Genomic DNA, 55,240 nt, shown 5'->3' with positions numbered 1-55,240 from the left:
TCCACGCTCGACGTCCTCGTCATTGGCCTCGTCGTCGTCTCCCTGTTCGACACCGTGCTCGGGATCCTGCGCAATTACCTGTTTGCGCACACCACCAACCGCATTGACGTCGAGCTCGGGGCACGCCTGTTCCACCACCTGCTGGCGCTGCCGATGGCGTGGTTTCAGGCCAGGCGCGTCGGAGATTCCGTGGCCCGGGTCCGTGAGCTCGAGAACATCCGCAATTTCATCACCAGCTCGTCGCTGACGCTTCTCATCGACCTGGTCTTCACCTCGGTGTTCCTGGCGGTGATGTTCGCCTATTCGGCGCAGATGAGCTTCATCGTGCTGGCATCGTTCCCGTTCTACATCGCGATCTCGGCCGTGGCGACGCCGCTGTTTCGCCGCAGGCTGGACGAGAAATTCCGCCGCGGCGCCGAGAACCAGGCCTTCCTGGTCGAGAGCGTCAGCGGCATCGAAACGCTGAAGGCGATGGCGGTCGAGCCGCAGATGCAGCGCCGCTGGGAAGAGCAGCTCGCAGGCTATGTCGCCGCGAGCTTCGGTGTCACCAGCCTCGGCAACACGGCTAGCCAGCTGGTGCAGCTCGTCAGCAAGGTCGTCACCGCCGCCATTCTCTATGTCGGCGCCAGACTGGTGATCGGTGACGCATTGACCGTCGGCGAGCTCGTTGCCTTCAACATCTTCGCAGGGCGGGTGTCGGCCCCGGTGCTGCGGCTCGCGCAGGTCTGGCAGGATTTTCATCAGGCGCGACTGTCGATCGCCCGGCTCGGCGACATCCTCAACAGCGCGGCGGAGCCTGCTTACTCCGCGGCCCGCGCGGGGCTGCCGCCGATCCGGGGCAACATCCGCTTCGAGCACGTCTCTTTCCGCTACCGGCCCGATGGGCCGGAGATCCTGCACGATGTCTCATTCGACATTCCAGCCGGACAAACCGTCGGCATCGTCGGATCGTCCGGTTCGGGCAAAAGCACCTTCGCCAAGCTGGTGCAGCGGCTCTATGTACCGCAAGGCGGCCGCGTGCTGGTCGACGGAATGGATCTGATGACGACCGACCCGGCCGGACTCCGTCGGCAGATCGGAATCGTGCTCCAGGACAACATGCTGTTCAACCGGTCGGTGCGCGACAACATCGCGCTGGCCGATCCAAGCCTGCCGATGGATCGCATCATCGATGCGGCGAAGCTGGCGGGCGCGCATGATTTCATTCTGGAGCTCCCCGAGGGCTACGATACGGTGGTCGGCGAGCGCGGCTCGACGCTCTCGGGCGGGCAGCGCCAGCGCATCGCGATTGCCCGCGCACTGGTGGGCAATCCCCGGATCCTGATCTTCGACGAAGCCACCAGCGCGCTCGACTATGAAAGCGAGCGGATCATCCATGACAACATGAAGGAGATCGCGAAAGGCCGCACCGTCCTGATCATCGCGCACCGTCTGTCCACCGTCCGCGGCGCCGATCGCATCTTCACCCTGGAACGCGGCCGTCTGGTCGAGGACGGCACGCATGATGCGCTGATCAAGACCGGCGGCCGCTATGCCGCCCTGCATCGTCTCCAGGGAGGCATTTATGAGGTCGGCTAACACTGTGCCGGCCGCTCGTCCGGAGCAGACCGTGATCCCGTTCCGGAATGGAAAGGGCCGGCGCGCCGAGGAAGTCGCCTTCCTGCCGGCAGCGCTGGAAATCACGGAAACACCGCCATCGCCGATCGGCCGCGCCATCGCCCTGGCCCTCATGCTGCTTGTCTGCGCGGCGCTGGCCTGGTCGGCTTGGGGCACGATCGACATCGTGACCTCCGCAACCGGCAAGGTCGTGTCGAGCGGGCGAAGCAAGGTGATCCAGCCGTTCGAGACCGGCGTGGTGCGCGCCATTCACGTGCAGGACGGGCAATCGGTCAAGGCGGGCGACCTGCTGATCGAGCTCGATCCGACGGTGAACGCCGCAGAGCGCGATCGTCTGCATGACGATCTCATGGCCGAGCGGCTCAACGTCGCGCGCCTCCGCGCCGCATTGGCGGGCGGCGAAGGGGTATCCGCTGATCTCGTCGTACCAGAGGATGCCGATCCCATGCTGGTTGCGACGCAACGGCAGCTCCTCGCCAATCAGGTCAGCGAGAACAGGGCCAAGCTCGCGGCGCTGGCACGTCAGGAAGCGCAGAAGGAGGCCGAACATCAGACGATTGCGGCGACGATTCACAAGCTTGATGCGTTGCTGCCGATCACCCAGCAGCGTGTCGAGATCCGCAAGACGCTGATGGAGAAGGAGATCGGCTCGAAGCTGACCTACTATGAGACCCTCCAGCTCCAGATCGAGCAGCAGGAGGAGCTTCGCGTCCAGAGCAGCCGCTTGAAGGAGGCCGAGGCGGCCGTCGCCGCGATCCGGGAGACCCGCATCCAGGCCCTGGCCGAGTACAGGAAGAGTCTCTCCGACGAGCTGGCTAAGAGCGAACAGAAAGCCAATGGCGTCGCACGCGATCTGATCAAGGCGCAGCAGAGGACGAGGCTTCAGCAACTGACGTCGCCGGTCGACGGCGTCGTGCAGCAGCTTGCGGTCCACACCGTGGGCGGCGTGGTCACGCCCGCGCAGTCGCTGCTGGTAATCGTGCCGACCGATACGCGGCTCGAGATCGAGGCGATGATCTCCAATCGCGATATCGGATTTGTCGAGGCCGGGCAGGGTGCTGCCATCAAAATCGACACTTTCAATTTCACCCGCTACGGGCTTCTCGCAGGCCAGGTCGTGAGCGTCTCGCAGGACGCCATCATCCGCGACCGGCCGCAGGAGCGCGGGAGCGACCGTCCGCTCGCGACCCAACGCGACAGCAGCGAGCCCAGCGGGCAGGAGTTGAGCTACAGCGCCCGCATCTCGCTCGATCGCACCCAGATGCAGGTGGACGACCGCCTCGTCAGCCTGTCGCCGGGAATGGCGGTGACCGTCGAGATCAGGACCGGTTCGCGCACCATCCTGAGCTACCTGCTATCGCCGCTGCAGCGCTACCGGCACGAGATCATGCGCGAGCGCTAGTTCCCGCATGATGCCGACGAAGCTTCGCGAGACGCGCTGAGAACCAATCGGGCTTTTCGGCAGCTACACCATGCCGCGGGCGCGCCACTCCTGATGAAGTCATTTTGGTGTGGCCCCGCAGCCCGGAATGCGTACATAGGAGCAAGCAAAAAAATTTGGAGGAAAGCATGCGGCTCATTGCCCTCGTATCGGCTCTGGTCCTGCCGTTTGGCGCGGCGCTCGCCCAGGACTATCCGATCAGGCCCGTCACCATGCTGGTGCCGTTCGCCGCCGGCGGACCTACGGACACGATTGCTCGCCTGACCGCGGCCGGCATGGCGAAATCGCTTGGCCAACAGGTCGTCGTCGAGAACGCGCCCGGCGCCGGTGGTACCATCGCCACGACCCGCGCCTCGCGAGCCCAGCCCGACGGATACACGCTGCTGATCCATCATGTCGGCCTCTCGACGGCCGCCACACTGTACCGCAACCTCAGCTATGACACGAAGACGGCCTTTGCGCCGATCGGGCTTGTGACCAATGCGCCGATGACCATCATCGCGCGTCCGGATTTTCCGGCCGACACGCTGAAGGAATTGATCGCCTACGCCCAACAGCAGGGCGACAAGCTGACCTATGCCAATGCCGGACTCGGCGCGGCGTCGCATCTCTGCGGCATGCTGTTCATGACAGCGATCCAGAAGCAGCTCACCGCGGTGCCCTACAAGGGCAACGGCCCCATCATGAACGACCTTCTCGGCCGGCAGATCGATCTTACCTGCGACCAGGCGACGAATACCACCGGCCCGATCATGTCGAAGCAGGTCAAGGCCTATGCGATCACCACCAAGGAGCGGCTGAAGAGCCTGCCCGATCTGCCGACCGCCGACGAGGCCGGCCTCAAAGGGTTCGAACTTGGTGTCTGGCACGGCATCTATGCCCCCAAGGGAACGCCACCGGCGGTCGTTCAGAAGCTGACCGCGGCGCTCCAGTCCGCCCTTAGGGATTCCACGCTGATCGCCCGGTTCAACGACATCAACACGGAGCCGGTCCCGCAGGAGAAGGCGACGCCGGAGGCGCTGGCCGCGATGCTCGCGAGCGAAGTCGACCGTTGGGCTCCGATGATCAAGGCAGCGGGCCAATTCGCGGACTGAGCCATTCCTGCTCAATTCGTGCCGACATCGCTGCGTGAGCGGGCTAAGTCACCACGGTAAAAAACAGTCCATTCAACAGCCAATCACCCGGTAGCAAAATACCGGTACTGTGCATGGGGTTGTTTTTGCGATTTTAATGTCGGGCCGGTCGCGGAGGCGTCAGCCCGCCGCCTCGTCGAACTGCGTGCTCGCCTCGAGCCACTGCTCCTCGGCGCGCGCCAGCGCGTCGGCCGCATTGGCGCGCGCTTTCGACAGTTGCGCGGCCTGCTTGGGATCGCGGGTGAAGATGTCGGGCAGGGCCAGCGCAGTGTCGATCTTGCTGATGATCGCGCTGACGCGGGCGATCTCGGTCTCAGCTTCCGCGATACGTTTCTTCAGCGAGCCGCGATTGTCCGATCTCGGACGCTGCGGCTTCTCGCTCGGCGCGTTGCGCTCTCGCGGGGCGGGCTCGCCATTGCGCGCGGACAGCACCAGGCGGCGATATTCGTCGAGGTCTCCGTCGTAATTAGTCACGGTGCGGTCGGCGACGATCCAGAGTTGATCGGCGCAGGACTCGATCAGATAGCGATCATGCGAAACCATGATGACGGCGCCGGGGAATTCGTTGATGGCTTCCGCAAGCGCGGCGCGGCTGTCGATGTCGAGATGGTTGGTCGGCTCGTCCAGGATGATCATGTTGGGGCCGAAGAAGGTCGCCAGTCCCAGCAGGAGCCGCGCCTTCTCGCCGCCCGACAATTTTCCGACCTTGGTATCGGCCGCCTTGCCGGAAAAGCCGATCGCACCGGCGCGGGCGCGTACTTTGGCTTCCGGCGCCTCGCCCATCAGCTTGCGGACGTGGTCGTAGGTCGAGGCATCCTCGTTCAATTCGTCGAGCTGGTGCTGGGCGAAATAGGCAATCGAGAGCTTGTCGGCGCGGGTCACCTTGCCCGAGAACGGCGCGAGGCGGCCGGCGAGCAGCTTCACGAGAGTCGACTTGCCGTTGCCATTTGAGCCGAGCAGCGCGATGCGGTCGTCATTATCGACGCGCAAGGTGACGCGGTTCAGCACGGGCGTGGTCGGATCGTAGCCGACCACGACGTTGTCGGCGGCGATGATCGGCGGCGACAGGATTTTCTCGGGCGCGGGAAAGCTGATCTCGCGTACGTCCTGGGTGACCAGCGCCGTGATCGGCTTCAGCCGCTCCAGCATTTTCACACGGGACTGCGCCTGGCGGGCTTTCGAGGCCTTGGCCTTGAAACGGTCGACGAAGGCTTGCAGGCGGGCGCGTTCGGCTTCCTGGCGCTTGACCGCTTTGGCATCGAGCATCTCGCGCATGGCGCGCTGCTCCTCGAAGGAGGAGTAGGTGCCCTTGTAAAGGGTGAGCTTGCTGCGATCCAGATGCAGGATCTGGTCGACCGAGCTTTCCAGCAGGTCGCGATCATGGCTGATCACGATAACGGTGCGCGGATAATGCGCGAGGTGATCCTCGAGCCACAGCGTGCCTTCGAGGTCGAGATAGTTGGTGGGCTCGTCGAGCAGCAACAGGTCGGGAGCCGCAAACAGCGTTGCGGCGAGCGCAACGCGCATGCGCCAGCCGCCGGAGAATTCGGCGCAGGGGCGGAGCTGGTCGGCGGCGGAGAAGCCGAGACCGGAAAGGATGGCTGCGGCGCGGCTCGGCGCCGAATGCGCGTCGATGTCGACCAGCCGGGTCTGGATCTCGGCGATCTGGTGCGGGTCGGTCGCGCTCTCGGCCTCGGTGAGCAGTGCGTCGCGTTCGAGGTCGGCCTTGAGCACGACCGAGATCAGGCTCTCGGGGCCGTTCGGCGCTTCCTGCGCCAGGCTGCCGACGCGCCAGCGGGGCGGCAGGCTGACCGTGCCGTGCTCGGCGGCGAGCTCGCCGCGGATCACCTTGAACAGGGTCGATTTGCCGGTGCCGTTGCGACCGACCATGCCCACGCGGGATCCGGGCGTGATCTGCACGGAACTCTGGTCAATCAGAAGGCGTCCGGCGAGGCGGATGGAGAGGTCGGTGATGGAGAGCATGCGGCCTTGTCACCGCACCCGCGATCAAACGCAACCCGTTTTTCTGTGTTTGCAAGCCGGTGCTTGTCAACTCAGTGCGAATCGCGCTCGCGCTGCTTCAGCTCATTGAGGAGTTGCTCGAGGTGCGTCGGCAGCCTGGCTTCGGGCCGCAGGCTCTGCTGGAGCCGTTCGCCCACCGCATCGCGGATCGAGCGGCTGGTGCGCCGGTCGATTTGCTCGCTATCGTCGGCGAAAAGGCTAACCATCGCAGAGTTCCGTGTTCTCAAAGAAGCGACACGGTACCAAGTCCTTGGCCCCCAAATGGTTTCGCCACTCGCGGCGATTGCGCGGCATTCTAGCAAAAATTGTGTGAAGCCGCGCAATATCCTCTCCGAATACAAAGCCCCGGCGCTGGGGGACGCCGGGGCTTCGCCTGGAAGGTACCTTGGGGGCTCAGGTATCTTTGGAAAGGTGCTGTCGGGCTCAGTAGCAGCGGTTGATCATCCGCCAGCGGGGTCCCCAGGGGGTTGGGACCAGCCGGCGCACATAACAGCCGCCATAGCCGTAGGAGACGACGGGGCCGCGGGCATAAAAGCGCGGTCCACCCCAGCCGTTGCCGTGGTGCCAGCCACCGCCGCCGTGCCAGCCGCCGCCGCCACCATGCCAGTGCGCGGAGGCGGAGGTCGGCGCCAGCGCGGCACCAAGCGCAACCGCGGCGACGGCGGCGAGGGAAAGTTTCCTCAACATGGTGATCTCCTCAAATCTGTTGGCGCGGGGCTATCGCGTCGATGGAAAGGCCGCCGAAACGGTCTGCCTCTGAAAGAGGCTTTGGTTTCGATGGACCCGAGGTTATCCGAGCGAGGCTGAACCAAACCCTGACGAGGCCTTCAGAATGGGTTCATCTGGGTGAAATCATTGTAATCCACGTTGGACTTCCAACCCTGAAAGGGGACCCACCACGCGTCCGCAATGGATGGGAAGGAGACCACGCTGAAGCTAAGCTTCGCGTCTGCCTTGAGTGCTACGGTCATATAGACCTGCCATGGTCGATCCTCAGTCACACCAGGAAGGGGCCTTCGCGTGATCACCGTTTGGGGCGGACAGACCTCGCGATCGATCCGGGTCGTATGGGTGCTGGAGGAGATGGGCCTTCCCTACCGCGTGCGGCAGGTGGACATGCTGGCCGCCAAGCAGGACCCCGAGTTCCTGGCGGCCAACCCCGCTGACTACATCCCGGCGATCCAGGACGGCGACGTCGTCATGGTCGAGTCGATCGCGATCATGGAGTACCTGATGGCCCGCTACGGGCCGACGCCGCTGGCGCCCGCGCCGCAGGATCCCACGTTCCCCGCCTACCAGCAATTTCTGCATCTGGGCGAAGCCGGTCTCGCGACCCTGATGATGCCCGTCGTCGTCAGCCGCTTCATCGCGCCCGACGCCGAACGGGAGAACTGGGGCGCGACCTGGTGCCTGCAGTCGTTCCAGAAGCGGCTAAAGCTTGTCAGCCAACGGCTTGCCGACTCGTCCTACCTTGCCGGCGAGGCTTTCACAGCAGCCGACATCTCGGTGACCTACGCCCTGAACCTGGGCCAACGGAACTGCGGGATCACCCTCGGCGACGCCGAACAGGCCTATTTCGCCCGCACCACCGGCCGCGACGCCTACAAGCGTGCCATGGAGCGTTCGCACGAAGGGGTGAACACCTGATTCCCGTTTCGTCCGCGAATCGAGACACGAGAGGTCAGCACTCAACGTCATGGGGTCGAAAGCGGCCCTAAGCCCGACGCCGACCTTCGGACGCCCAGATCGCCGCCATCTACAAGTATCGGTTCAGGTGAACACTCGCCCTCGGCCTGCGGCGAAGCCCCCGCGAGCCCGTTTGGGCGGTCGCTTGCCGTATCGCGAAGGCGCCGATATAAGCCCGGCAACTCCGAACCACTGTTTCTCTTCAAGGACAACATCATGGCCATCGAACGCACCTTCTCGATCATCAAGCCCGACGCCACCGCGCGCAATCTCACCGGTGCGGTTAACGCCGTGATCGAGAAGGCGGGCCTGCGCATCGTCGCGCAGAAGCGTATCCGCATGACCAAGGAACAGGCCGAGACCTTCTATGCGGTCCACAAGGCGCGCCCCTTCTTCGGTGAGCTCGTGGAGTTCATGACGTCGGGCCCCGTGGTCGTCCAGGTGCTGGAAGGCGAGGGTGCCGTCGCCAAGTATCGCGACGTGATGGGCGCGACCGATCCGTCCAAGGCGGCTGACGGCACCATCCGCAAGCTCTACGCAAAGTCGATCGGCGAGAACTCCGCGCACGGCTCGGATGCGCCGGAGACCGCCGCGATCGAGATCGCGCAGTTCTTCTCGGGCAACGAGATCGTCGGCTGATCCGTCAGCCGATAAGGTAACGAGACGCGGCGAAAGGACGTAGTGTGAACTGGCTCTGGCAGATCTTCGATCCCGCTACGATCGGGGCATTCTTCACCCAGTTCCGCGTTGAGATGGCCGAACCGACCTTTTGGGTCGCGGTCGGCAAGATCATCTGGATCAACATCCTCTTGTCCGGCGACAATGCGCTGGTGATCGCGCTTGCCTGTCGCGGCCTCAAGCCGCGGCATCGGCTGTGGGGCATGATCCTCGGTGCGGGCGCCGCGGTGCTGCTGCGGATCATCTTCACGGGCATCGTCGCGAGCCTGATGGAGTTGCCGTACCTCAAGCTGGTGGGCGGCCTCGCGCTGATCGTGATTGCGGCCAAGCTGCTGGTGCCGGAGCAAGAGGACGAGGACGGCGTCGAGTCGGCGTCGCATCTGTGGCAGGCCGTGCAGATCGTCGTCGTTGCCGACATCGTCATGAGCCTGGACAACGTCATTGCGGTGGCCGCGGCCGCCAATGGCAGCGTGCCCTTGCTGGTGCTCGGTCTTGCCATCAGCGTGCCCTTGATCGTCGCCGGCGCGGCGCTGATCATGGCGCTGCTCGCAAAGCTGCCGGTTCTGGTGTGGGCCGGCGCGGCGCTGCTCGGCTGGATCGCGGGCGAAGTGATCGCGACCGATCCCGGCATCGCGCCGAGGCTGCATGCGCTGTTCGACGGTCCGTTCGGCGCTTCGCTCGACAACATGCTCGGCGCCTTGCGCATCCCGCCGCAATTCGCCCATGGCGGCGGAGGCGGCGACTATCTCTGCGCAGCTCTCGGCGTCGTTGTCGTGCTGGTCGTCGGCTCCATCTGGCGCCGCCGCAGCATGAGCGCGGCCGCGCTCGAGTCCTCCGAACGCCACGTCAAGGCCTCGGCGGAGTAGATCTATCTTTTGAGCATGATCTCTTGGGAAGAGCGCTAGCGTCGGACGATCGAGCCGGCGCGGTTGATCAGGCGGGCGAGCGCGCGGAAGCGGCTGCCGACTCGATCCGCGACGAGATCGCCGAGGCGGTGCTCGAACACCAGCAACAGCTTGCGGCCCATGCTGCGGAAATGCGTCGCGGGCAAGACGCCCGGACGCGCCGCCGAGATCAGATGTGCGACGCGGAAGGCCGCGCCCAGCAGGCGGGCGCGTTCGAGCTGCGCCGGCGTCAGCAGCTCCTGCATGGCGACCGGCGGCTGGTTCTCCTCGCTGAGGCCCGCATAGCGATAGAACACGGACAACCCGACGAAGGCGCGCTCGGTGTGGGTGATCGCGCCGAAATTACCGTTGACGACGAGGCTCAGCGTCTGCTCGCCGCGATGGTCGGGATGCACGCGCCACCCGATGTCGGACAGCAGGCACGCGGCGTGGCGCAGGCGGCGGTCTTCTTCGGTCTCGCGCAGCTTCACCACGCGCGCGAGGCGGTCGGTCCAGGCGATCAGCTCGCGGGCGTGCTTTGCCGAACGCGACAGCAGCTGGTTCAGCTCCTCGGCCGCGCAGATCAGTCCGTCCTTGTTGCGCTCGGACTCCGGCAGCTTCTCGTGCAGCAGGCCCTCGCGCACGCCGAAGGTCGAGAACACGATGGTCTTCGGCTTCGCCACCCGGATGATGTGCTCGAGCACCAGCGCCGCATAGGTGAGGAGCGGACGCCGGGCATCGGCGACGATCTCGATGTCGGCGAGCATGCCGGCGGCCGCAAGCCGGCGGAGACGACGCGAGAAATCGAGCGCCTCGGCCGCCGAAATCGAATAGCCGTGCATCACCTGCAGCGGATAGCCGCTCTGGATGATGTGGATGCGCGCAAGCGCGCGCCAGGTGCCGCCGACCGCGTAGAAGCTGCGGCTGCTCCCCGCCTTGAGCTGCGGCACCCCATCGAGCGCTTCGCGCACGATGCGGTCGGCGCGTTTCAGGGATTTATGCGCGAGGTCCTGCAGCGCGAGGCCGCCGAGCGGCAGCGTCACGCCGCTGCGCACGGTGTTTTTGCGCACGTCGATCAGTTCGAGCGAGCCGCCGCCGAGGTCGCCGACGATGCCGTCAGGATGATGGATGCCGGAGATCACGCCAAGCGCCGACAGCCGCGCCTCGCGCGGGCCCGACAGGATCTCGATCTTCACCGCGCAGATGCGCTCGGCTTTCGCGATGAAGTCGGCGCCGTTGGAGGCATCACGGCAGGCGGCGGTCGCAATCGCAAACACCCGCCCAACCTGCATGACCCGGCACAGCGCATGGAAGCGCTTGAGCGAGGTCAGCGCCTTGTCGACGGCGTCGGGCGCAAGCAGTCCCGTGCTCTGCACTTCGCGCCCGAGGCCGCACAGCGTCTTCTCGTTGAAGATGGGAATGAGGCTCCGCGTCAGTCCCTCGTAGACGACGAGACGGACCGAGTTGGAGCCGATGTCGATGACCGCGACGCTCGAGCCGCGCTTGCGCGGCCGCTTCACGTCGACGATCCCGGATCAGGATTGATGACGTTCATTACGGCGCGTGAGGCGGCGCGGCGAGGATTCCTTGAGCGACTTACCACGGCCAGACAGACTCGGATTTGTCATGAAGTAGTTGTGGACGTTGAAAGGCTCCTCGCCCTTCGCGGTCTTCATACGCGTTGAGGACCCGTCCGGCAACAATTGCCAGCTCTGTTCATTGTCCTTGAGATTCGCGACCATGATCTGTTCGAGAACCTGCTGATGCACCGTGGGATTCTGCAGCGGACACAGCACCTCGACGCGGCGGTCGAGGTTGCGCGGCATCATGTCGGCTGAGGAGATATACACAGCCGCTTTCGCGCTCGGCAGGCCCTGGCCCATGCCGAAGCAGTAAATTCGGCCGTGTTCGAGGAATCGTCCGATGATCGACTTGACGCGGATGTTCTCCGACAAGCCGGGAATGCCGGGACGCAGGCAGCAGATACCGCGCACCACGAGTTCGACCTGCACGCCGGCCTGTGAGGCCTCGTAGAGCGCGTCGATGATGTCGGGGTCGACCAGCGCGTTCATTTTCATCCAGATCGCAGCAGGCCGGCCGTGCCGCGCATGCGCGGTCTCGCCCTGGATGTGCTCGATGATGCGCTTGCGCAGGGTCAGCGGAGACACCGCCATCTTTTCCAGATCGCTCGGCGCAGCGTAGCCGGTGATGAAGTTGAACACGCGCGCGGCGTCGCGGCCGATGGTCGGCTCCGAGGTGAAGTAGGAGAGGTCGGTGTAGATGCGCGCGGTCACCGGGTGGTAATTGCCGGTGCCGGTGTGGACGTAGGTCGTGAGGCTGCCGCCCTCGCGCCGCACCACCATCGAGAGTTTCGCGTGGGTCTTCAGTTCGAGGAAGCCGTAGACGACCTGCACGCCGGCGCGTTCGAGGTCGCGCGCCCAGCGGATGTTGGCCTCCTCGTCGAAGCGGGCCTTCAGCTCGATCAGCGCGGTGACGGATTTGCCGGCTTCGGCGGCTTCCACGAGCGCGCGCACGATCGGCGAGTTGCTGGAGGTGCGGTAGAGCGTCTGCTTGATGGCGACGACGTCGGGGTCGCGCGTCGCCTGCTGGAGAAACTGCACCACGACGTCGAAGGATTCGTAGGGGTGATGGACGACGAGGTCCTTCTGCCGGATCGCAGCGAAGATGTCGCCGCCTTGCTCGCGCACGCGCTCGGGATGGCGCGGCACGTAAGGGGTGAATTCGAGATCGGGCCGGTCAAGGCGGGTGAGCTGCGAGAGCTCGTTCATGGCGAGCACGCCATCGACCAGGAACACCTCGTCGTCGGCGGTCGACAGCGCGTGCTGCACGAAACTGCGCAGCTGCTCCGGCATCTTGGCGTCGATCTCGAGTCGGATCACCGAACCGCGGCGGCGGCGCTTCAGCGCGGTCTCGAACAGGCGGACGAGATCCTCGGCCTCTTCCTCGATTTCGAGTTCAGAGTCGCGGAGGACGCGGAAGGCGCCCTGGCCGTGAAGATTGTAGCCGGGGAACAGGCGGTTGATGAACAGCGCGGTGGCCTGCTCCAGCGAGATCAGCCGGACGACCTTGCCGTCAGCCGGCAGACGGATGAAGCGGTCGATCTTGCCGGGCATGCGGATCAGCGCGTTCATCTGCTTGCCGTCGGCGGCGCGCGTGAGCTGGAGCGCGATGGTGAAGCCGAGGCTCGGAATGAACGGGAAGGGGTGGGCCGGGTCGATCGCGAGCGGCGTCAGCAGCGGGAACACGTTGCTGAGGAAGTAGTCCTCGACCCAGGTTCGTTCCGCCTTGGTGACCTCCTTGCCCTCGACCAGCACGATACCCTCGTCGGCGAGCGTGCCGCGCAGGTCGCGCCAGATTGCCTGCTGGTCGGAGGCAAGCTGCGAGACGGTCCGGTTGATGAGCGCGAGCTGCTCGGACGGGGTCAGACCGTCGGGGCTGCGCTCAGCAATACCCTCGCGCACCTGGGCCTTGATGCCGGCGACGCGGACCATGAAGAACTCGTCGAGGTTATTCGCTGAAATCGACAGGAATCGCACCCTCTCCAGCATGGGGTGGCTGGGATTGACCGATTCCTCCAGGACGCGGCGGTTGAAGTGCAGCCAGGAAAGCTCGCGATTGATGAACCGCTCGGGGCTCGATGCGATCGCCGGCGGGCCTTCGGCTTCCGGGGCTTTTTCTTTAACTTCAACAGCTTGCGCAGAATCCATCAGAAGTCGGTCCATCCAGTTCGCCCCAATTTGCGACTTACGCGCAAAACCCGCGGGAGCATGTGTTAGAGCGATGACGTTTCGATGACATTGATGTTCCGCCGCCCGGCCGCGTCAACCCGCCTTGGTCAGACATCCCGGAGCAGCTCGGCCGCCAGGGCCCGGGTGACGGGGCGGCCGAGGCGCAAGGCCTCGCTGTCCAGCAGGTCCACAGCCCGTCGGGCGGCGGCCGAGGACCGCTCCAGGCGAGTGGCGAGGTAGCTGACCACGCTCTCGTCCACCGCGAGCTGGCGGTCGGCGCAGAACTTGACGATCAGGCCGCGGAAGAGCTGGTCGTCGGGCGGCAGCAGCGAGACAACAGGGACGGCGCGGAGCCGCGAGCGCAGGTCGGCGAGCTCGATCTCGAGAGACGCGGGCACCTCGCGTCCGGTGAAGAGGACGTAGGCGCCGTCCTCGCGGGCCAGATTCATCAGATGGAACAGGGCGCGCTCGTCGAATTCCCTGGCTTTGGGATCCTCGACCACCAGCGCGCCGGTGGCGAGCGCAGCCGGGACGGCCTCGGCGGTCAGCCCATTGGCCGTGGTCGAGCGGGCGCCTGAAGCCTCGGCCCAGATCGCGGCGAGATGGCTCTTGCCGCTTCCTTCCGGGCCGGCCAGCCACATGATTCGGTTCGGCCATTCCGGCCAGGCGTCGATGAGGGCAAGACCGGCGGCGTTGACGGGGCCTTCGAGGAAATTGTCCCGGCTCAGGCTCTCCGCATGCGGAAGCGAAAACGCCAACTGTCGGGGATGAACGCGGCCTGGCACGCTTGCTTTGCTCCGTGCCGGCGTGCCGGCTTCGTTTGACGAGATGCGACCTAATCGAGGGGAGTTGGCCTTTTACGGGGCCGCTCCCAACTCACTTGGCCTCGATCGTGCTCATGTGCCGCAACCATTCGACAAGATAGAGCGACACGGAGGAGAGCGTGAAGACCGTGACGAGGCCCATCAGGATTATATCATAAGGACCGGGTTTGAAGCCGAAGGCGAGGGCGGCCAGCACCAGCCCCGCGAACGCCACCTGGGCCACAGTGTTGAGCTTGGATACCTTTGAGGGCTTCATCTCCACAGGTCGGTCGAACAGCCACGATATGATCACGGCGGCGACGATCATGATGTCGCGCGAGACCACCAGGATGACGATCCAGCGCGGAATCGCGCCCCAGATGCCGAGCGCCATGTAGATCGAGACCAGCAGCGCCTTGTCCGCGAGCGGGTCGAGCAAGGCGCCGAGCTCGCTCGTCATGTTGAAGCGCTTGGCAAGGAAGCCGTCGACCGCGTCGCTGATACCGGCGATCAGGAATACGGCGAACGCCACCTCCATTTGGCTCGACACGATGGCCCAGACGATGATCGGGACCAGCATGATGCGGCCCAAAGTAATGATGTTCGGTATACTCACACGGCGCTTCCCGGCACCCGGCCTGACCTCGAATTCGGCCCTTTGGAGGCTGAACCGGTTGATATCTCTACATAGTATACGGCGGCGCGCCATGCGAGCCATTGCGCGTCCCCGGAATTCGACGTAACCAGCCGCAAACCCACTGGAAATCGGGCATGACCGACCGCAAAAACGGCCTCACTTACGCCGATTCAGGCGTCGATATCGATGCGGGCAACCGCTTGGTCGACCTGATCAAGCCGATGGTGCGCGCCACCGCACGGCCCGGCGCCGACGCCGAAATCGGCGGATTCGGCGGCCTGTTCGATCTCAAGGCGGCCGGTTTCAAGGATCCCATCCTGGTGGCCGCGACCGATGGCGTCGGCACCAAGGTCAAGATCGCGATCGAGACCGGCCTGCATGGCGGGATCGGCATCGACCTCGTCGCCATGAGTGTCAACGACCTCGTGGTGCAGGGCGCCGAGCCGCTGTTCTTCCTCGACTATTTTGCCTGCGGGAAGCTCGATCCGGAGGCGACCGCGTCGATCGTCGCCGGTGTCGCCGAAGGCTGCCGCGAATCCGGCTGCGCCCTGATCGGTGGCGAGACGGCCGAGATGCCCGGCCTCTACAAAGACGGCGACTACGACCTCGGCGGCTTTGCCGTCGGCGCCGCGGAGCGGGGCACGCTCTTGCCGCGCAAGGACATCGCCGCCGGCGATGCCGTGATCGGGCTCGCTTCGTCGGGCGTGCACTCCAACGGTTTCTCGCTGGTGCGCAAGATCGTGGAACAATCCGGCCTCGGCTTCGGGGCGCAGGCGCCGTTTGCGCCCGTCATGACGCTCGGCGGCGCGTTGCTGACGCCGACGCGTCTCTACGTCAAATCCTGCCTGCGCGCGATCCGCGAGACCGGCGCGGTGAAGGGGCTTGCCCACATCACCGGCGGTGGCTTCACCGACAACATTCCGCGCGTGCTGCCGAAGCATCTCGGCGTCGGTATCGATCTGGCGCGCCTGCCAGTGCTGCCGGTGTTCAAATGGCTGGCCGCGCAGGCCGGCATCGCCGAGCTCGAAATGCTGCGGACCTTCAATTGTGGGATCGGCATGATCGCGATTGTCGAGCCGGACAAGGTCGAAGAGGTCGTGGAGATCTTCACTGACGCCGGTGAGACCGTGGCACAGCTCGGCAGCGTGATCCCGGCCGAGGGCGAGCACCGCGTCGTCTATAACGGCCATCTCGACCTGGCGCTGTAATGACCGGCGCTGTAATGAAACGCCGCGTCGCCATCCTGATTTCCGGCCGTGGCTCCAACATGGCTGCGCTGATCAAGGGCGCGGCCGCGCCGGATTTTCCGGCGGAGATTTCGCTCGTCATCTCGAACAAGGCCGATGCGCTGGGGCTGGAAAGGGCCAAAGCGAGCGGCGTGAAGACGCTGGTGATCGAAAGCAAGCCGTTCGGCAAGGACCGCGCCGGCTTCGAGAAGGTGCTGCAAGCAGCACTCGATCAGCACGGCATCGAGCTGATTTGCCTCGGCGGCTTCATGCGCCTGTTCACGGCCGAATTCACCAAGGCGTGGTACGGGCGGATGCTCAACATTCATCCCTCGCTGCTGCCGTCCTTCCCCGGTCTCGACCCGCACGGCCAGGCCTTGCGCGCCGGCGTCAAGCTGTCCGGCGCGACGGTGCACTTCGTGATCCCCGAGACCGACGCCGGCCCAATCGTGATGCAGGGCGCGGTTCCCGTCAGCGACCACGACACGGCGGACACGCTGTCGGAGCGTATCCTTGAAGTCGAGCACCGCATCTATCCCGCAGCACTGAGCCTGCTCGCGACCGGCAAGGTCCAGATCGAGGGCGATGTGTGCAAGACCGCGGGCAGCGGGCCGTCGGAGAATTTTCTGGTTTCGCCGTTGGTGCGGTGAAGCGCCGTCGCACTCGGAATACTTCTCATTCCACAAAAACCCCCGGCAGAGCCGGGGGCAACGTCATGATCTCTTGCGCAGACCGCGAGAGAAATCAGGAAACCTTGAGGTTCTCCGCGGATGCCTTGCCGCGGTTCTCCACGAGATCGTATTCAACCACCTGATTTTCATTGAGGGTCGAGAGTCCGGCGCGCTCGACGGCGGAGATGTGGACGAAGACGTCCTTGTCACTGCCGTTCGGCTTGATGAACCCATAGCCCTTGGTCGGGTTGAACCATTTGACGGTGCCCTTTTGCGGCATCCTTAGTCTCCTCCGCTAGATACAAAAACGACGCGGCCGCTTTTCGCGTGCCACGCCACAAACGGGCTTCCGGTAGTCTGTTCGAGTCTTGAGTCTCAAAGTCGCGAAACGCACAGTCGAGCGGCCAATTCCGATTGTGTCCGATATTGCAACATGAAAATCGCCCGTTAGCAAGCCGCGCGCGAATTTCAAGACTTCGACCCGAGTGCCCGTCCGCAATTTGCGACCTGTGGCCGCGGAACCACAATCGGAAGCAATGCCTTTGCCGGGACGCGCCAGCCGGTTGACCCTCAGTAACAGTTCGGCACAAATCGCGGCACGCGTGCGCCGCTCCTGTTGCTTTTTTGCGCGCCGCCCTTTGCTTCAGGATTTGTCGCCATGTGCTGCATTTCGCAGCCCTCAGAGACACGGCAGGCGATCAGGCTGAACCGCGTCCGCTGGATCGCGGCTGCCGTGGCGTTTGCTCTCATCATGGTACTGTCGACGACATCAGGCTTTGCGCAGAGTCCCACGCCCACGCCGACCCCGACACCCACGCCGTCACCGACGCCGATTCCGATGCCAATTCCGATGCCGACCGCGACCAATTACGACCAGTCGGCCGGCAACAGCTCGCTCAATCTCGGCTCGAATTTCCTGGAGCGGCTCGGAAACCAGGCATCTGGCGGCGTCAACCGGGCGTTTCGGACCAATCCCGGCGGCGGCGGCGCGTCGGCGAGCACGGAAGACCCGCGCTACCGCACCTGGTTCGAGGGTTATGGCATCTCGGTCCGGACGGATGCGCAAGGAGACTTTGTCGGCGACAAGCGCAAGACGTTTGGCGGTGTCGCAGGCTTTGGCGCGCGGCTCGCGCCGGGTGTCAATCTCGGCTTCTCCGTCGACCAGAGCCACACCGATATCGACGTGCCGCTCGCACTTCAGTCCGCCACGCTGGATCTGACGCAACTCGGCTTCAGCGGCTCGGTCGACAAGGGCCCCTGGACCTGGACCTTCGCGGTGGTGCACGGCTTCGGCAAGGTCCGCTCCAGCCGGGATACTGGCCTGGGACTTGCGACCGCGGGTTATCGCGCCGCAATCGACGGCGCGCTGACCGAGATCAGCTATTACTGGACCAAGGACCAGATGCGCATCGTGCCCAAGGGCGCACTGGAATATGTCCGCGCCACCAGCGTCGCGTTCCAGGAGGTTGGCGGCCTCGATCCACTCAATGTCGGCTCGACGGCGCTCTCGCGCGCGCGCGTCATGATCGGAGCCGAGATCGGGCGCTACTTCATCTTCGACCAGAAGATCCTGGACCTGTCCGCCTACGGCAAGTTCGTCGACAATTTCTATCAGAACCTGGGATCGGTGCAGGTCAGCCTCGGGACCCAGAGCATCGTCGTGCCCGGCATCGGCGAGAGCCGCTACGGTACGGATGCAGGCGCCTCGGCCTCGCTCAGCCTGACCAACACGGCGCGGCTCTACGTCAACTACGACGGCAAGTTCCGCAACGAGCTGACGTCGCACCAGGGCACGGTCGGCTTCGAATATCGGTGGTGAAGCGAAGCCTGCCCGCGTCGGCCAGAGGAGGATCCGGAAAACTGCGAAGCGGTTTTACGAAAGCATCATGCTCGAGCTTTAAGTCGGCATTGCCGCGACATAACCCGTCAATCCAAAGGCCGCGCGCGCGGCCGTCATCATCGGCGCCAGCGCGTTCGGGTGGATGAACTCGTCGCGGAAACAGGGATGGATCTTGGGATCGAAGATTTTCTTCAGCCAATCGACCACGATCTTGTGGCGCTCGGAGGCGCGGAACTCCTTATGATAGGTGAGCCAGAGATCGGCGTGGTGGCTGACGCCGAGATCGACGGCAACCAGCGGGGCGCCGAGCGCGATCGAAACCGTCGGCAGGAATCCGATGCCGGCGCCGCGCTCCACCGCATAGAGCACGCCGACCGAGGAGTTGGTCTTGATCCCGACGATGCCCTCGAGCGACTTCAGTCCGAGCACGCGGGCGTAGGCGCCGTCGTCGACCTGCGGAGCGCTCTGCTTGATGATGCGGTGGTTCTTCAGCTCGGCCAGGGTCGCGGGCACGCCGTAGAGGTTTTCGTACTCCTTGGAGACGAAGGGATAGATGTGCAGGCGGCCGAGCTTGGCGACGATCAGATCGGGATTGGTCGGCGGCTCGAGCTGGATCGCGATATCGGATTCGAGCCGCGCGACGTCGGCCTGTTCCATCGCGCAGCGCAGGTCGACGGTGATCTTGCGATAGGTTTTCTGGAAATCGATCAGTCGCGGCAGAATCCAGAAATTTCCGGGGCCTTCCGTCACCGCGACGCGCACGGTGCCTGACATATCGTTCGACGATCGCGAAGCACGCCGGAACACATTGAAGGCATGACGCTCCATGTGCGCGACGTCGGCGATCATCGCGCTGCCTTCGTCGCTGAGCGTGAGCCCGCTCTGGTCGCGCAGGAACAGCTTGCAGTCGATGCTCTCTTCGAGCCGGTCGATCCTGCGCATCAGGGTGGTGGAGGTGAGCCCGAGCTCCTCGGCGGCGTTGCGGAAGCTTTTATATTTTGCGCAAGCTAAAAACAGTTTCAAATCGTCCCAGGACATGTCCAGGGTTTCTTCACGGTGCTGCATCACCGCAGCACCCCGGTGCAATAACTGCTGCATACGCCTGATCCCCAGCCGCTAAGCTCATCGCCATAGCGGGGCACGAAAGCCGCGAACGATAGAGGGGCGACATGAGTATGGAAAGGGGCTCGTTTGCCGCAAGGCATGATTTCGACGCGCTGCCGCTCAGTCCGGATGTCGACGTCCGTCGCGCCAAATTTTCCGAAATCGCCGCGCTTTCGCAGTTGGCGCACCGGCTGGTGCCGGGCGTTCGGATCGGGGCGACTGAGCTTGCAAAATATTTCGCCTTCGATCCCGAGAGCATCCTGACTTTCAGCCGGAAGGGCAACCTTGTCGGCGGCATGGCCTTCCTGTTTCTCAACGATCGCGGGCATGATGCGTTGCTGCTCGACGAGATCTGCCTCACCGCGCCGGAGACGCGCTATCTCGCGTCCGCGAAGGAAGACGTTTCCGCTATCTACATCTGGGCGATCGCGGCGACGGGGCGCGGCGTCGCCGGTCTCGGCAAGGCCGCGGCTCATCTTAGACAGCTAAGGTTTCGCAACGCGGATTGCTATGCGCAGCCGTCAACCGTGGCCGGCCGCGACATCATGAAAGCGACAGGCTTCGAGCCTGTTCCAAGCTTCCAACCCGACCTCTGGTGCTACGAGCGGCCCTGGCATCGGCAGCCGATGCGCATGCCGAGCGCGATCATCCAAGCAAGGAGTTTTGCAGATGCACGGTACTAGGATTCCTCTCGCCAAGCCCGATTCCCGCGCCATCACCATTCGCCTCGCGCGCGATCTCACCGATCTCATGCTGGTCACCTCGATCCGCTCAGCCGTCTATCTCGCCGAGCAGGATTGCCCGTTCGATGAAGAGTTCGACGGCAACGACATGGTCGCCGCGCATTTCATCGGCTATGTCGGCAACGAGCCTGCGGGCTGTCTGCGGGTGCGGTTCTTCGGCGATTTCGCCAAGGTGGAACGGCTTGCGGTGCGGCACCAATACCGGCGGTCGCGGGTCTCGTTCAAGCTGGTACAAGCGAGCGTCGACTATGTGAAGCGCAAGGGCTTTCGCAAGATCTACGGTCAGGCGCAGGACCGGCTGGTCGATTTCTGGGCCCATTTCGGCGCCAAGCCGCTTGGTCACAATCGCAAGATCACATTTTCCGACTTCTCCTACACAGAAATGCTGCTGGAGATCGAACCGGGCCCGGATGCCATTACGCTGGACAGCGATCCTTACGTGATCATCCGCCCCGAGGGCGATTGGGACCGGCCGGGCGTGCTCGACGCCTCGGCAGGACGGGCCGTGACGTCGCCGCTGCGGGACGTCGCGCTCGCTGGCCGTTGAAACTGGTGCAGCTGCGCGCAAAACCATGCTGGTTTCCATCACAGACGATCCGCCGATCCTGGTCTGCGCGGATCTCCAGGTCGAATATCTGACCCCCGGACGTCGCCACGTCATCCTCGACGGCGATGCCGCAACGGCGCGCTGCGTGGAACTGCTGACGTTCTGGCGCGACAATCTCTGGCCGGTGATGCATCTGAAGCGCATCGCGCAGGCGGCCTGGTTCAATCCGGCATCCAAGCTGACCGATTGGATCGCGGAGGCGAAGCCGCGGCCGGGAGAAATGACCTTCGAGCACCCGCTGCCGTCGGCCTACAGTTCGGCGCGGTTTGTGGACTACATGTCCAATATCCGCAATGTCCGTTGCGTGCTCGCGGGCTTTTCCCTGGACGAAACCGTCCTGGCCACCGCTATTGACGGGTTTCACCGCAGTCATCGCTTCCAGCTGGTGGCCGACGCGGTGGCCTGCCGGCAGCCGGGGACTGGCGATGCTGCCGCCTACAAGCATGCGGTAGTGAATGTGATCGGGAATTTTGCTACAATCCAGTCCAGCGCCGAACTGATCAGAACCAGCGGCGCCGTTGCGGTGTAGGCGGCCGCGATCGACGGATGGAGTGGGACATTGTCACGGGGAGATCAGCTCGAGGAGCTGGCAAGCGACCTGTCGCGTGCCGCCGAGGCGGCACGCCGTCTTGGTCTGCCAACGACGGTGTATCTGCTCTCGATGGCGCTGGTGGAGGTGCGGGAGGCCGCTGCCGCCGATAGCGATGGGAATGACGACGGTGCGGCGTGACAGCTGCCCGATGTGCGGCTTTGTGCAACGCAGCTGAGCGCTTCCTGCCGACGAATTGACGTTGCAAGTTTTGCGCGGTGGCAATAGCCAAGGAGCTGGATCATCGAGTGATGACGCTGGCCGCGCCCGCGACGTGACGCTTTCAAGGATTCCTGCAAATGTCCATGCTGCCCAATTCGCAAGAGGCCCGGGATGTGGCCTACCAGCTCCATCCCTACACCAACGCGCGCGCCCATCAGCAGGCCGGTCCCCTGGTGATCGAACGCGGCGAGGGGCCTTACGTGTTCGATGCGTCGGGCAAGCGCTATTTCGAGGCGATGGCAGGCCTGTGGAGCGTCGGGCTCGGCTTCAACGAGAAGCGGCTGGTCGACGCCGCGCACAAGCAGATGCTGGCGCTGCCATTCTATCATACCTTCTCCGCCAAATCGCACGGGCCCTCGATCGATCTCGCCGAGAAGCTGGTCGCGCTTGCGCCTGTGCCGATGAGCAAGGTGTTCTTCACCAACTCCGGCTCGGAGGCCAACGACACCGTTCTGAAGTTGATTGCCTATCGCTCCAATGCGCTCGGCCAGCCACAGCGCAAGAAGGTGATCAGCCGGATGCGCGCCTATCACGGCGTCACCATTGCGTCCGCCAGCCTCACCGGCCTGCCGAACAACCACCGCTCTTTCGACTTGCCGCTCCCGAACATCTTGCACACGGGCTCGCCGCATTTCTACAAGGACGGCGCGCCCGGCGAGAGCGAGGAAGCGTTCGCGACGCGGCGGGCCGAGGAACTCGATGCGCTGATCCAGAAGGAAGGCCCGGACACGATCGCTGCGTTCTTCGGCGAGCCGGTGATGGGCGCGGGCGGCGTCATCGTGCCGCCGGCGACCTATTGGGACAAGATCCAGAAGGTGCTGAACAAGTACGACATCCTGTTGGTCGCCGACGAGGTCATCTGCGGCTTCGGCCGCACCGGCAAGATGTTCGGCTGCGAAACCTACGGCATCAAGCCCGACGCCATCGTGGTCTCCAAGCAGATCACCTCGAGCTATTTCCCGCTGTCGGCCATCATGATGAACGATCGCATGTTCGAACCGATCGCCGACGAGAGCAACAAGATCGGCGTGCTCGGCCACGGCTTCACCGCGGGCGGCCATCCGGTCGGCTCGGCGATTGCGCTCGAGAATTTGAAGATCATCGAGGAGCGGGGCCTGGTTGCGCACGCCGCCGAGCTCGGTGGCTACATGCAAGGCAAGCTGCGTGAACTCACCAGCCATCCACTGGTGGGCGAGGTCCGCGGTGTCGGCATGATCGCTGCGATCGAACTGGTGCTGGACAAGGCGCGCAAGACCGCAGCGGCAACGCCGGGCGCCGTCGGCGGCATGGCCAGCCGCATGCTGCAGGAGCGCGGCGTTATCTCGCGCAACATGCTCGATGCCATTGCCATCTGCCCGCCGCTGATCGTCACCAAGACCCAGATCGACGAGCTGGTCGCGGCGATTTCAGGTGTGCTGGACGACATGAAGCCGGAAGTGGCGAAGCTGACGCCGGCGTAGGGACGGCGCTTCACGCGTGAGCGTAGCGCTCTATCACACCCCCGGTGTCGTCCTGGCCTAGTGCGCAATTGCGCACTAGGCCAGGACGACATCGGGAGGCATCGGGGCTATTCCGCTCGCTGAACCCCGATCACGCGGCCTTTCTCGACCGCCAGCGCCAGCTCGCCGCGCTTCAGTTTCAGGGCGGCCTCGCCGAACAGCTCGCGGCGCCAGCCGCGTAGCGCCGGCACATCGGCCTCGTCGTCGGCCGCAATCTCCTCGAGATCGTCGACGGTCGCAATCACCTTGCTGGCGACCGCATGGCGCTCCGCGGTCATGCGCAGCAACACCTTCAACAGCTCGACGATCGCGGCGCCATTGTTATTGTTGCGCGGCTTTTCCAGCTTCGGCAGCGTGGCGTGATCGCGCGCCAGCCCGCGCTCGACAGCGGCGACGATGTCGGCGCCCCATTTGGATTTCTCAAAACCCTTCGGCACGGAGCGCAGGTTTGCGAGCTTCTCGATCGTGTTCGGCGCATGGGTCGCGATGTCGCTGACGGCCTCGTCGCGCAGCACGCGGCCTCGCGGCACGTCGCGGCTCTGCGCCTCCTGCTCGCGCCAGGCGGCGACCTCCATTAGGACCGCAAGGTCCTTGGGCTTGCGCACCCGCGTCTTGAGCCGTTCCCAGGCGCGCTCGGGATGGAAGTCGTAGGTCTTGGGCGAGGTCAGGACTTCCATCTCGATCGAGACCCATTCGCTGCGCCGGCGCTTTTTAAGGTCGGCATCGAGCGCTGCGAACACGTCGCGCAGATGCGTGACGTCGGACACGGCGTAGTGCATCTGCTCCTTGGTCAGCGGCCGGCGCGACCAGTCGGTGAAGCGGTGGGTCTTGTCCGGGCGGTGTCCGGTGACCTTCTCGACCAGGGCGTCGTAGGCGATGCTGTCGCCGTAGCCGAGCACCATGGCCGCGACCTGGGTATCGAACACCGGGTGCGGGATGATACCCGCCTGGTGCCAGATGATCTCGATGTCCTGGCGGGCGGCGTGGAACACCTTCAACACGCCCTCGTTGCCCATCAGCTCGAAGAACGGCTTGAGGTCGACGCCCTCGGCCAGGGTGTCGATGACGATTGCTTCCTCGGCGCTGGCCATCTGCACCACGCACAGCAGCGGGTAATAGGTGGTCTCGCGCAGGAACTCGGTATCGACGGTAATGACGGGGTGCTTGGCCAGCCGGCTGCAGGCAGCCGCAAGGTCAGCGGTGGTGGTAATCAAATCCATGAACGGCCCATGACAAGTCCATCAGCCGTTCTGCCGAAAGCGCTGTGATGTCAAGGGGCTCGAAGCGAATTCGAGCCTTGCATTTGGACCGGAATCGCATTTTCCGACGAAAATCCTATTCGTAGCGCACCCGCCGGGAGGGTTTGCGCGCGCAGGGCAGTGCCACCACGACCACGCACATGGCGACCAGCGCCAGCCCCAGGAACTCGAAAACCAACAGATCCACGGCAAAATCCCCCAGCAACATTGCTAAACTTGTCGGGGGCGAATTGAGGGTCTGTTAATTCTCGTGGTTACCGGCGGCGGGTCGGGCCGGATGGTGGACGGGGGGTTAACGGCCGCGGCATGCCATGCAGGCGTCACGGCATCCGGCGTCAGGTCATGAGCTTCGGCAGGGCGGCCGCCAAGGCGTCCACGGCGGCGCGAACTTTCGGCGGCATCCGGGACGAGCGTGGCCAGAGCGCGTGACAGTCGTAGAGAAATCCCGGCTGACCGCTCAACAGAGTGACGAGTCTACCGGCGCGCAGGCGTTCGCGGACTAGCCAGTATGGCAGCCAGGCCAGTCCCATCCCCTGTGACGCGGCGTCCGCGATCGCGTCGAGATCGTCGAGCCTGAGCCTTCCCGCCGGCACGATTTCGCTCGGAGGCTGGCCCTCGCGGGGAAACAGCCACGGCCGGACGCGTCCGGAGCGGCGATAGATGATCGCCTGATGCTGGGCAAGATCGTCGAGCGATTTCGGCTTGCCGTTGGCGCGCAAGTACGAGCGCGTGCCGCACACCACCATGCGCTGGCTTGCGATGCGCCGCGTCATCAGGCCGGATTGATCGTGTAGATCGCCGGTCCGGATCGCAAGATCATAGCGGCCCTCGATGATGTCAGCGATCGGGTCGCCGAACGAGAGATCGAGCTCCAGATGGGGATATCGTCGCGCGAGCTTCATCAGCAAGGGGGCGATGCAGTGCCGGCCCAGCAGGGCGGGCACGGTCACGCGGAGCCGGCCACGCGGCTCGGACAATTCATCGGAAGCGACGGCGTCGGCGGCCACGGCTTCAGCGAGCACAGTGCGGCAGCGCTCGTAGTAGGCTTGGCCAGTCTCGGTCAGGCTCTGGCGCCGTGTGGTGCGGTTGAGGAGGCGGACGCCCAGGCGCTCCTCGAGGAAACGAACGTGCTTGCCGACCATTGGCCCCGACATTTCGAGCGCATCGGCGGCAGCGGCGAACGAGCCCACATCCACCGCCTTGACGAAGACGGCCATGCTGGTCAGGCGGTCCATGATTGCAAACTCCTGGTTTCGACTGTTCACCTCTCTGCACGCTTTATCCGGCGCCGTCCGGTTGGCATAGCTCCATTGAATTCAATTATTTTGGAGTGTGTTCATGGCGCGCGTCGTTCGCTTCCACAGACATGGTGGCCCCGAGGTGCTGCGCATCGAGACCGTCGACGTCGCGCCGCCAGGGAGGCGCGAGGTGCAGATCAGGGTCAAGGCCCTCGGGCTCAATCGCGCGGAAGCGCTCTTGCGGAAGGGGACCTATATCGAGACCGCGACCTTTCCGTCCGGCCTCGGTCTCGAGGCCGCCGGCATCGTCGAGGCGATCGGCGAAGGCGTGAGCGGCTTCTCGCCGGGCGAGGTCGTCAGCATCGTGCCGCCCGTGTCGATGGTGCGATGGCCGGCTTATGGCGAGCTCGTCACGTTTCCGGCGGAGTTCGTCGTGAAGCACCCGCCCGAGCTCGGCTTCGACGCCGCGGCCGCGGTATGGATGCAATATCTGACGGCGTTCGGCGCTCTGGTCGATATTGCTGGGCTGGAGCGAGGGGAGTCCGTAGTCATCACCGCGGCGTCGAGTAGCGTCGGGCTTGCAGCGATTCAGATCGCGAACCGGATCGGTGCGATCCCGATTGCAGTGACGCGAACCTCGATCAAGCGGCAGGCCCTGCGCGATGCTGGCGCCGCCGACGTCATCGCCTCCGTGGAAGAGGACATCCGGTCACGGCTGCAGGACATTGTCGGCTCAAACGGCGTTCGCGTGGTGTTCGACGCGGTCGGCGGTCCCATATTTGGGCCGCTCACCGCCGCGATGTCGCCGGGTGGCGTTCTCATCGAATATGGCGGCCTGAGCCCAGAGCCAACGCCGTTTCCGCTGGTCAACGTACTGACCAAGAGCCTGACGCTGCGCGGCTATCTCGTGCACGAGATCATCCGCGACCCCGCGCGGCTTGCTAAGGCGAAGACCTTCATCCTCGACGGGCTGCGGGACGGCGCATTGCAACCGATCATCGCCAAAACGTTTCAGTTTGAGGAGATCGTCGAAGCGCATCGCTTTCTGGAGTCAAACGAGCAGTTCGGCAAGATCGTGGTAACGATCTGAGCGAATGATCGTCTTGAACAAACGATTTCGGCACCCCCGCATCTGGATTATGCCTTCGGCTCGTCCACGTGCGCACCGAGCTTGCCTCACGTCCCGCAGAACGTCTGCAGCACCCGCTGCTCCGGCAGCGGCGGATCGGCGTAGGCTGCATAGTCCGGCTGGCCCTCGAACGGTTTAGCCAGCACCATCACGAATTCCTCGAACGGCGTGTAGTCGTCATCGTTGACCGCGGCCTGGATCACGGCCTCGACGCGGTGGTTGCGCGGGATGAACATCGGGTTGACGGCGTGCATGGCGGCTTGCCGTTCGGCTGCGGTTTGCGGCTCCAGCGCCGTGCGCTCGTGCCAGCGCCTGGCCCACTCGTCGAACGCCGCGGGGTCCATGAATTGCGCGCGTGCATCGTCAGCAGCCGGATCGCCAGCGGCGTCGCCGAGTTTGCGGAAGGTGAGGGTGAAGTCGGCCTGGTTCTTGGCCATGGCGTCCAGCAGGTCCTGGATCAGCGCGTCGTCGCCGTCGCGCTCCGTGAACAGGCCGATTTTCTTGCGCAGGCCCGCCTGATAGGCGTCGCTGAACGTGTCGGAGAAGGCGCCAAGAATGTCCTGGGCCTCGGCGACCGCCTTTTCCTGATCGTCGGAAAACAGCGGCAGCAGGCATTCGGCAAGCCGGGTCAGATTCCACAGCGCGATGCGCGGCTGGTTGGCATAGGCGTAGCGGCCCATCTCGTCGATCGAGGAAAACACTTGCGACGGATTGTAGGCGTCCATGAAGGCGCACGGACCGTAATCGATGGTCTCGCCTGATATCGATGAGTTGTCGGTGTTCATCACGCCGTGGATGAAGCCGACTAGCAGCCAGCGTGCGACCAGATCGGCCTGGCGTGCGACGACGCCACCGAGCAGCGCGTGATAGGGCCGCTCGGCGCCGAGCACCTCCGGATAGTGCCTGGCGATGACGTGGTCGGCGAGCCGGCGAATGGCATCGGTGTCGCGGCGGACGGCGAAGAACTGGAAGGTGCCGACGCGGATATGGCTCGAGGCGACGCGGGTCAGCACCGCGCCGGGCAGCGCGGTCTCGCGGATGACGTGCTCGCCGGTGACGACGGCAGCGAGTGAGCGCGTGGTGGGGATGCCCAATGCGAACATCGCCTCGCTGACGATGTATTCGCGCAGCACCGGCCCGAGCGCGGCACGGCCGTCGCCGCGGCGGGAGAATGGGGTGGGACCGGAGCCCTTGAGCTGGATGTCGCGGCGGATGCCGTCCTTGTCGATGACCTCGCCGAGCAGGACCGCCCGTCCGTCGCCCAGCTGCGGAACGAATTGCCCGAACTGGTGGCCGGCATAGGCCATGGCGATCGGATCGGCGCCGGCGGGAACCGTCTTGCCGGCCAGGATTTCGGCGCCCTCAGGGGTTTCCAGCACATCAGGATCCAGCCCGAGCTGGACCGCCAGCGGCCGGTTCAGCTTGATCAGCCGGGGCGCTGCCACCGGCGTCGGTGCGACCCGGGCGAAAAAGCTGTCCGGCAGCGCCGAATAGGAGTTCTGGAACGGGAAATGGACTGTCATGGCCTCAAGATAGGCGTGGAACGCCTGATGGCAAAGGCTTGAGCCGAGATTGGGCAAAAATGGCCACTTCCAGCCGAAAACGGGCCGTTCCCTTGGTTGCCGCCCCCGTCCTGCCGAGGTAAACCCTGCCGCAACTTTGAACCTGCCGTTTCGGCGGTTCGATTCGATCCTCCGACATTGAATTTGGGACGACCATGCATCGCTACCGGTCACATACATGCGGCGCGCTCCGCGAGAGCAACATCGGCGAGACGGTCCGCCTTTCAGGCTGGGTCCATCGCGTTCGCGACCATGGCGGCGTGCTGTTCATCGACCTGCGCGACCATTACGGCCTGACCCAGTGCGTGGTCGATCCGGACTCGCCGGCGTTCTCGCAGGCCGAAAAGCTGCGTTCGGAATTCGTGGTGCGGATGGACGGTAAGGCCCGTCGCCGCCCCGAAGGCACCGACAATGACGATCTGCCGACTGGCAAGATCGAGATCTATGTCAGCGAGATCGAGGTGCTGGGCCCGGCCGGCGACCTGCCGCTGCCGGTGTTCGGCGACCAGGAATATCCTGAAGACGTCCGTCTGAAGTACCGCTTCCTCGATCTGCGTCGCGAGAAGCTGCACCAGAACATCATGACGCGCGTCGAAATCATCAAGTCGATGCGTCGGCGCATGGAGGGGCAGGGCTTCTTCGAGTTCAACACGCCGATCCTGACCGCGTCCTCGCCGGAGGGCGCGCGCGACTTCCTGGTGCCGTCGCGCATTCATCCCGGCAAGTTCTATGCCCTGCCGCAGGCGCCGCAGCAGTACAAGCAGCTCTTGATGATGTCGGGCTTCGATCGCTACTTCCAGATCGCGCCCTGCTTCCGCGACGAGGATCCACGCGCGGATCGTCTGCCGGGCGAGTTCTACCAGCTCGACGTCGAGATGAGCTTTGTCACGCAGGACGATGTCTTCGCCGCGATGGAGCCTGTCATCACGGGTGTGTTCGAGGAGTTTGCCAAGGGCAAGCCGGTGACCAAGGGCTGGCGCCGGATTCCGTTCGCGGAAGCCTTGCGCAAATACGGCAGCGACAAGCCGGACCTGCGCAACCCGATCGAGATGCAGGACGTCTCCGAACACTTCCGCGGCTCCGGCTTCAAGGTGTTCGCGCGCATGTTGGAGGACCCCAAGAACCAGGTCTGGGCGATCCCGGCGCCGGGTGGCGGCTCGCGCGCCTTCTGCGACCGCATGAACTCCTGGGCGCAGGGCGAAGGTCAGCCCGGCCTCGGCTACATCATGTGGCGCGAGGGCGGCGAAGGTGCCGGTCCGCTTGCCAACAACATCGGTGCTGAGCGCACCGCCGCGATCCGCGCGCAGATCGGCGTGAAGGAAGGCGACGCCGCCTTCTTCGTCGCCGGCGATCCCGACAAGTTCTGGAAATTTTCAGGGTTGGCCCGCAACAAGGTCGGCGAGGAGTTGAACCTCACCGACAAGGAGCGGTTCGAGCTGGCCTGGATCGTCGACTTCCCGATGTACGAGTACAACGACGAGGACAAGAAGGTCGACTTCTCGCACAACCCGTTCTCGATGCCGCAGGGCGGTCTCGATACCTTGAAGGGCCAGGACCCGCTGACCATCAAGGCGTTCCAGTACGACATCACCTGCAACGGCTACGAGATCGCCTCGGGTGGCATCCGCAACCACGTGCCGGAAGCGATGGTGAAGGCGTTCGAGATCGCGGGCTATGGCGAGCAGGAAGTCGTCGATCGCTTCGGCGGCATGTACCGCGCCTTCCAGTACGGCGCCCCGCCGCATGGCGGCATGGCCGCCGGTGTCGACCGCATCGTCATGCTCTTGTGCGGCACCAACAATCTGCGCGAGGTCTCGCTGTTCCCGATGAACCAGCAGGCCATGGACCTCCTGATGGGCGCACCGTCGGAGCCCAGCCCCAAGCAGCTCCGCGAGCTGCACGTGAAGGTGAGCCTGCCGCAGAAGTGAGGCTGTCTCCACAGCGTCATTGCGAGCGAAGCGAAGCAATCCAGAATCTTTCCGCGGAGTGACTCTGGATTGCTTCGCTTCGCTCGCAATGACGGGGAGGGATTTTCGCCGGTCCAACTGCCATCCCCGCGCGCAGCGTCGTTCCCTACAGCCCCGTCGACGCCTCGATCCTGAACTGCGCAAGCGCGCTCTGTGGGTCGGTTTGCAAGAGCTGCATCAATTGCATCAGCGGTGCCTTGGCGCGCGGGGACAGCTTGATGGAAAGCGTCTGGCCCGGCGTCTCGACGAAGCGGGCGATCGCGTCCACGGCCGCGTTCGCATCCGGATTGGCGGAAGCAACTTGCTCGCGTTTAGCCTTGATGCTCTCGACGAGCGCCTGGCGTGCGGTATCACGGCTGACATTCTGCATGCGCGCGAACTGCGCCGCGACGAGATCGATGACGCCGCTGTCGCGCAATGAGAATTCGAGCGTGCCCGCCTCGATCCGGGCCGCCTGGCCCATGAGCTGGGCCGGATCGGCCGAAAACACCTCGCGTGGTACGTTGCCGAGCGCCATACGCAGTTGCGCTCTTGCGATGCCTCCGATGTCGAGGGTCGCGGGCGTCAGAGCGAAGCTGTTGGACTGTTCGGTCCAGGCAGCGCCGAGATCGAGGTCGATAGCGAGCTTGTCGATCCCGCTGGCAATCAATGGAAGCTGTTTTGGACCGGATGGATCGGCTGGCGTGACAAATTTGGCAACCACATGCGCCTTGCTCGGGATCGAGCCGACCAGCTGCCCCAGTCCAGGCTCAGTGTGTCGATCATGACCAGCTTATTGGTGGTCTTGAACGGCGCCGTCACGCCCTTGATCTCCGCGCCTGCGAGCACGCCGAACAGCCCGAGCATCTGATCCGGCGAGGGCGCCCGCCCGGCAGTGGTGAGGCTTGCTGCCCAGCGCATCAAACTCGCCGTGCTGAAGGACTTCAGCGCAAAGCGCTCCATCTTGAACTGTCCCTGCGGAGACGGCGCGTCGACGCCTTCGACCGCGAACTCGCCGTCGCGAAATCGGATGGCACCAACCGTGGCCGTTCCTTGCGGCGTGCCGACCGACATCTTGCCGATTTCGGCCTTACCGATGCGAAGACCCTCATAAACTCCGGCGAGCTTCTCCAGCAGCTCGCGTGCCTGCGCCGGAGTCGGCGGGGCCGATTGATCCCGTGGCAGCGCGGCAAATATCTCGCCAGCCGGAATTTCGACGGCTGGACGGCGATGTCTTCCATGGTGAACCCGTCGACATCCACTCGCATCCCCTGTGCCGATTTGAGCGCATAGGGGCCCGTCGAGACCTGCCGATAGACCCGGCGATAGCTGTCGTCGCTGGCCGTCTGCGGATCGAGCGCGGCGATGATCGCGGTCGCGTCGAAATCGTTGACGATGATGTTCGACGATTCACCCGTCAGCTTGTCCGTCTTGCCGGGTTGCTTCACGTCGACCGAGATCACGGCGCGGTCCGACTTCATCCCGTCGATCTTGCCGTGCTTAGGTTCTGGATCGCCAGTTCGGAATAGGTGACCTCGCCGCTGCCGGCGGCGCGGGAATCGAAGCTGATCGTGAGGGTCGGAGCCGTGAGCGACGATGCAGCGACACTCGCATATTGGCCGAGCACGTAGCGGTACATATCGACCAGCGAGCTGTCCGCCGGCACCTGACCCGCCTGAACAGGACCGGCATAGTCGCGCATGACCAGGTGCGGGATCTTGTACGCGACCTTCAGCTTGGCAGCGCCGATCTGGTCCAGCGTAACCTCGAGCCCGGTGATGTCGACGGCGTCGGCCGAGATCCTTGTTTCGTCGATCTGGCGAACGCCCGTGCCCTTGATGGCGGCGATCCTGATCTGCGCCTGCGGTGCCTTGCCCGGCGTAACCGCGATGTCCTCGATCGTGAGGGTGCGCGTGGGCAGATCGAAGGCGATCTTGCCGTAGCTAGCCTTGCCGCCTTGCTTGCGGATTTGCTCGAACGCGGTCTCCACCTCGGCGGTGACGCGATGTTTTTGCGTAGAAGCTGAAGCCCAACCATCCGCCCGCGCCCACCACGGCCACGACGATGAAGCCGATCAGGATTCACTTCATTCCCAGCTCCAGTTGCTCGCGTTGCAGCACGCAACCTGCCATATTCGCAAAGCAACGCGCGGTCCAGGGAAAGCGAACGCTATCAGATATTTGACCGCGCGCCCTGTTGACGGGGCCGCAATCGGATGTTGCCACCGGGCCGCCCGACGTGCTTCATCCCGTTTCCATGACCCGGAAATACCACCCGAAGGCGGGCCGGTCGGGACAACGTAGTTTGAGGCCGGTAACGCGAGGCAAGACACCGCATGTCGTCCTATTCTGATGATCTCCACCAGGCGGCGCTGGCCTATCATCGGCTGCCGCGCCCCGGAAAGCTCGAGATCCAGGCGAGCAAGCCGCTCGCCAACCAGCGCGACCTCGCGCTGGCCTATTCCCCGGCGTCGCCGCCGCCTGCATGGAGATCGCCAAGAACCCCGCGGAAGCGGCGACGCTGACGATACGCTCCAATCTGGTTGCCGTGGTTTCGAACGGCACCGCCGTGCTCGGCCTCGGCAATATCGGCCCGCTGGCCTCGAAGCCGGTGATGGAGGGCAAGGCGGTCCTGTTCAAGAAATTCGCCGGCATTGACGTGTTCGACATCGAGATCGCGGCCGACACCATCGAACGCGTGGTCGAGACCGTGGCCGCGCTCGAGCCGACCTTCGGCGGCATCAATCTCGAGGACATCCGCGGACCGGAATGCTTCGAGATCGAGGCGCAGCTCAAGGAGCGCATGAAGATCCCGGTCTTTCACGACGACCAGCACGGCACCGCGATCATCGTCGCCGCCGCGATCACCAACGGTCTGCGCCTGAACGGCAAGAACCTGTCGGACGTCAAGATCGTGGCATCGGGGGCAGGGGCCGCAGCGCTTGCGACACTGAACCTGCTGGTGTCGATGGGGGCGCAGCGCAAGAACATCTGGGTCTGCGACATCGACGGCCTTGTTCACGAAGGCCGCAACACCACGATGGACCGCTGGAAGGCGGTCTATGCGCAGAAGACCGACAAGCGCACGCTCGCCGACGTCATCGGCGGCGCCGACATCTTTATCGGTCTCTCCGCACCGGGCGTGCTCAAGCCCGAGATGGCCAAGGCGATGGGCGACAAGCCGCTCATCATGGCGCTCGCGAATCCGACGCCGGAGATCATGCCGGAGGAGGCGCGCAAAGCCCGTCCCGACGCCATGATCTGCACTGGCCGCTCCGACTATCCGAACCAGGTCAACAACGTCCTGTGCTTTCCCTTCATCTTCCGTGGCGCGCTCGATGTCGGCGCCACCGCGATCAACGAGGAGATGAAGCACGCCGCCGTCGAGGCCATCGCGCAGCTCGCGCGCGAGGCGCCGTCCGATGCGGTCGCGCAAGGCTTCGATACCGGCGAGACGCAAGGGTTTGGCCCGGGCTCGCTGATCCCGAGTCCCTTTGATCCGAGATTGATCCTGCGCATCGCGCCGGCGGTGGCGAAGGCCGCGATGGAATCGGGCGTTGCGACCCGGCCCATCACCAATTTCGACGAGTACACCGCGTTGCTCGAGCGCTTCGCCTTCCGCTCCGGCCTCGTCATGAAGCCGATGTTCGCCAAGGCCAAGACCCAACCGGTGCGCGTGATCTACGCCGAAGGCGAGGATGAGCGCGTGCTGCGCGCCACCCAGGTGGTGCTGGAAGAGAAGCTGGCGATGCCGATCCTGGTCGGACGTCCGTCGGTGGTCGAGGCCCGCATCGAGCGCTTCGGCCTGTCTATCAAGGCCGGCAGGGACTTCGACCTGGTCAATCCCGAGGACGATCCGCGCTACCGCTCCTACGTGCAGTCCTATGGCGAGGTCGCCGGCCGCCGCGGCGTGACGCCGGATGCGGCGCGCACGGTGGTGCGCACCAATAACACCGTCATCGCGGCGCTCGCGGTGGTGCGCGGAGAGGCGGACGCCATGCTCTGCGGCGTCGAGGGCCGCTACATGAGCCATCTGCGCCATGTTCGCGAGATCGTCGGGTTCACCCCGGGAATCAGCGACTATGCGGCGCTGGCGCTGCTGATCACGAGCAAGGGCGCCTTCTTCATCGCCGACACCCAGGTGCGGCCCAATCCGAGCGCCGAAGAGCTCGCCGAGATCGCCTCGCTCGCGGCGGTCCACGTCCAACGCTTCAACATCAAGCCGAAGATCGCCTTCGTCTCGCATTCGGATTTCGGCAGCTACGACACGGAATCCTCGCGCAAGATGCGCCGGGCAACCCAGCTCCTGAAGGAGAAGCATCCGGAACTCGAGGCCGACGGCGAGATGCAAGGCGACACCGCGCTCTCGGCCGCCGCGCGCAAGATGGTGCTGCCGCACTCCAAGCTCGAGGGCGAAGCCAACATCATGATCATGCCAAGCCTCGACACCGCCAACGTCGCCTATCAGATGATCAAGTCGCTGGCGGACGCGCTCCCCGTCGGGCCGATCCTGATCGGCCCGGCGCGCCCGGCTCACATCCTCACCCCGTCGGTAACGGCGCGCGGCATCCTCAACATGACCGCAGTGGCTGTGGTGGAAGCGCAGGAGCGCGCGTCGCGGCAGCAGCCGACGTTGTTTACGTAGGCCGTGCGTGGCATTCCCTCTCCCCTTGTGAGAGAGGGTGGCTCGCCGCGGAGCGGCGAGACGGGTGAGGGGTTGCTTCCGCGCGCACATTTCTCACGGTTGAATTTGCAGAGCGAGACCCCTCATCCGGCACTGCACCTTCTCCCACAAGGTAAGAAGGTGCAGTGCCGGGCCACCAACTTTGAATTGCTCGCAGTTAGCCATTTCCCCGTTTGTAAACCGGCGAATGTATCTTCATAATCGCGAAGTGCTTTCGCGAGAATTCAAAAGCCTGAGCAAAGAGGCCGATCATGCCAGCGTTCGTGACTTTCGGGCGGATCCTGTTCGCCGTGCTGTTCATCTACACGGGTGCGGCAAGACTGTTTGCCATGCAGGCGACCGTTGATTTCATCGCCGCCAAGGTCGTGATGCCCGACATGATCGCGCCTTACGCCAAGCAGATCGAGACGGCGACGGCCATGACCACGCCGCAACTGCTGGCGATCGCAGTCGGCGTGCTCGAGATCATCGCAGGCGTGATGATCGCGCTGAATTTCGGCGCGCGCTTCTTCGCGATGCTGATGATTATCTATGTCGCGGTCGCGACCTTCCTGTTCTACGACTTCTGGAACCAGGTGCCGCCTGACAACGGCAAGATGCTGGTCGACGCGCTCAAGAACCTGTCGATCATCGGCGCCCTGTTCATGATCATGGGCTACGGGCGCGCCACGCGTCCGGCCGAAGCGGCCTACGGGGACGTATAAAGGTTAAGCCACTACGTCCTGCGCCATGGCGTCACCGTCACGTCATGCGCGGCGTCGAGCAGATACGGCGCGCCCGGCTTCATCCCGTGTGAGGCCAGCACCTCCTGAGGCGTGCGCCCCGGTACTTCGACAAAACAGCCCTCGCCGCGGGGCAGCCGAAGGTGCGGGGCTTCCGACAGCCAGAACGTATCGTAGCGATCCATGAACATGTCGAACACGACGGGGCCGCCGATGATTGCGACGGTGCCGGAAGCGACATCGGCGAACGCACAGGCGTCCTCAAAGCTGGTGTGAGCCGGATTCCACAAGGTCGCGTTCGGCATCTCGGGATCGACGGTCAGAGTCTGGATCTTGCGGGTCAGGATCAGGCGCTTGCGCTTGGGTGAATTCGGCTGCTGCTCATGCGAGTGACGGCCGTGCACGATCAGCGCGGCGCGATCGAGCGCCTGCTCGAAGAACAGCTTGTCGCCTTCGAACTTCAGGCTGTCGGGCATGACATGGTCGGCGTCCGCGAGCATGCCGTCCGCGGAGACGATGACGTAGCCTTCGATCCGAAAGGACAAGGGCGCGGCTATTCGGAAACCGTTGTCACGACGCTGTTGACCGGCCGGGTGCTCACCGTCGGCAGCTTGACGTCCTTGAGCAGTTCCTGGTCGTATTCCGGCAGCGTCGAGGCCGGGAACTTGGCGCGCATCGCCACCACCTTGTAACCGCCGGCCTTCAGGCGCTTGAGCAATTCGGGCAGGGCTTCCGCAGTGTGCTTCTGGAAGTCGTGCATCAGGATGATGCCCTTGCCCTTGCTGTCGAGCTTCTTCATGACGGTCTCGATCACCTTCTCGGGCTTCGAGGCCTTGAAGTCGAAGGAGTCGATGTCGCAGGAGAAGATCGCTGTGTTGCGGTTGCCGAGATAGGTGACCATCTCCGGCGGATGCTGGAGCGCCGGGAAGCGGAAGAAAGGCGAGGGCGAAATGCCGCCGAGCGCCCATTTCACCGCGGAAAGACCCTTCTCGATCTCTTCCTTGCGCTGCGCTTCCGTGAGCTTCTTGTTGTTGAGGTTGGCGTGCGACCAGGTGTGGGTGCCCACGGTATGGCCGGCCGCGTAGACCTGCTTCAGGATCTCCGGCTCGTAGGTCGCGTGCTTGCCGATCGAGAAGAAGATGCCGGTGGTGCACTCGTCGGCGAGCGCCTTCAGCACCGCGGGCGTGTTCTTGGGCCAGGGGCCGTCGTCGAAGGTCAGCACCACTTCGTGGTCGCGCAGGAAATCGAGCTCCTTGAAATGCTCGAAGCCGAAGCCAGGACCGCCCGTGGTGTCGATCTCGACGGTGCGGGCGACCCCAAGCGCGCCCGGCGTGTTGCAGGCTGCGCGGGCGGGCTGGGGCGCCTGCTTAGGCGGCGGAGGATTGACGAAGCCCGCCGGCGCGGCGGCTGCTGCAGGAGCGGGTGCGGGAGCTGCAGCGGGCGCAGCCGCAGCCGGTGTTGCCGCCGGTGCGGCCTGCGTCGCGGCGGCGGGCTTTGCAGCCGGGGTCTGCGACCATGCCGCGCCCGTCATCGCCAGAGACATCGCGCTTGCCAATATCAGTCCTGCCGCCACACGCATGGTGTTGTCCTCGAGATTGATCCCGTTGTTCCGCCGCGGCTTTTCGCCTTCGGCAAAACCATCCTGCCCATAACAATCCTAGCCTAGATGGTGGGCCCTCGCCATTGCAACGGCTGTTTGGCGCGCCAGCCCAATTGTGCCCAACCGGGTTGGGGACGCGTGGCGTCAAGTGTCGGCCAGCGCCTTGGCGATCGCCGTCTTGATCCGCGTGTCTGTCGGTTCGACCGCGGATGCAAAGACATCGGCGATATAGCCGTCCCGGCCGATCAGATATTTGTGGAAGTTCCAGCGCGGAACTTCTCGCGGGCGCGCCTCTGCCGCCCATTTGTAGAATGGATGCGCCTTTGCACCGACCACGATGGCCTTGGCCGCGATGGGGAAGGTAACGCCGTATTGGTGGTGGGCGGTTTCCGAGATCTCACTGGTGCCGCCGGGCTCCTGTCCGCCGAAATCGTTGGAGGGCACGCCAATGACGGTGAGGCCGCGTTCGCGAAACTCGCTCCAGATGTCTTGCAGGCCGGCATATTGCGGCGTGTAACCGCAGAGCGAAGCGGTGTTCACCACCAGCAGCGGCCTGCCAGTGAAGGCCGCAAGGCGGATGTCGTCGCCTGACAATGCCGGGAAAGAGAAGGCGTAGGCGGAAATTCGGCTCATGCCGCCATCCGCCAGTGCACGCGTCGCCGGCGCCAGCGTGCCTGCAAAGGCGGCGATGAGTATGGTCCTGCGGTTCATCATAACGGCGTCCCCCGAAATGATCCGGGGCGCATGTTACCCCGTCGGTGCGAGCGGCGTCGTCAACACGGCGTTATCTGCCGCGATGAGGCGCGTTAGTACAGGCGGACGATGAAATCGGTGCCTTCGCCAGTCTCGCCCTGGTTGATGCCCTGGTCGGAGACGATGATCGAGCCGCCCGATGTCAGCATTTCGTTGATCCTCGCGATCGTGTCGGCCGGGATCGAGACGCGGTCCAGGGCCTCGGCTGGACTGTCCGGCGGGACCACAGGCTTTACGGCGACGGGAATCACCGCCGCGCCACGTTGGCGGCCTGTCACGCGGCCGTCATCTTCGCGCGCGGCAGAACGGACCGACACTGGCAAGGACACCACCGACCAATGCAGCGCATTGGAATCGGCCTTGTCGATTTCGGCGGTAAAGACATGCGTGCCGAGCGGCCGATCACTCGCGGCGATTGTGACAGGCACCTCGAACAGCGGCGCAAAGTTCTGCCGCACGTAGAGCTTGGAATCCTTGCGGCTGATGAAGACCGCGATCTGGCCCGCTCGCTTGGGCGCTTCAGGTTTTGCCACGGGCGCCGGATCGGCAACGCGGGTTTCGTCCTTCTTGACGTCGGTCGTGGCCGCCTGCGCTGGCGCCGCGGCCGGTGCATCGGATGTCTTCGCGAGTTCGGACTTCGGCGTCTCCGCGGCGTCGACAGGCTTCGCTTCAGTGTTCGCGGGCTGCGCGGCGTCTCCGGCCTCTGGCTTGGCCGCGTCCGCCGCCTCAGCGGGCTTGGTCTCGGGCTTTGCCGTTGTCTCGGTGTTGTCGGCCGATGCCGGGGCCTCCTCGCGGGCTGGGGCATATCCGGTGGTCACGTCCGACATCACGGTGTGGCCGACCGACGAGCGCAGCTCGGGCACGCCGTCGGCGCTGGCGGTTTTCGTTTCAACCGGCTTTGCTTCGGTGGCCGCGGTATTGGCTGTGCCCTTGTCGGCCTTGTCGCCGGCATTGGTCTGCGGCTCGAGGCTGGCCGCGGGTTGCGGTGGCACGCGCAGCGAGGCAAGCAGCGGATGTGAGAACTTCTGCGGCGACATCTGACCGGGCGAAACGATCACGCGCGCGCCCATCCTGGTCCAGTTCCACATCTTCACCGCGAACGCCATCGGCATGCGGATGCAGCCGTGCGAGGCTGGATAGCCCGGCAGCACGCCGGCATGCATGGCAACGCCCGACCAGGTGATCCGCTGCATGTACGGCATCGGCGCGCCGCTATAGATGTTGGAGTGGTGGAATTTGTGCTTCTGGATGACGCTGAACACACCCATCGGCGTCGAATGGCCCTTCATGCCCGTCGAAACCGGGGATTCCGCGAACACGCCTTTGCTGTCGTAGACCGTGACCTTCTGCCGGTCGATCGAGACGACGATGACGAGAGGACCTTGCGGTTTGGTGCCGGCTTCTTTTTCGGCAACAAGGTCTTTTTTGCCGACCGCACCGCGCTTCTGCGGTTTCTGGCGCGGGACGTCGAGATGGCGCTCCTGGCGCCCGTAGGACCCGTCGGAATAGTCCGTCCAGTAATAAAACGCTGCGTCCGCCTGGCTTGCCGTGCCGATCGCACCCGCCGCCGCCAAAATGGCGACCTGCCAAAGCCGCGTCGGCTTGGCAGAAAAACCGGCCCCGTTCACGCTGTTCATCCTCGAATCCATAATCCAAATCAGATGTTAGTCTCTCAGAGGGGATACGCGTTCACCAGCATGGCGGTTCTGCCATCAGCTACATTTGTCCAAAGCGTAGCAAAAAAGCCTCACGGAGCGGTAAACGGCGGCCGTGTCGGCTTGCCGGTCGTCTTCCTGATCGGTCGCCTCATCCCTACATTGCTGGAAGTTGTTACCGGAGAGGTTCATGTCATCTCGTTTCCCCAGTCTTTCCAGCATCCGCTTGAAAGGCCTCGCTTTATTCCTCATGGCGTTGACCGTGCCGGCAGCGTCCGCCTTCGCCGCCGACGAGCCGGATCTGATCTTTCGCCGCTCGACCGTGTTCAAATGGATGAGCCCGAACGACAAGCTTGCGACCTACGGCCTCGACGATCCTGAAGTCGAGGGCGTGGCCTGTCATTTTACGGTGCCGGAGAAGGGCGGCTTCAAGGGCTGGCTGGGCCTTGCCGAGGAAGTCTCGGACATTTCGCTCGCCTGCCGTCAGGTCGGCCCGATCAAGTTCAAGAACAAGATGGAGCAGGGCGACGACATGTTCCGCCAGCGCCGCTCGCTGTTCTTCAAGAAGATGCAGATCGTGCGCGGCTGTGACGCGAAGCGCAACGTGCTGGTCTACATGGTCTATTCGGACAGGCTGATCGAGGGTTCGCCGAAGAACTCGACCTCGACCGTGCCGGTCATGCCGTGGGGACCGGCGGACGCCAACGTCCAGAAGTGCGGAGAGTTCTTCACTCAGTGACGCTCTTGCGTTCACTCAGTGACGCTCTCGCGTGCACTCAGTGAGGGGTTTGCGTTCACTCGATGATGTCAGCGCGGATGGCGCGCGGTTTTGCAAGATGCGAGCCGGTCAGCCGCACGAATGACTGCGGCGTGGCCTCAAAGCCCCGGCTCGATTGCAGCGCCATTTCGCCAGGCGAATGGGCACTGCTGTGAACAGGTCGTTGCTCCCGGCGGTCCGTTCGTTGGTCCGCATCGCGCGTCGTTGCGCGATTCTGCGCGGTCATGATGGCTGTTCCTCACATGAACGCGCTCGGCGATGCTCGGGCGTCCTCGGTCTCGATAGCTTGGGTCGCAGTCGAAGCGCCCCCGGTTCGACAGGACCCAGCCTTCGTTCGGCTTCTCTTCAGCAGAAAAACGTAAAACGCATGTGAAGGGTGTGAGGCGGGATCATGACGGCGCCGGCGTTCCGCGGCGCATCCGAGCTCGCCGGAACCTGCCAGGCTACATTGGGTGACCGCACGACCCATCTGAAAAGATTGAGATTTTCCATGGAATATGTCGTCGCCTCGAGCGGGACGAAACAATTCTCACGGAGACGAAACCATTTTCCGGCTTTGGCGCATCACGCGCGAAACCGCCCATGGTTATCAACCTCACAACGACGACGGCGCACGCCGGCCACCGAATTCGGAGAGAACTTCATGCGCACGCTCAGCCTCATCCTTGCTTTCGGTTTCGTGCTCGCCGGCTCCTCGTTCGCAGGCTCGCCGGACGGCAATGTCCCGGGTATCGGTACTTTCCAGTACAGCGGCTCGCCGATCATGATCCCGGCACCGCAGCCGATCGTGGTTGCCGCGCGCTTCTGATCGCCAACAAGAAAAATCAGCCAATAAAGGCCATCATGCTTGCTCGTTCCTGCGCCGCGGCGTTCATATCCCTTCTGACGATCAGTGCCGTTCAGGCGCAAGTGCGCTCTCCCTCCAGATTACCCGATCCCCGTACCGAGTTCGTGAGGCAATGCGCGCCGCGCATGCTCGGGCGATGGGAGCATCCGGAAGAGGTCTGCGGCTGCCTGCACGATCATGCTGCCGCCGTCGTCGAGGATCGCGATCTTCGCGAGGCCCTGCTGCGCGGCATCAGCGAGACCGGGGTGCCGACGATCGAGACCGACTGGGTGCCGGCCGCAAAGCAGACCGAAATCGGCCCGACCTTCACCAAGATCGCCAAGCCGACCCTGCAATGTATGTTCGATCCGGCGAAGTAGCGCTCATCGCTTTGATTTCGGACCAAACCGCGACACGCAGGTGCTCGTCCGTGCGACGCCCTTGTCGGTCATCTTGGCGCCGCGCACTTCCTTGACCTGTCCGGCGGGGCAGGTTCCGTCGTCCACTTGCACGCGCTGGCCGAGCTTGAGATCGACGATGTCCTGCTCGCGTCCGACCGTGCCTGCGCGCGCGGTCGCGGCGAGTGCGATGAAGATCAGGAGCGAGAGGCAAGTCGCGCGGCGTAGCGGCATGGTGTGAGCTCCCGGCATCGATGCCGCAATGTAGGGAGCGGCAGCCGATTCTCATAGTGAACGTTCATCATGCCCGCCGGGCCGGCGTGCGCCTCGCTCGCAAGGCCACTCGCGATTCCCGCGCGAGTCGTTCGGCGGAGGCCACGAGCTTCGAAACCGCGTGGCCGGAAAATCCCAGCACGAAACCGGGCTGTGGGCGCGCGCGTGAATAGGTGTCGGCCAACAGCCAGCCTTCGGCGCCGGCGGCCTGCTTGGCTTTCGCCGCCACGAGCGGATCGACCGAGGGATCGAACCGGGCGACTAGATGCAGACCCTGTGATGGGACCGGCACCGACAGCACGCCATCGGATGCGGCTTCGAGCCTCCCGGCCAGCGCGTCGCGCGCCTCGCGGTAAAGCTTGCGCACGCGCTTCAGGTTCGCCGCGAACGCGCCGGAATTGAGCATGTCGGCCACCGCACCCTCCATCAGCGTGCCGGGAAAGCGGTCGAGCGCAGCCCGCGCCGCGGTCACATCCGCAATCAAGCGCTCGGGCAGGGCGCAATAGCCGATGCGCAGGCCCGGAAACAACGTCTTGGCGAACGTACCCATGTAAATCACGCGCTGGAGATGATCGATGCCGGCCAGCGACATCAGCGGCGCGCCGTCGTAACGGAATTCGCTGTCGTAATCGTCTTCCAGCACGAAGGCGCCGGCCTGCCTGGCCCAGTCCAGCAGCTCGAGCCGCCGCGGCATCGACATCTGCACACCCAGCGGAAACTGGTGCGACGGCGTCACATAGGCTGCGCGCGCGGACGGCGCCGCTGCGCGGCCTTTGGCGACCCGCATGCCGTGCGCGTCGACGGGAACGGAGACGGCACGATAGCCGCAATGCGCGATAGTCTTGCGCGCGGCGGGGTAACCCGGGTCCTCGCACCAGACCTGGTCGTTGGGCTTCAGGATTGCGCTCAGCACGATGCGCAGCGCGTGCAGCGTGCCTGACGTCAGCATGATCTGATCGGGATCGCAGCGCAGGCCCCGCGCCGACAACAGATGATCGGCGATCGCCGCACGCAGTTCGCGGCTGCCACGGGGATCGCCATAGTGCAGATGCTCCGCGCCGAAGGCGCGCATGCGACGGCCGACAAAGGCCCGGAAATGCTGCACGGCACGCGCGTCGATATGGGTGCAGCCGAGTGAAAACGCGCCTTGCCCCGGCGTTTCGACGCTGATCTTGGGCCGCTTCGGCTCGGCCGCGCGCGCGGGGATGCGCGCGGCCACGAAGGTGCCGGAGCCGACGGTTGCGTCGGCAAAGCCGTCGGCGATCAGCCGCTCATAGGCGGTGACGACGGCATTGCGCCGAAAGCCGGTCTGTTTGGCCAGCGTGCGCGACGGCGGCAGCGGCTCGCCGGGTTTCACCAGACCTCCGACGATCATCTCGCACAGCGCCTGATACAGCCGGTGCGCCGACGAGGCGCCAGCCGTGATGTGCGGGCCTGCGAGGTCGAGCGGCAGCTCGGCCTTGGCGGGCGACGGAACGGAATTGGTCGGAATTTTTCGCATGGAATTGGCACTATCGCAGACCAAATCCGCGCCTACAACTGTTCTGGCATTGTTCAAATCCGACAGGAGCGGCCGTGAGCCAGACCGAGAACCAGAATTCCTATCCGATATCCACGCGCAACCAGGTGAAGCGCCGTCATGACCGCGGCTTCTACGATCACGACACCGTTCATCGCATCCTGGATTCCTCGATGCTCTGCCACGTCTCCTACGCGATCGACGGCCAGCCCTATTGCACGCCGACCTTCTTCTGGCGCGAAGGGACGAAGCTGTACTGGCACGGCTCAAGCGCCAGCCGCATGCTGCGCAACCAGACCAGGGGCGAGCGTGTGTGCCTGACGGTCGCCCATCTCGACAGCCTGGTGCTGGCGCGCTGCGGATTCAATCACTCGGCCGACTACCGCGCCGTGATGGCATTCGGCACCGCCTATCTCGTCACCGATCCCGACGAGAAAGAGCGCGCGGTCATCGCGATGGTCGACCGCTTCTTCCCCGATCGCACCGCGAGCCTGCGGGCGAGCAACACCCAGGAGATCAAGGCGACCTCCTTTATCGCGATGGAGATCGAGGAGGCCTCCGCGAAAATCCGGGCCAAGGGTGTCGCCGACGACGACGAGGACTATGAATTGCCGATCTATGCCGAGCGCATCCCGGTGCGCACGGTGCTCGGCGCGCCGGAGCCTTGCCCGCGGCTGCTCGACGGCGTGCGCCGGCCGGCGACACTGAATGGCTATTCGGAGGGCCGGCTGCTCGAAGATGCATTGCGGGATGCCTATTTTGCAGAGTACCGGAACGGCTGAAATCGGTTAGCTTGCGCTCCATCGATGATCTCAATGCCCGATTGGAGTTGCCGGATGAATGCCGAAACGCAGCAGAGGATTCTTGACGCCGTCGATGCCGGCTTCGAAGCCCAGCTCGCGACCACACGCGATTTCGTCGCGATCCCCTCGACGCGCGGTGCGGAGGGGCCATGCCAGGACATGATCGGCGACCTCCTGCGCGCGCGCGGATACGAGGTCGACGACTGGCACATCAATGTCGACGACCTCAAGGATCTGCGCGGCTTCGGGCCCATCGAGCACGATTTTTCGAAGGCCCGCACTGTGGTCGGCACGTACCGGCCCAAAACCGAGGCGGGCAAATCGCTGATCCTCCAGGGCCATTGCGACGTGGTGCCCGCGGGGCCGCTGGAATTGTGGGACACCCCGCCGTTCTCGCCCGTCATCAAGGACGGCAAGATGTTCGGTCGCGGTGCCTGCGACATGAAGTCGGGCACCATCGCAGCGCTCTCCGCGCTCGATGCGATCAGGGCCGCCGGCCTGAGGCCGACGGCGCGGATTCACTTCCAGTCTGTGATCGAGGAGGAGAGCACCGGCGTCGGGGCGCTCTCGACGCTTCAACGAGGCTATCGTGCGGATGCCTGCTTCATTCCTGAGCCGACCGGCGGCAAGATGGTGCGCTCGCAGGTGGGCGTGATCTGGTTCCGCCTGCGCGTGAAGGGCCATCCGACCCATGTCGCCTTCGCCGGCTCCGGCGCGAATGCAATCATGGCGGCCTATCATTTGATCCAGGCGCTGCAAAAACTCGAGATCGAGTGGAACGAGCGCGCGAAAGCCGATCGTCACTTCAAGACGCTGAACCATCCCATCAACTTCAACCCCGGCATCATCAAGGGCGGCGACTGGGCCTCCAGCGTGCCGGCCTGGTGCGACGTCGATTGCCGGATTGCCGTGTTGCCGGGCTGGTCGATCGCCGATCACCAGAAGGAGATTCTTGCGCGTGTCGCCGCCGCCGCACGCAACCACCGCTTCCTCGCCAACAATCCGCCGGAGATCGAATGGTCGGGCTTTTTGTCGGAAGGCTATGAGCTGACCAATGCCACCGCGCCTGAGGCGGCGTTCGGCAAGGCCTTCAGCACCGTCTATGGCGGCCAAATCGAAGACCTCGTCTTCACCGCGCTTACCGACACCCGCTTCTACGGCCTCAATCACGGCATCCCGAGCCTGTGCTTCGGCGCGAGTGGCGGCGAGATGCACGGCTTCAATGAATATGTCGATCTGGACTCGCTGAAAAAAGACGACCAAGGCAATGGCGCTGTTCATCGCGGATTGGTGCGGGGTGGAGCAGGGGTAGCCCTCGTGTCCCGGACAGAGCCAGGACCCACGTCACCGCACATTTGGACCGCGGTTCAGCAGCGCATCGTTTCACGCTGCGCTGCGCCCTGGGGAACGAACCATCTTCCGGCTGCCCAATCCACCGGCGCCCAAATCCTTTAAGCTTAAAGAAAGACTAGGATGCCGCCCGCGCTGGTGGCAGACTGGCGCCTGGTCCACAAGGCCTTGAGTCCGTCGAGGAAGCACGATGCGCGATTGGGATGACGCCTACGCCAATTCGGCCCATATCCCGGGCTCGGACAAGATACCGGCGCTGTGGGCGGAGCGGGCGGCGGCTTATCGCGCCGGGCTGAAGGAGTTTCGCGCTGACATCGCCTATGGCCCCGGTGAGCGCCAGCGCCTCGATCTGATCTTGCCCGACGGCGACAGCAAGGGCCTCGTCGTGTTCGTCCACGGCGGCTACTGGATGCGCTTCGACAAGTCGACATGGACTGATCTCGCCGAAGGCGCGCGCCATCACGGCTGGACGGTGGCACTGCCAAGCTACACGCTGACGCCGGCCGCGCGCATCTCCGACATTACGGCGGAAATCACCACAGCGATTGCCAAGGCGGCCTCGCTGGTCGCGGGCCCGATCCGGCTCGCCGGCCATTCCGCCGGCGGGCATCTCGTTACGCGTATGCTGTGCGACGACAGCCGGCTGGAGCCCGCCGTCTACAACCGCGTCGCCGGCACGCTGTCCATCAGCGGCCTGCATGATCTGCGTCCGCTGCTCAAGACCAGGATGAACGACACCCTGCGCATGACGATGGAGGAGGCGACGCTGGAAAGCGCGGCGCTGCATCTGCCGCGCGGGCCTTCGCCGGTGACCGCCTGGGTCGGTGGCAACGAGCGGCCCGAATTCATCCGCCAGTCCGATCTGATGGCCAATGTCTGGACTGGTTTCGATGTGCCGACGCGTCTTGTCGTCGATCCCGGGCTGAACCATTTCACCGTGATCGACGCCCTCAAGGACCCGTCGTCGCCCACCACCGCGCGCCTGATCGGCCTCGACTGACGAGGCCTTGAAGATCGATCGAAAGGGCCTGCCATGACGTCCAGCCAATACGATCCCGCAAGCGAAGGCGCTGAGACCGATTTCGCCCGGCGCATGTCCTATGGACACTATCTGGCGCTGGACGCGATCCTCGGCGCGCAGCATCCCCTGTCGGAAGCCCATGACGAGATGCTGTTCATCATCCAGCATCAGACCACCGAGCTGTGGATGCGGCTCGCCATCCACGAGCTCAGCGCCGCACGCCGTTCGATCGCGAAGGATGAGGTGCAGCCTGCAATGAAGATGCTGGCACGGATGTCGCGCATCTTCGAGCAGCTCAACGGCGCCTGGGACGTGCTGCGCACCATGACGCCCAGCGAGTATACGCGCTTCCGCTCGCAGCTTGGCCAGTCCTCAGGCTTCCAGTCGCGGCAATACCGGCAGATCGAATTCCTGCTCGGCAACCGCAACCACGCCATGCTCAAGCCGCACGCGCACGATCTGGAAACAACGCAGCTGCTCGAAGCCGAGCTCGCAACGCCAAGCCTCTATGACGAGGTGCTGCGGCTCGCCGACCGCAACGGGCTCAAGATGCCTGCGGCCGTGCTGGCGCGCGATGTTCGCGAGACTCATAGCTTCAATGAAGGTGTGCTGCAGGCTTGGCGTATCGTCTACGAGGCGCCGGAAACGCACTGGATGCTCTACGAGCTCGCCGAGAAGCTGGTCGATTTCGAGGACTATTTCCGGCGCTGGCGCTTCAACCATGTGACGACGGTCGAGCGCGTCATCGGCTTCAAGCGCGGCACCGGTGGCACCGGCGGCGTCAGCTACCTCAAGCGCATGCTGGAGGTCGAGCTGTTTCCGGAACTCTGGCGCGTGCGCACGATCCTGTAGAGAATTCCATGACCAAGCTTCGCGTCTACGACGACACCAAAGCGCTGTTCCATATGCCGGACGGTGTGATCTATCTCGACGGCAATTCGCTCGGCGCGTTGCCGCTTGGCGTTGCCGAGCGCGTCAGCCGCGTCATCACCGCCGAGTGGGGCGATGACTTGATCCGCGCCTGGAATACGGCTGGCTGGTATGCCCAGCCGCGCCATGTCGGCGATCGCATCGCGCGCCTGATCGGTGCGGAAGCCGGCTCCGTCATGGTCGGAGATACGCTGTCGCTCAAGGTCTATCAGGCGCTCGCCGCCGCGCTCGACATGAACGCGTCGCGCAAGGTCGTTCTATCGGACACCGGCAACTTTCCGACCGACCTCTACATGGCCGAAGGCCTGATCGCGACCCTTGGCCGTGGCCATCAATTGCGCCTGGTGGCGCCGGAGGAGATCGAGGCTTCGTTGTCGGAGGAGATCGCGGTGCTCTACATCACCGAGGTCGATTACCGCACCGGACGGCGCCACGACATGGCGAAGCTGACTGCAAGAGCGCATGCGCTCGGCATCGTCACGGTCTGGGACCTCGCGCATTCGGCCGGCGCGCTGCCGGTTGACCTTGCAGGCACCGGCGCGGATTTCGCCGCTGGATGCACCTACAAATACATCAACGCCGGCCCCGGCGCGCCGGCCTTCCTCTACGTTGCGCCGCGCCACGCCGACAGCGTGCGCGCCGCTTTGTCGGGTTGGATGGGGCATGCAAAGCCGTTCGCGTTCGAGCTTGCCTATGCGGCCGCAGGTGGCGTTGAGCGCATGCGCGTGGGAACGCCGCCGGTGCTGGCAATGGCGGCATTGGAAGCTTCGCTCGACATCTGGGATCGCGTCGATATTGCCGAGGTCCGGGCCCGCTCGCTGGCCCTCGGCGATCTCCTGATTGCCGAGGTCGAACGCCGCTGTCCGTCCTTGAAGCTTGTTACGCCGCGCACGCATGAGCGTCGCGGCTCTCAGGTCTCCTTCGCCTACGGCGGCGGCTATGCCGCGATGCAAGCTCTCATCGCCCGCGGCGTCATCGGCGATTTCCGCGCGCCTGACATCATGAGATTTGCCATCACGCCGCTGTATATCGGTGAGGGCGAGATCGTGCGGGCAGCCGAGTTCATCGAAGAAGTGATTGCGGGCGAAATTTGGCGGCGGCCGGAGTATCAGGTGGTGAATGCGGTGACGTGAGGTACGAACGCTGTCTCCCCGTCATTGCGAGCGCAGCGAAGCAATCCAGAAATGTATCCGCAGAAAAATTCTGGATTGCTTCGCTGCGCTCGCAATGACGACCTCGGACGTCATTGCTTTGCCGCGAAGAGCAATTCACCCTGTGAGCAGAATGATTTGGGAGGAGATCCGATGACGCCGCTCGATAAACTTAAAGCAATGAAGATGCCGTTTGCCGAACTCAAGGGCGTCGAGTTCGTCGAGGCCGAGAGGGATCGCGTGGTGGCGCGGATGACGGTCAGGCCCGATCTCTGCACGCTTCATCATACCATTCACGGCGGCGCGGTGATGGCGCTGGCCGATTCCGTCGGCGCGGCGGCCACCGTGATCAATCTGCCGGAGGACGCCAAGGGCACGACCACGCTCGAGAGCAAGACCAACTTCATCGGCGGGGCCAAGGAGGGAACCACGGTAATCGCGACCGCCACCCCAATCCACAGAGGCCGGCGGACCCAGGTCTGGACCACCCGGCTGGAGACCGAGGACGGCAAGCTGGTTGCCGTTGTGACGCAGACCCAGCTGGTCCTGGTGTGAATACGGGGGGCTTGATTTTATTAAAGAATTAGTCGCTTCCGATGCCCGAAACTTGGGCAGGTTCCCGTCTTGAAAAGTTTGTTGCGATGCACAATATTGGAGGCCTAGGGATTCGAACGCCTCCTCGAGGGACACCAAGAGGAGTTTTGACTTGTCACTCGCAGCAGATTTTGGACTTGAAATAACCAACCGCCCGAAGTCCGTTCAGGGCTACGTGCGGACCTTGAGCCAGCAGGAAGAATTGCCGCTTTTGCGCGATCACCTGCTGAGGCTCGATGCCGAAAGCCGGCACGACCGCTTCAACGGTTTTCTCGACGACAGTTTTATCGAGCGTTACGCCGCCCGCTGTGCCGAGGACGGCACCGTTATTGTCGCCTATATCGTCGATGGCGTGGTCCGCGGTGCGGCCGAGCTGCATCCGCCCGAGGGCGATTCGCTGCCCGAGGTCGCCTTCAGCGTGGAAGCTTCGGCGCGGCGCCAGAACGTCGGCACCGTGCTGTTCAGCCGCCTGATCGCGGAAGCGCGCTGGAAAGGCTACAAGCGCCTGCGCATCACCACCGGCGCCGAGAATCACCCGATGCGCGCGCTCGCCAGGAAGTTCGGGGCGCATCTGCAATTCCGTCATGGCGGATCGACCGGCACGATCGATCTCGCCAAGGCGCCTGAGGACGAACTCGCTGATCTCGCGGCCTCGCCATTCAGGGCCGGCCGCGCTCTTATCAGCTTCAACTCGACCTGCTGGAAGATCATCTCCAGCATCTACGGCAATCGCGCCGCCTGACCTGAAAAATCCGATTGGAATCAAAAAAGCGGACCGGCAAAACCGGTCCGCTTTTGTATTGTATGTAGGGACTAGGCCGTCAGGTGCCGGTGCGCTTGTCGTTGCCGAAGCGGCGCACGACACGGCGTTCGACCACCACCGAGCGCTGCGCACCCTGTTCGCCGGCGATCACGCGGGTCGAGGTGATGCGGCTGTTGGTGCGAACCTGCTTCTTGACCTCGGCCTGGACGACATCGAGCGGCATGCCCATCAAGGCTGCGGCGATCTCGGCCTGCTGCTCCTGATCATCGGTGATGCCGACGGCGGCGAAGATCGCCTCGTCTAAGGTCGGGGGATCGTGGCGCACGCGCCGCGTGCCATATTTGGTATTCCAGTCTGCGTTCATAACGGCCTCGTTTCGATGCCGCGATACCTAGTGCCGTCTATGTTGCATTGCAATATGAAATCGGTGTGGCATCTCAGCTATGCACCGGTTGGGTGTCAGGGTAGTGACGGGAGACCGGCAACATCCGCAACCCGCTGTTGTGGCTAGCGTTTCAGCGCCGCCTGGCCAGCTTCCGTCAGCCCGTAGATTCCCCGCTCGGTGCGTTCGAACCAGCCATACACATTGTTAAGCATGATCTTGCCGGCATCGGGACAGCGCCGGCGCAATTCGCTCACCCGCCGCGGGCCTGCCGCGAGCTCCGAGGCGCAGGCCAGTGCCTGCTGCCGATAGGCCGTCATGATCGGCGCGCGCGTGCTGCCGCCCAGCGCCGGATCGCCCTGGCGGCGCTGATGCTCTGCGACCAGGCGCGAACGGACCTTCGGCTCCCGGCGTGGGGCTGCCGTCGGCGGCTTCACCAGCACCTCGACCTGACCGCGGTCGGTCACCCCGAGCATGCCGAAGCCGAGGCGGCGACAGAGATTGCGATACCGTGCGTCGGTCTCGCGTCCCTTGCCGCGCGCTGACATCTTTGCCGCAATCCAGACCTCGTCGCCGGCCGGTGCACGATCGACCGCCTGAAGGATCAGCTCGAGATTGAAGGTCAGCTTGAGCTCGCCGATCACCACCACCGGAGGATCGCCGGCGCTGAGGCCCACGAGATCGCAGCCGCCGATCTCGCCCTTGACCGTGAAGCCGAGCTCTTCGAGGAAGCGTTTGACAGGCAGATAGAGCGTGGTTTCCAAAGGAAGCTTCCGAATGTCACGTTCGATCGGAGAATCAGTCTGCGGCAGTTTAGCCCCGGAGTGGACTTAGAGCTCTGCGCCATTTGATCGGGAACAGATGATCCGGCTATCCTGCGGGTGGGACAATCGGGCGCTTCACGAAGATGACCATCAGGAATGGGCTCTATCATATCCGCATCGAAATGCTGGATGCCGTTCAGGGCGGCAACCAAGGCGTCATGGTGATGCGCGACGGCACCATGCGGGGCGGGGACTCATTCTTCTTCGCCTACGGCAGCTACACCTCGGCCAACGGCAAGTGGAAGCGAGCTGACCAACGAGGAGCATTCCCCCTCGTTCGACGAGCGCCCGGTGTGGGGCCGCAAGGTCGTGACCATCGGCTTCAGTGGCACTTACAATGGCGAGACCGCGTACGGCGAGGGCATCGCGCTCGCCGGCAAGCAGAGCATCCGTTTCAGAGGCAATCTCCGGCTCTTGGTGCCGGATTGATTACACCCGCCCGCCAACCGGGATCAGCGCGCCGGTGACGCCGCTGGCGGCATCGCTGGCGAGGAACAGAATGACTTCGGCGAGTTCCTGCGGTGTCACCCATTTGGCGAAGTCGGCCTTCGGCATGTCGGCGCGGTTGGCCTTGGTGTCGATGATCGAGGGCAGCACCGCGTTCACGGTCACCTTGCCTTTCCACTCGCTCGCCAGCGCCTCGGTGAGCCGGTGGACGCCGGCTTTCGACGCCGCATAGGGGCCCATGCCGGAGCCGGCCTGAAGCGCGCCCATGGCCCCGATATTGACGATGCGGCCGGCCTTGGACGCGGCCAGATGCGGCAGGGCCGCCTGCGAGGCGTTGAGTGCCGTCAGCACGTTGAGCGCATGCATGCGCTGCCATGTCTTGACGTCGCCGTCGCCGACGGTCTCGAAGGCGAAGCCACCGGCGATGTTAACCAACACGTCGAGCCCGCCAAAGTGTCTCGCCGCTGCCTCGACCGCCGTCTTTGCTTGTGCTGCGTCGGACAGATCGACGCCGCCGATCTCGATGCGCTCAGGCATCGCGGAGATTTGCGATGGCGCATGGTCGATGCCGGCCACGCGCGCGCCGCGTGCCAGCGCGGTCTCGGCGACCACCTTGCCGAGCGCGCCGAGTGCGCCGGTCACGATCAGAACCTTGCCTTGCATCATTGTTCTCCCGGCACGGCCGCTTAAGATTTACGGCCGCCTACGATTGCAGATAGCGCGCCTTCAGTGCGATCCGCTCCGGTGTGCCGAGCTCGAGACCGTCGCGCAAGTAGGTTTCGAGATCGCCATACTCGCTACCGACGGCCTCGAAAGCAGCCGCAAGATACGAGGCCTCGACGTTGCCGATCGCGTCGAGAACATCGGCGGGAAGATCGGAGACGTTTGATGCGTCGCGCTTGTAGTGCTGGTTGGTCAGCAGATAATCCTCGGCAATGACGTCATCAGATACGCCGAGCGCATGCAGGATCAGCGCGCTGGCAAAGCCGGTGCGGTCCTTGCCGGCGGTGCAGTGGATCACGAGCGGCGCGCGGTCCTCCAGGAGATGCCCGAACAGGTTGCGGAAACTGGCCGTGTTGTGGCGTACATAGTTGCGATAGGATTCGCGCATGAGTTCGAGCGCGACCGGCGCGGTCAACCTGCCCCTGCCGAGCTCGGCGCGCAGCGCAGCCACGACTGTCGGCTCGATCGGCAGCGAATGCACGGCGATCTCGTTGACCACGCAGACACCCGCCGCGCGTTCCTCGACGCCGCGAAAATCGAAGGCGCTGCGCACGCCCAACGCGCGGACGATCTCGATATCGGCAGCAGTGAGCTGGCCGAGATGGTTGGAGCGGAAGATCTGCCGCCATCGCGTGATACGGCCATCTGCGGTCGGATAGCCGCCGAGGTCGCGAAAATTGCTGGCGCCTTGCAGGGCGAGATGGCGGGCAGGGAAGTCTTTCATGGAGGTGTCTTGTCAGGCATTTGAAACGGTCTGTGATCACCTGCGCGACCATATAATCCCGCAATCAAGTCCGGAATGGAAAAGGGCCGAAACACCGTTGTTTCGACCCTTTTTCGAACTGACGCCGGGCATCGAGAGACCGCGGCGGTATTGAACCGAACGCAGGCATCAGCGATCCCATTTCGGCTTGGCTTCATCGACTGCTTCCTGATGGTACCAGCTGCCGCTGCAAATCGTCTCGTTCACGGGAAGCGAGGCGTGGTTGGCGGGAAGGCGGGTCTCACCGTTGCGGCGCCCCCCGAGAGCCGAGCGGCCCCCAACAGGGAATTGGTAGATCTGTGCAGATCCGTGACTCAGTCCATTGTTCATCATTGCATTATCTCCCGAGATCGCAGCGCTGGCCTCCATGGTGCGCCCGACTCGTTGGCTTGTGGTTACTGGAATCCCCATATCGGCCGTGCATTCCGAAATGCAAAGTGCTGAAAAGGAAATCAGCGTTGGCCTATTTTGTAGGCAGACTGCATTCTGCTTCCTCTAAGGCAGCGCTCGGGTGGCTAACGCGTGGGCCGTTGCGAAGGTTGCGGGCGACGGTCGCAGTCTTGGCGAATATTGCCGGACGTTGATGCGCGTTTAGCCGGCAACCTTAGACCCGGGCCGGCCTGCTTCAGAATCGGGCGATTTCCGCGGGATTTTTGCGATGCAGCTTCACGCAAAGGTGCGCCGCTATGACGCATGGCGCACGGGCCGATCCGCCGGGAGGGGAGAGGGGGGCCGGCGGCGGTGGAAAACCTCCCGCGCTGCGGCCTTTTGGCACGTTAAATGCTTGGAAAGGGTCGGCCGATGTTGGCCGGGTAAACAATCGCGCGGGGGCCTGCGGCCCCCACCTTTCGCATCATCTACAGAGAGGCTCAATGACCAAGTATAAGCTCGAGTACATCTGGCTCGACGGATATACGCCGACTCCGAACTTGCGCGGCAAAACTCAGATCAAGGAATTCGCGTCGTTCCCGACGCTCGAGCAGCTTCCGCTCTGGGGCTTCGATGGCTCCTCCACCCAGCAGGCTGAAGGCCACAGCTCCGATTGCGTGCTGAAGCCGGTCGCGGTGTTCCCGGATGGCGCCCGCACCAACGGCGTGCTCGTGATGTGCGAAGTCATGATGCCCGACGGCAAGACCCCGCACCCGACCAACAAGCGCGCCACCATCCTTGACGATTCCGGCGCCTGGTTCGGCTTCGAGCAGGAATACTTCTTCTACAAGGACGGCCGTCCGCTCGGCTTCCCGGCCTCGGGCTATCCGGCGCCCCAGGGTCCGTACTACACCGGCGTCGGCTTCTCGAACGTCGGCGACGTCGCCCGCAAGATCGTCGAAGAGCATCTCGACCTCTGCCTGGCTGCCGGCATCAACCATGAAGGCATCAACGCGGAAGTCGCGAAGGGCCAGTGGGAATTCCAGATCTTCGGCAAAGGCTCCAAGAAGGCCGCTGACGAAATGTGGATGGCCCGCTACCTGATGCTGCGCCTGACCGAGAAGTACGGCATCGACATCGAGTTCCACTGCAAGCCGCTCGGCGACACCGACTGGAACGGCTCCGGCATGCACGCCAACTTCTCGACCGAGTACATGCGTACGGTCGGCGGCAAGGAGTACTTCGAGGCGCTGATGGCGGCCTTCGACAAGAACCTGATGGACCACATCGCCGTCTACGGCCCGGACAACGACAAGCGTCTGACCGGCAAGCACGAGACCGCGCCCTGGAACAAGTTCAGCTACGGCATTGCCGATCGCGGTGCTTCGATCCGCGTGCCGCACTCCTTCGTCAACAATGGTTACAAGGGCTATCTGGAAGACCGTCGTCCGAATTCGCAGGGCGACCCATACCAGATCGCTTCGCAGATCCTGAAGACGATCGCCTCCGTGCCGGCCGACAAGAAGGCCGCCGCCTAAGATCCTCCCGGCCCGGGCTGGGGGGCTGGCCCGGGTTGGACTTCGATCCGCCGAAGCCGAAAGGCTTCGGCGGATTTTTCATTTTGCTGA

The 55,240-nt window shown here is 64.2% G+C and carries 55 protein-coding genes and 2 pseudogenes (1 of these 57 running past the window's edge); 30 read left to right on the top strand and 27 right to left on the bottom strand.

Annotation, left to right across the window (positions count from 1 at the left end):
- From AB3L03_RS02400 to AB3L03_RS02390, 3 genes are all read left to right on the top strand, one after another.
- A protein-coding gene (locus AB3L03_RS02400) for a type I secretion system permease/ATPase (protein WP_204510999.1) crosses the window boundary here: on the top strand, positions 1–1,578 show its 3' portion. The gene continues 555 nt to the left of window position 1, outside the view; only the last 1,578 of its 2,133 coding nucleotides appear in the window; the start codon falls outside the window, past its left edge; its stop codon occupies positions 1,576–1,578.
- Complete coding sequence (locus AB3L03_RS02395) at positions 1,565–3,019, top strand: HlyD family type I secretion periplasmic adaptor subunit (protein ID WP_204511000.1); 1,455 nt, start codon at positions 1,565–1,567, stop codon at positions 3,017–3,019. The genes AB3L03_RS02400 and AB3L03_RS02395 overlap by 14 nt, the downstream gene beginning before the upstream one ends.
- A gap of 167 nt (positions 3,020–3,186) precedes the next feature.
- The gene (locus AB3L03_RS02390; protein WP_204511001.1) at positions 3,187–4,152 is read left to right on the top strand and encodes a tripartite tricarboxylate transporter substrate-binding protein; all 966 of its coding nucleotides are present in this window, start codon (positions 3,187–3,189) and stop codon (positions 4,150–4,152) included.
- Between the two features lie 159 nt (positions 4,153–4,311).
- On the opposite strand, the gene AB3L03_RS02385 is transcribed toward AB3L03_RS02390, so the two are convergent.
- The 3 genes from AB3L03_RS02385 to AB3L03_RS02375 all read right to left on the bottom strand — a co-directional run bounded on the left by AB3L03_RS02385 (position 4,312) and on the right by AB3L03_RS02375 (position 6,900).
- Positions 4,312–6,174 carry an ABC-F family ATP-binding cassette domain-containing protein gene (locus tag AB3L03_RS02385; RefSeq protein WP_018459084.1) on the bottom strand — a complete coding sequence of 621 codons (1,863 nt, stop codon included), beginning with the start codon at positions 6,172–6,174 and terminating at the stop codon, positions 4,312–4,314.
- A 71-nt stretch (positions 6,175–6,245) separates the two neighbouring features.
- On the bottom strand, positions 6,246–6,419 hold the full coding sequence (locus tag AB3L03_RS02380; protein WP_007609361.1) for a hypothetical protein: 174 nt from the start codon (positions 6,417–6,419) through the stop codon (positions 6,246–6,248).
- 217 nt (positions 6,420–6,636) lie between these two features.
- Entirely contained in the window at positions 6,637–6,900 is a 264-nt protein-coding gene (locus tag AB3L03_RS02375; RefSeq protein ID WP_204511002.1) for a sulfur globule protein precursor, read from the bottom strand.
- 333 nt (positions 6,901–7,233) lie between these two features.
- Between AB3L03_RS02375 and AB3L03_RS02370 the strand changes: the two genes are divergently transcribed.
- From AB3L03_RS02370 to AB3L03_RS02360, 3 genes are all read left to right on the top strand, one after another.
- Positions 7,234–7,860, top strand: a complete 627-nt coding sequence (locus AB3L03_RS02370; RefSeq protein ID WP_204511003.1) for a glutathione S-transferase family protein — start codon at positions 7,234–7,236, stop codon at positions 7,858–7,860.
- A 255-nt stretch (positions 7,861–8,115) separates the two neighbouring features.
- Entirely contained in the window at positions 8,116–8,538 is a 423-nt protein-coding gene (gene ndk, locus AB3L03_RS02365) for a nucleoside-diphosphate kinase (RefSeq protein WP_018456271.1), read from the top strand.
- A gap of 44 nt (positions 8,539–8,582) precedes the next feature.
- Positions 8,583–9,443 carry a TerC family protein gene (locus tag AB3L03_RS02360; RefSeq protein WP_018456272.1) on the top strand — a complete coding sequence of 287 codons (861 nt, stop codon included), beginning with the start codon at positions 8,583–8,585 and terminating at the stop codon, positions 9,441–9,443.
- A 35-nt stretch (positions 9,444–9,478) separates the two neighbouring features.
- On the opposite strand, the gene ppx is transcribed toward AB3L03_RS02360, so the two are convergent.
- The 4 genes from ppx to AB3L03_RS02340 form a co-directional block, all read right to left on the bottom strand.
- Positions 9,479–10,981, bottom strand: coding sequence for an exopolyphosphatase (ppx, locus tag AB3L03_RS02355; protein ID WP_018456273.1), 1,503 nt, complete (start codon positions 10,979–10,981; stop codon positions 9,479–9,481).
- A gap of 15 nt (positions 10,982–10,996) precedes the next feature.
- Entirely contained in the window at positions 10,997–13,189 is a 2,193-nt protein-coding gene (locus tag AB3L03_RS02350) for an RNA degradosome polyphosphate kinase (protein WP_026233127.1), read from the bottom strand.
- A gap of 128 nt (positions 13,190–13,317) precedes the next feature.
- Positions 13,318–13,995 carry a DnaA/Hda family protein gene (locus AB3L03_RS02345; RefSeq protein ID WP_085352943.1) on the bottom strand — a complete coding sequence of 226 codons (678 nt, stop codon included), beginning with the start codon at positions 13,993–13,995 and terminating at the stop codon, positions 13,318–13,320.
- A 91-nt stretch (positions 13,996–14,086) separates the two neighbouring features.
- Positions 14,087–14,629: a CDP-alcohol phosphatidyltransferase family protein gene (locus tag AB3L03_RS02340; protein ID WP_368508179.1), complete on the bottom strand. Its 543-nt coding sequence runs from the start codon at positions 14,627–14,629 to the stop codon at positions 14,087–14,089.
- A gap of 155 nt (positions 14,630–14,784) precedes the next feature.
- Between AB3L03_RS02340 and purM the strand changes: the two genes are divergently transcribed.
- Both purM and purN read left to right on the top strand, forming a co-directional pair.
- On the top strand, positions 14,785–15,858 hold the full coding sequence (gene purM / locus AB3L03_RS02335) for a phosphoribosylformylglycinamidine cyclo-ligase (RefSeq protein WP_085352944.1): 1,074 nt from the start codon (positions 14,785–14,787) through the stop codon (positions 15,856–15,858).
- 14 nt (positions 15,859–15,872) lie between these two features.
- Positions 15,873–16,526, top strand: a complete 654-nt coding sequence (purN, locus tag AB3L03_RS02330; RefSeq protein ID WP_204511004.1) for a phosphoribosylglycinamide formyltransferase — start codon at positions 15,873–15,875, stop codon at positions 16,524–16,526.
- Positions 16,527–16,620: 94 nt separating this feature from the next.
- On the opposite strand, the gene AB3L03_RS02325 is transcribed toward purN, so the two are convergent.
- Positions 16,621–16,827, bottom strand: a complete 207-nt coding sequence (locus AB3L03_RS02325) for a cold-shock protein (protein WP_007591938.1) — start codon at positions 16,825–16,827, stop codon at positions 16,621–16,623.
- Between the two features lie 378 nt (positions 16,828–17,205).
- Here AB3L03_RS02325 and AB3L03_RS02320 point away from each other — a divergent pair, with 378 nt between their 5' ends.
- Positions 17,206–18,366: an autotransporter outer membrane beta-barrel domain-containing protein gene (locus AB3L03_RS02320; protein ID WP_368508178.1), complete on the top strand. Its 1,161-nt coding sequence runs from the start codon at positions 17,206–17,208 to the stop codon at positions 18,364–18,366.
- Between the two features lie 78 nt (positions 18,367–18,444).
- Here the strand turns inward: AB3L03_RS02320 and AB3L03_RS02315 are convergent, their stop codons facing one another.
- Positions 18,445–19,485 carry a LysR family transcriptional regulator gene (locus tag AB3L03_RS02315; RefSeq protein WP_018456281.1) on the bottom strand — a complete coding sequence of 347 codons (1,041 nt, stop codon included), beginning with the start codon at positions 19,483–19,485 and terminating at the stop codon, positions 18,445–18,447.
- A 71-nt stretch (positions 19,486–19,556) separates the two neighbouring features.
- On the opposite strand from AB3L03_RS02315, the gene AB3L03_RS02310 reads away from it, so the two are divergent.
- The 5 genes from AB3L03_RS02310 to AB3L03_RS02290 all read left to right on the top strand — a co-directional run bounded on the left by AB3L03_RS02310 (position 19,557) and on the right by AB3L03_RS02290 (position 23,112).
- A complete protein-coding gene (locus AB3L03_RS02310) occupies positions 19,557–20,174 on the top strand; it encodes a hypothetical protein (protein WP_026233132.1) in 618 nt (205 codons plus the stop codon).
- On the top strand, positions 20,161–20,781 hold the full coding sequence (locus AB3L03_RS02305) for a GNAT family N-acetyltransferase (RefSeq protein ID WP_018456283.1): 621 nt from the start codon (positions 20,161–20,163) through the stop codon (positions 20,779–20,781). Before AB3L03_RS02310 ends, AB3L03_RS02305 begins: the two co-directional genes overlap by 14 nt.
- A 25-nt stretch (positions 20,782–20,806) precedes the next feature.
- Complete coding sequence (locus AB3L03_RS02300; protein WP_368508177.1) at positions 20,807–21,370, top strand: isochorismatase family protein; 564 nt, start codon at positions 20,807–20,809, stop codon at positions 21,368–21,370.
- A 30-nt stretch (positions 21,371–21,400) separates the two neighbouring features.
- Positions 21,401–21,571, top strand: coding sequence for a hypothetical protein (locus tag AB3L03_RS02295; RefSeq protein ID WP_007609402.1), 171 nt, complete (start codon positions 21,401–21,403; stop codon positions 21,569–21,571).
- Between the two features lie 158 nt (positions 21,572–21,729).
- Positions 21,730–23,112 carry an aspartate aminotransferase family protein gene (locus AB3L03_RS02290; protein WP_368508176.1) on the top strand — a complete coding sequence of 461 codons (1,383 nt, stop codon included), beginning with the start codon at positions 21,730–21,732 and terminating at the stop codon, positions 23,110–23,112.
- A gap of 107 nt (positions 23,113–23,219) precedes the next feature.
- Here the strand turns inward: AB3L03_RS02290 and rnd are convergent, their stop codons facing one another.
- Both rnd and AB3L03_RS02280 read right to left on the bottom strand, forming a co-directional pair.
- Positions 23,220–24,371, bottom strand: coding sequence for a ribonuclease D (rnd, locus tag AB3L03_RS02285; protein WP_368508175.1), 1,152 nt, complete (start codon positions 24,369–24,371; stop codon positions 23,220–23,222).
- A gap of 374 nt (positions 24,372–24,745) precedes the next feature.
- A complete protein-coding gene (locus tag AB3L03_RS02280; RefSeq protein WP_368508174.1) occupies positions 24,746–25,645 on the bottom strand; it encodes a LysR family transcriptional regulator in 900 nt (299 codons plus the stop codon).
- 103 nt (positions 25,646–25,748) lie between these two features.
- Here AB3L03_RS02280 and AB3L03_RS02275 point away from each other — a divergent pair, with 103 nt between their 5' ends.
- Positions 25,749–26,738, top strand: coding sequence for a zinc-dependent alcohol dehydrogenase family protein (locus tag AB3L03_RS02275; protein ID WP_204511006.1), 990 nt, complete (start codon positions 25,749–25,751; stop codon positions 26,736–26,738).
- Between the two features lie 86 nt (positions 26,739–26,824).
- On the opposite strand, the gene AB3L03_RS02270 is transcribed toward AB3L03_RS02275, so the two are convergent.
- Positions 26,825–28,300 (bottom strand): YdiU family protein, encoded by a 1,476-nt coding sequence (locus AB3L03_RS02270; protein WP_204511007.1) that lies wholly within the window; start codon positions 28,298–28,300, stop codon positions 26,825–26,827.
- Between the two features lie 194 nt (positions 28,301–28,494).
- On the opposite strand from AB3L03_RS02270, the gene aspS reads away from it, so the two are divergent.
- Complete coding sequence (aspS, locus tag AB3L03_RS02265) at positions 28,495–30,267, top strand: aspartate--tRNA ligase (protein WP_018456291.1); 1,773 nt, start codon at positions 28,495–28,497, stop codon at positions 30,265–30,267.
- Between the two features lie 145 nt (positions 30,268–30,412).
- Here aspS and AB3L03_RS02260 read toward each other — a convergent pair whose 3' ends face one another.
- The 3 genes from AB3L03_RS02260 to AB3L03_RS02250 all read right to left on the bottom strand — a co-directional run bounded on the left by AB3L03_RS02260 (position 30,413) and on the right by AB3L03_RS02250 (position 32,275).
- Positions 30,413–30,823: a hypothetical protein gene (locus AB3L03_RS02260; RefSeq protein ID WP_345946456.1), complete on the bottom strand. Its 411-nt coding sequence runs from the start codon at positions 30,821–30,823 to the stop codon at positions 30,413–30,415.
- 128 nt (positions 30,824–30,951) lie between these two features.
- Entirely contained in the window at positions 30,952–31,359 is a 408-nt protein-coding gene (locus AB3L03_RS02255; RefSeq protein WP_368508173.1) for a hypothetical protein, read from the bottom strand.
- A gap of 403 nt (positions 31,360–31,762) precedes the next feature.
- Positions 31,763–32,275, bottom strand: a complete 513-nt coding sequence (locus tag AB3L03_RS02250; RefSeq protein ID WP_368508172.1) for a hypothetical protein — start codon at positions 32,273–32,275, stop codon at positions 31,763–31,765.
- 345 nt (positions 32,276–32,620) lie between these two features.
- Here AB3L03_RS02250 and AB3L03_RS02245 point away from each other — a divergent pair.
- Both AB3L03_RS02245 and AB3L03_RS02240 read left to right on the top strand, forming a co-directional pair.
- Positions 32,621–34,929: pseudogene (locus AB3L03_RS02245) on the top strand (NADP-dependent malic enzyme).
- A gap of 290 nt (positions 34,930–35,219) precedes the next feature.
- Positions 35,220–35,672, top strand: a complete 453-nt coding sequence (locus AB3L03_RS02240; protein ID WP_018456294.1) for a DoxX family protein — start codon at positions 35,220–35,222, stop codon at positions 35,670–35,672.
- Positions 35,673–35,683: 11 nt separating this feature from the next.
- On the opposite strand, the gene AB3L03_RS02235 is transcribed toward AB3L03_RS02240, so the two are convergent.
- The 4 genes from AB3L03_RS02235 to AB3L03_RS02220 form a co-directional block, all read right to left on the bottom strand.
- Positions 35,684–36,235, bottom strand: a complete 552-nt coding sequence (locus tag AB3L03_RS02235; RefSeq protein WP_018456295.1) for a dihydrofolate reductase — start codon at positions 36,233–36,235, stop codon at positions 35,684–35,686.
- 8 nt (positions 36,236–36,243) lie between these two features.
- On the bottom strand, positions 36,244–37,269 hold the full coding sequence (locus AB3L03_RS02230) for a polysaccharide deacetylase family protein (RefSeq protein WP_018456296.1): 1,026 nt from the start codon (positions 37,267–37,269) through the stop codon (positions 36,244–36,246).
- A gap of 165 nt (positions 37,270–37,434) precedes the next feature.
- On the bottom strand, positions 37,435–38,004 hold the full coding sequence (locus AB3L03_RS02225) for a glutathione peroxidase (protein WP_085352959.1): 570 nt from the start codon (positions 38,002–38,004) through the stop codon (positions 37,435–37,437).
- 92 nt (positions 38,005–38,096) lie between these two features.
- The gene (locus AB3L03_RS02220; protein WP_085384887.1) at positions 38,097–39,680 is read right to left on the bottom strand and encodes a L,D-transpeptidase family protein; all 1,584 of its coding nucleotides are present in this window, start codon (positions 39,678–39,680) and stop codon (positions 38,097–38,099) included.
- A 208-nt stretch (positions 39,681–39,888) separates the two neighbouring features.
- Between AB3L03_RS02220 and AB3L03_RS02215 the strand changes: the two genes are divergently transcribed.
- Positions 39,889–40,437 (top strand): CreA family protein, encoded by a 549-nt coding sequence (locus tag AB3L03_RS02215; RefSeq protein ID WP_085352963.1) that lies wholly within the window; start codon positions 39,889–39,891, stop codon positions 40,435–40,437.
- 55 nt (positions 40,438–40,492) lie between these two features.
- Here the strand turns inward: AB3L03_RS02215 and AB3L03_RS02210 are convergent, their stop codons facing one another.
- Complete coding sequence (locus tag AB3L03_RS02210; RefSeq protein ID WP_204511014.1) at positions 40,493–40,702, bottom strand: hypothetical protein; 210 nt, start codon at positions 40,700–40,702, stop codon at positions 40,493–40,495.
- A gap of 417 nt (positions 40,703–41,119) precedes the next feature.
- Between AB3L03_RS02210 and AB3L03_RS02205 the strand changes: the two genes are divergently transcribed.
- Both AB3L03_RS02205 and AB3L03_RS02200 read left to right on the top strand, forming a co-directional pair.
- Entirely contained in the window at positions 41,120–41,284 is a 165-nt protein-coding gene (locus tag AB3L03_RS02205) for a hypothetical protein (protein WP_018456302.1), read from the top strand.
- Positions 41,285–41,319: 35 nt separating this feature from the next.
- Complete coding sequence (locus tag AB3L03_RS02200) at positions 41,320–41,682, top strand: hypothetical protein (RefSeq protein WP_085352965.1); 363 nt, start codon at positions 41,320–41,322, stop codon at positions 41,680–41,682.
- Between the two features lie 3 nt (positions 41,683–41,685).
- Here AB3L03_RS02200 and AB3L03_RS02195 read toward each other — a convergent pair whose 3' ends face one another.
- Together AB3L03_RS02195 and AB3L03_RS02190 are read right to left on the bottom strand one after the other, a co-directional pair.
- Positions 41,686–41,934 carry a DUF6719 family protein gene (locus tag AB3L03_RS02195; RefSeq protein WP_247368715.1) on the bottom strand — a complete coding sequence of 83 codons (249 nt, stop codon included), beginning with the start codon at positions 41,932–41,934 and terminating at the stop codon, positions 41,686–41,688.
- A 67-nt stretch (positions 41,935–42,001) separates the two neighbouring features.
- A complete protein-coding gene (locus tag AB3L03_RS02190) occupies positions 42,002–43,474 on the bottom strand; it encodes a PLP-dependent aminotransferase family protein (RefSeq protein ID WP_247368712.1) in 1,473 nt (490 codons plus the stop codon).
- Between the two features lie 74 nt (positions 43,475–43,548).
- On the opposite strand from AB3L03_RS02190, the gene AB3L03_RS02185 reads away from it, so the two are divergent.
- The 7 genes and pseudogenes from AB3L03_RS02185 (at position 43,549) to AB3L03_RS02155 (ending at position 50,083) form a co-directional block, all read left to right on the top strand.
- The gene (locus AB3L03_RS02185) at positions 43,549–44,274 is read left to right on the top strand and encodes a pyridoxamine 5'-phosphate oxidase family protein (protein ID WP_247368329.1); all 726 of its coding nucleotides are present in this window, start codon (positions 43,549–43,551) and stop codon (positions 44,272–44,274) included.
- 54 nt (positions 44,275–44,328) lie between these two features.
- Positions 44,329–45,607: pseudogene (locus AB3L03_RS02180) on the top strand (ArgE/DapE family deacylase).
- A gap of 228 nt (positions 45,608–45,835) precedes the next feature.
- Positions 45,836–46,645, top strand: coding sequence for an alpha/beta hydrolase (locus AB3L03_RS02175; protein ID WP_018456310.1), 810 nt, complete (start codon positions 45,836–45,838; stop codon positions 46,643–46,645).
- Between the two features lie 33 nt (positions 46,646–46,678).
- Positions 46,679–47,518, top strand: coding sequence for a tryptophan 2,3-dioxygenase (gene kynA / locus AB3L03_RS02170; RefSeq protein WP_018456311.1), 840 nt, complete (start codon positions 46,679–46,681; stop codon positions 47,516–47,518).
- Between the two features lie 8 nt (positions 47,519–47,526).
- A complete protein-coding gene (kynU, locus tag AB3L03_RS02165; RefSeq protein WP_018456312.1) occupies positions 47,527–48,729 on the top strand; it encodes a kynureninase in 1,203 nt (400 codons plus the stop codon).
- 171 nt (positions 48,730–48,900) lie between these two features.
- A complete protein-coding gene (locus tag AB3L03_RS02160) occupies positions 48,901–49,302 on the top strand; it encodes a PaaI family thioesterase (RefSeq protein ID WP_026233137.1) in 402 nt (133 codons plus the stop codon).
- Positions 49,303–49,453: 151 nt separating this feature from the next.
- Positions 49,454–50,083 (top strand): N-acetyltransferase family protein, encoded by a 630-nt coding sequence (locus AB3L03_RS02155; RefSeq protein WP_368508171.1) that lies wholly within the window; start codon positions 49,454–49,456, stop codon positions 50,081–50,083.
- Between the two features lie 79 nt (positions 50,084–50,162).
- Here the strand turns inward: AB3L03_RS02155 and AB3L03_RS02150 are convergent, their stop codons facing one another.
- Positions 50,163–50,468: a hypothetical protein gene (locus tag AB3L03_RS02150; RefSeq protein ID WP_007591844.1), complete on the bottom strand. Its 306-nt coding sequence runs from the start codon at positions 50,466–50,468 to the stop codon at positions 50,163–50,165.
- Positions 50,469–50,611: 143 nt separating this feature from the next.
- Positions 50,612–51,250 (bottom strand): DUF2161 domain-containing phosphodiesterase, encoded by a 639-nt coding sequence (locus AB3L03_RS02145; RefSeq protein WP_368508170.1) that lies wholly within the window; start codon positions 51,248–51,250, stop codon positions 50,612–50,614.
- Between the two features lie 351 nt (positions 51,251–51,601).
- Between AB3L03_RS02145 and AB3L03_RS02140 the strand changes: the two genes are divergently transcribed.
- The gene (locus AB3L03_RS02140; RefSeq protein WP_368508169.1) at positions 51,602–51,739 is read left to right on the top strand and encodes a hypothetical protein; all 138 of its coding nucleotides are present in this window, start codon (positions 51,602–51,604) and stop codon (positions 51,737–51,739) included.
- Here AB3L03_RS02140 and AB3L03_RS02135 read toward each other — a convergent pair whose 3' ends face one another.
- The 3 genes from AB3L03_RS02135 to AB3L03_RS02125 all read right to left on the bottom strand — a co-directional run bounded on the left by AB3L03_RS02135 (position 51,740) and on the right by AB3L03_RS02125 (position 53,576).
- Positions 51,740–52,420, bottom strand: coding sequence for an SDR family oxidoreductase (locus AB3L03_RS02135; RefSeq protein WP_026233139.1), 681 nt, complete (start codon positions 52,418–52,420; stop codon positions 51,740–51,742).
- 40 nt (positions 52,421–52,460) lie between these two features.
- Entirely contained in the window at positions 52,461–53,204 is a 744-nt protein-coding gene (locus AB3L03_RS02130) for a tyrosine-protein phosphatase (RefSeq protein ID WP_247297460.1), read from the bottom strand.
- Positions 53,205–53,372: 168 nt separating this feature from the next.
- Positions 53,373–53,576, bottom strand: a complete 204-nt coding sequence (locus AB3L03_RS02125) for a DUF2735 domain-containing protein (RefSeq protein WP_007591835.1) — start codon at positions 53,574–53,576, stop codon at positions 53,373–53,375.
- A 539-nt stretch (positions 53,577–54,115) separates the two neighbouring features.
- On the opposite strand from AB3L03_RS02125, the gene AB3L03_RS02120 reads away from it, so the two are divergent.
- On the top strand, positions 54,116–55,150 hold the full coding sequence (locus AB3L03_RS02120; protein ID WP_018456321.1) for a glutamine synthetase beta-grasp domain-containing protein: 1,035 nt from the start codon (positions 54,116–54,118) through the stop codon (positions 55,148–55,150).
- Positions 55,151–55,240: the final 90 nt, after the last annotated feature.

The sequence above is a fragment of the Bradyrhizobium lupini genome (assembly GCF_040939785.1).
GTDB lineage: Bacteria > Pseudomonadota > Alphaproteobacteria > Rhizobiales > Xanthobacteraceae > Bradyrhizobium > Bradyrhizobium canariense_D.
Note: the sequence above shows the minus strand (reverse complement) of the source record. Positions and strands in the feature narration are given on the sequence as shown.

What these genes read in the sequence shown, in the direction of transcription:
- kynU (WP_018456312.1), top strand. Translation starts at nt 47,527, where the DNA reads ATGACCAAGCTTCGCGTCTACGACGACACCAAAGCGCTGTTCCATATG.
- AB3L03_RS02210 (WP_204511014.1), bottom strand. Translation starts at nt 40,702, where the DNA reads ATGACCGCGCAGAATCGCGCAACGACGCGCGATGCGGACCAACGAACG.
- AB3L03_RS02380 (WP_007609361.1), bottom strand. Translation starts at nt 6,419, where the DNA reads ATGGTTAGCCTTTTCGCCGACGATAGCGAGCAAATCGACCGGCGCACC.
- AB3L03_RS02270 (WP_204511007.1), bottom strand. Translation starts at nt 28,300, where the DNA reads ATGACAGTCCATTTCCCGTTCCAGAACTCCTATTCGGCGCTGCCGGAC.
- AB3L03_RS02230 (WP_018456296.1), bottom strand. Translation starts at nt 37,269, where the DNA reads ATGCGTGTGGCGGCAGGACTGATATTGGCAAGCGCGATGTCTCTGGCG.
- AB3L03_RS02215 (WP_085352963.1), top strand. Translation starts at nt 39,889, where the DNA reads ATGTCATCTCGTTTCCCCAGTCTTTCCAGCATCCGCTTGAAAGGCCTC.
- AB3L03_RS02240 (WP_018456294.1), top strand. Translation starts at nt 35,220, where the DNA reads ATGCCAGCGTTCGTGACTTTCGGGCGGATCCTGTTCGCCGTGCTGTTC.
- AB3L03_RS02200 (WP_085352965.1), top strand. Translation starts at nt 41,320, where the DNA reads ATGCTTGCTCGTTCCTGCGCCGCGGCGTTCATATCCCTTCTGACGATC.
- AB3L03_RS02390 (WP_204511001.1), top strand. Translation starts at nt 3,187, where the DNA reads ATGCGGCTCATTGCCCTCGTATCGGCTCTGGTCCTGCCGTTTGGCGCG.
- AB3L03_RS02310 (WP_026233132.1), top strand. Translation starts at nt 19,557, where the DNA reads ATGAGTATGGAAAGGGGCTCGTTTGCCGCAAGGCATGATTTCGACGCG.
- AB3L03_RS02375 (WP_204511002.1), bottom strand. Translation starts at nt 6,900, where the DNA reads ATGTTGAGGAAACTTTCCCTCGCCGCCGTCGCCGCGGTTGCGCTTGGT.
- purM (WP_085352944.1), top strand. Translation starts at nt 14,785, where the DNA reads ATGACCGACCGCAAAAACGGCCTCACTTACGCCGATTCAGGCGTCGAT.
- AB3L03_RS02125 (WP_007591835.1), bottom strand. Translation starts at nt 53,576, where the DNA reads ATGATGAACAATGGACTGAGTCACGGATCTGCACAGATCTACCAATTC.
- rnd (WP_368508175.1), bottom strand. Translation starts at nt 24,371, where the DNA reads ATGGATTTGATTACCACCACCGCTGACCTTGCGGCTGCCTGCAGCCGG.
- kynA (WP_018456311.1), top strand. Translation starts at nt 46,679, where the DNA reads ATGACGTCCAGCCAATACGATCCCGCAAGCGAAGGCGCTGAGACCGAT.
- AB3L03_RS02290 (WP_368508176.1), top strand. Translation starts at nt 21,730, where the DNA reads ATGTCCATGCTGCCCAATTCGCAAGAGGCCCGGGATGTGGCCTACCAG.
- AB3L03_RS02220 (WP_085384887.1), bottom strand. Translation starts at nt 39,680, where the DNA reads ATGAACAGCGTGAACGGGGCCGGTTTTTCTGCCAAGCCGACGCGGCTT.
- AB3L03_RS02135 (WP_026233139.1), bottom strand. Translation starts at nt 52,420, where the DNA reads ATGCAAGGCAAGGTTCTGATCGTGACCGGCGCACTCGGCGCGCTCGGC.
- AB3L03_RS02205 (WP_018456302.1), top strand. Translation starts at nt 41,120, where the DNA reads ATGCGCACGCTCAGCCTCATCCTTGCTTTCGGTTTCGTGCTCGCCGGC.
- AB3L03_RS02160 (WP_026233137.1), top strand. Translation starts at nt 48,901, where the DNA reads ATGACGCCGCTCGATAAACTTAAAGCAATGAAGATGCCGTTTGCCGAA.
- AB3L03_RS02305 (WP_018456283.1), top strand. Translation starts at nt 20,161, where the DNA reads ATGCACGGTACTAGGATTCCTCTCGCCAAGCCCGATTCCCGCGCCATC.
- AB3L03_RS02385 (WP_018459084.1), bottom strand. Translation starts at nt 6,174, where the DNA reads ATGCTCTCCATCACCGACCTCTCCATCCGCCTCGCCGGACGCCTTCTG.
- AB3L03_RS02150 (WP_007591844.1), bottom strand. Translation starts at nt 50,468, where the DNA reads ATGAACGCAGACTGGAATACCAAATATGGCACGCGGCGCGTGCGCCAC.
- AB3L03_RS02325 (WP_007591938.1), bottom strand. Translation starts at nt 16,827, where the DNA reads ATGCCGCAAAAGGGCACCGTCAAATGGTTCAACCCGACCAAGGGCTAT.
- AB3L03_RS02195 (WP_247368715.1), bottom strand. Translation starts at nt 41,934, where the DNA reads ATGCCGCTACGCCGCGCGACTTGCCTCTCGCTCCTGATCTTCATCGCA.
- AB3L03_RS02130 (WP_247297460.1), bottom strand. Translation starts at nt 53,204, where the DNA reads ATGAAAGACTTCCCTGCCCGCCATCTCGCCCTGCAAGGCGCCAGCAAT.
- AB3L03_RS02315 (WP_018456281.1), bottom strand. Translation starts at nt 19,485, where the DNA reads ATGCAGCAGTTATTGCACCGGGGTGCTGCGGTGATGCAGCACCGTGAA.
- AB3L03_RS02300 (WP_368508177.1), top strand. Translation starts at nt 20,807, where the DNA reads ATGCTGGTTTCCATCACAGACGATCCGCCGATCCTGGTCTGCGCGGAT.
- AB3L03_RS02225 (WP_085352959.1), bottom strand. Translation starts at nt 38,004, where the DNA reads ATGATGAACCGCAGGACCATACTCATCGCCGCCTTTGCAGGCACGCTG.
- purN (WP_204511004.1), top strand. Translation starts at nt 15,873, where the DNA reads ATGAAACGCCGCGTCGCCATCCTGATTTCCGGCCGTGGCTCCAACATG.
- AB3L03_RS02175 (WP_018456310.1), top strand. Translation starts at nt 45,836, where the DNA reads ATGCGCGATTGGGATGACGCCTACGCCAATTCGGCCCATATCCCGGGC.
- AB3L03_RS02120 (WP_018456321.1), top strand. Translation starts at nt 54,116, where the DNA reads ATGACCAAGTATAAGCTCGAGTACATCTGGCTCGACGGATATACGCCG.
- AB3L03_RS02395 (WP_204511000.1), top strand. Translation starts at nt 1,565, where the DNA reads ATGAGGTCGGCTAACACTGTGCCGGCCGCTCGTCCGGAGCAGACCGTG.
- AB3L03_RS02275 (WP_204511006.1), top strand. Translation starts at nt 25,749, where the DNA reads ATGGCGCGCGTCGTTCGCTTCCACAGACATGGTGGCCCCGAGGTGCTG.
- AB3L03_RS02350 (WP_026233127.1), bottom strand. Translation starts at nt 13,189, where the DNA reads ATGGATTCTGCGCAAGCTGTTGAAGTTAAAGAAAAAGCCCCGGAAGCC.
- aspS (WP_018456291.1), top strand. Translation starts at nt 28,495, where the DNA reads ATGCATCGCTACCGGTCACATACATGCGGCGCGCTCCGCGAGAGCAAC.
- AB3L03_RS02320 (WP_368508178.1), top strand. Translation starts at nt 17,206, where the DNA reads ATGTGCTGCATTTCGCAGCCCTCAGAGACACGGCAGGCGATCAGGCTG.
- AB3L03_RS02260 (WP_345946456.1), bottom strand. Translation starts at nt 30,823, where the DNA reads ATGGCGCTCGGCAACGTACCACGCGAGGTGTTTTCGGCCGATCCGGCC.
- ndk (WP_018456271.1), top strand. Translation starts at nt 8,116, where the DNA reads ATGGCCATCGAACGCACCTTCTCGATCATCAAGCCCGACGCCACCGCG.
- AB3L03_RS02190 (WP_247368712.1), bottom strand. Translation starts at nt 43,474, where the DNA reads ATGCGAAAAATTCCGACCAATTCCGTTCCGTCGCCCGCCAAGGCCGAG.
- AB3L03_RS02280 (WP_368508174.1), bottom strand. Translation starts at nt 25,645, where the DNA reads ATGGACCGCCTGACCAGCATGGCCGTCTTCGTCAAGGCGGTGGATGTG.
- AB3L03_RS02255 (WP_368508173.1), bottom strand. Translation starts at nt 31,359, where the DNA reads ATGTCGGTCGGCACGCCGCAAGGAACGGCCACGGTTGGTGCCATCCGA.